This is a genomic window from Levilactobacillus parabrevis (assembly GCF_044051715.1).
GTDB lineage: Bacteria > Bacillota > Bacilli > Lactobacillales > Lactobacillaceae > Levilactobacillus > Levilactobacillus parabrevis.
In genome coordinates this window covers 1,613,152-1,670,822 of sequence record NZ_CP168688.1, presented here as the reverse complement: position 1 = coordinate 1,670,822, position 57,671 = coordinate 1,613,152, and the positions used below count along the sequence as shown (strand labels likewise).

At 48.8% G+C, this 57,671-nt stretch carries 55 protein-coding genes and 1 other annotated feature (1 of these 56 running past the window's edge); of the genes, 47 read left to right on the top strand and 8 right to left on the bottom strand.

From position 1 onward, the window contains the following. The 21 genes from nrdR to ACEPSU_RS07790 form a co-directional block, all read left to right on the top strand. On the top strand, nucleotides 1–372 hold the 3' portion of the coding sequence (nrdR, locus tag ACEPSU_RS07890; protein ID WP_020090109.1) for a transcriptional regulator NrdR. Its footprint begins 129 nt before the window's first position; only the last 372 of its 501 coding nucleotides appear in the window; its start codon lies off the left edge, out of view; the stop codon is at nucleotides 370–372. A gap of 3 nt (nucleotides 373–375) precedes the next feature. Beyond that, on the top strand, nucleotides 376–1,755 hold the full coding sequence (locus tag ACEPSU_RS07885; RefSeq protein WP_395323339.1) for a replication initiation and membrane attachment family protein: 1,380 nt from the start codon (nucleotides 376–378) through the stop codon (nucleotides 1,753–1,755). 3 nt (nucleotides 1,756–1,758) lie between these two features. After that, nucleotides 1,759–2,685, top strand: a complete 927-nt coding sequence (gene dnaI / locus ACEPSU_RS07880; protein WP_020090107.1) for a primosomal protein DnaI — start codon at nucleotides 1,759–1,761, stop codon at nucleotides 2,683–2,685. A 745-nt stretch (nucleotides 2,686–3,430) separates the two neighbouring features. After that, nucleotides 3,431–5,374 (top strand): threonine--tRNA ligase, encoded by a 1,944-nt coding sequence (thrS, locus tag ACEPSU_RS07875; protein ID WP_395320985.1) that lies wholly within the window; start codon nucleotides 3,431–3,433, stop codon nucleotides 5,372–5,374. A 221-nt stretch (nucleotides 5,375–5,595) separates the two neighbouring features. Continuing rightward, nucleotides 5,596–7,074, top strand: coding sequence for an MDR family MFS transporter (locus tag ACEPSU_RS07870; RefSeq protein WP_395323335.1), 1,479 nt, complete (start codon nucleotides 5,596–5,598; stop codon nucleotides 7,072–7,074). A 439-nt stretch (nucleotides 7,075–7,513) separates the two neighbouring features. After that, nucleotides 7,514–7,654: a sequence feature (ribosomal protein L20 leader region), on the top strand. Between the two features lie 35 nt (nucleotides 7,655–7,689). After that, nucleotides 7,690–8,211, top strand: a complete 522-nt coding sequence (gene infC / locus ACEPSU_RS07865; RefSeq protein WP_395323162.1) for a translation initiation factor IF-3 — start codon at nucleotides 7,690–7,692, stop codon at nucleotides 8,209–8,211. Between the two features lie 54 nt (nucleotides 8,212–8,265). Continuing rightward, complete coding sequence (gene rpmI, locus ACEPSU_RS07860; RefSeq protein ID WP_020090102.1) at nucleotides 8,266–8,460, top strand: 50S ribosomal protein L35; 195 nt, start codon at nucleotides 8,266–8,268, stop codon at nucleotides 8,458–8,460. Nucleotides 8,461–8,538: 78 nt separating this feature from the next. Beyond that, entirely contained in the window at nucleotides 8,539–8,898 is a 360-nt protein-coding gene (rplT, locus tag ACEPSU_RS07855; protein ID WP_020090101.1) for a 50S ribosomal protein L20, read from the top strand. 548 nt (nucleotides 8,899–9,446) lie between these two features. Continuing rightward, entirely contained in the window at nucleotides 9,447–9,989 is a 543-nt protein-coding gene (locus ACEPSU_RS07850; protein ID WP_020090100.1) for a YqeG family HAD IIIA-type phosphatase, read from the top strand. Next, nucleotides 9,970–11,112, top strand: coding sequence for a ribosome biogenesis GTPase YqeH (gene yqeH / locus ACEPSU_RS07845; RefSeq protein WP_395320982.1), 1,143 nt, complete (start codon nucleotides 9,970–9,972; stop codon nucleotides 11,110–11,112). The genes ACEPSU_RS07850 and yqeH overlap by 20 nt, the downstream gene beginning before the upstream one ends. Nucleotides 11,113–11,116: 4 nt before the next feature. Beyond that, nucleotides 11,117–11,440 carry a ribosome assembly RNA-binding protein YhbY gene (gene yhbY / locus ACEPSU_RS07840; protein ID WP_033388970.1) on the top strand — a complete coding sequence of 108 codons (324 nt, stop codon included), beginning with the start codon at nucleotides 11,117–11,119 and terminating at the stop codon, nucleotides 11,438–11,440. A 14-nt stretch (nucleotides 11,441–11,454) separates the two neighbouring features. After that, nucleotides 11,455–12,087: a nicotinate-nucleotide adenylyltransferase gene (locus ACEPSU_RS07835; protein WP_020090097.1), complete on the top strand. Its 633-nt coding sequence runs from the start codon at nucleotides 11,455–11,457 to the stop codon at nucleotides 12,085–12,087. Beyond that, entirely contained in the window at nucleotides 12,080–12,682 is a 603-nt protein-coding gene (gene yqeK / locus ACEPSU_RS07830) for a bis(5'-nucleosyl)-tetraphosphatase (symmetrical) YqeK (protein WP_020090096.1), read from the top strand. Before ACEPSU_RS07835 ends, yqeK begins: the two co-directional genes overlap by 8 nt. Nucleotides 12,683–12,710: 28 nt before the next feature. Next, nucleotides 12,711–13,073: a ribosome silencing factor gene (gene rsfS / locus ACEPSU_RS07825; protein ID WP_395320980.1), complete on the top strand. Its 363-nt coding sequence runs from the start codon at nucleotides 12,711–12,713 to the stop codon at nucleotides 13,071–13,073. Beyond that, a complete protein-coding gene (locus ACEPSU_RS07820; RefSeq protein WP_395320978.1) occupies nucleotides 13,070–13,813 on the top strand; it encodes a class I SAM-dependent DNA methyltransferase in 744 nt (247 codons plus the stop codon). Before rsfS ends, ACEPSU_RS07820 begins: the two co-directional genes overlap by 4 nt. A gap of 2 nt (nucleotides 13,814–13,815) precedes the next feature. Next, nucleotides 13,816–14,964, top strand: coding sequence for a nucleotidyltransferase (locus ACEPSU_RS07815; protein WP_395320976.1), 1,149 nt, complete (start codon nucleotides 13,816–13,818; stop codon nucleotides 14,962–14,964). Between the two features lie 73 nt (nucleotides 14,965–15,037). Beyond that, nucleotides 15,038–15,592, top strand: coding sequence for a DUF177 domain-containing protein (locus ACEPSU_RS07810; protein WP_020090092.1), 555 nt, complete (start codon nucleotides 15,038–15,040; stop codon nucleotides 15,590–15,592). A 67-nt stretch (nucleotides 15,593–15,659) separates the two neighbouring features. Next, complete coding sequence (gene rpmF, locus ACEPSU_RS07805) at nucleotides 15,660–15,851, top strand: 50S ribosomal protein L32 (RefSeq protein ID WP_020090091.1); 192 nt, start codon at nucleotides 15,660–15,662, stop codon at nucleotides 15,849–15,851. 137 nt (nucleotides 15,852–15,988) lie between these two features. Beyond that, a complete protein-coding gene (locus tag ACEPSU_RS07800) occupies nucleotides 15,989–16,804 on the top strand; it encodes a Cof-type HAD-IIB family hydrolase (RefSeq protein ID WP_395320975.1) in 816 nt (271 codons plus the stop codon). 30 nt (nucleotides 16,805–16,834) lie between these two features. Then, complete coding sequence (locus ACEPSU_RS07795; protein ID WP_395320974.1) at nucleotides 16,835–17,473, top strand: HAD family hydrolase; 639 nt, start codon at nucleotides 16,835–16,837, stop codon at nucleotides 17,471–17,473. A gap of 317 nt (nucleotides 17,474–17,790) precedes the next feature. After that, nucleotides 17,791–18,438, top strand: a complete 648-nt coding sequence (locus ACEPSU_RS07790) for a matrixin family metalloprotease (RefSeq protein ID WP_395320973.1) — start codon at nucleotides 17,791–17,793, stop codon at nucleotides 18,436–18,438. 59 nt (nucleotides 18,439–18,497) lie between these two features. On the opposite strand, the gene ACEPSU_RS07785 is transcribed toward ACEPSU_RS07790, so the two are convergent. Both ACEPSU_RS07785 and ACEPSU_RS07780 read right to left on the bottom strand, forming a co-directional pair. Beyond that, nucleotides 18,498–20,315 carry a glycoside hydrolase family 2 protein gene (locus ACEPSU_RS07785; protein ID WP_395320972.1) on the bottom strand — a complete coding sequence of 606 codons (1,818 nt, stop codon included), beginning with the start codon at nucleotides 20,313–20,315 and terminating at the stop codon, nucleotides 18,498–18,500. A 20-nt stretch (nucleotides 20,316–20,335) separates the two neighbouring features. Then, nucleotides 20,336–21,592 carry an MFS transporter gene (locus ACEPSU_RS07780; RefSeq protein WP_395320971.1) on the bottom strand — a complete coding sequence of 419 codons (1,257 nt, stop codon included), beginning with the start codon at nucleotides 21,590–21,592 and terminating at the stop codon, nucleotides 20,336–20,338. A gap of 197 nt (nucleotides 21,593–21,789) precedes the next feature. On the opposite strand from ACEPSU_RS07780, the gene ACEPSU_RS07775 reads away from it, so the two are divergent. Then, nucleotides 21,790–22,707 (top strand): ArsR/SmtB family transcription factor, encoded by a 918-nt coding sequence (locus tag ACEPSU_RS07775; protein WP_395320970.1) that lies wholly within the window; start codon nucleotides 21,790–21,792, stop codon nucleotides 22,705–22,707. A gap of 934 nt (nucleotides 22,708–23,641) precedes the next feature. Beyond that, a complete protein-coding gene (locus ACEPSU_RS07770) occupies nucleotides 23,642–26,101 on the top strand; it encodes a phosphoketolase (RefSeq protein WP_020090085.1) in 2,460 nt (819 codons plus the stop codon). Nucleotides 26,102–26,252: 151 nt separating this feature from the next. On the opposite strand, the gene ACEPSU_RS07765 is transcribed toward ACEPSU_RS07770, so the two are convergent. Beyond that, the gene (locus ACEPSU_RS07765) at nucleotides 26,253–26,795 is read right to left on the bottom strand and encodes a TetR/AcrR family transcriptional regulator (protein ID WP_395320969.1); all 543 of its coding nucleotides are present in this window, start codon (nucleotides 26,793–26,795) and stop codon (nucleotides 26,253–26,255) included. A gap of 192 nt (nucleotides 26,796–26,987) precedes the next feature. On the opposite strand from ACEPSU_RS07765, the gene ACEPSU_RS07760 reads away from it, so the two are divergent. Continuing rightward, nucleotides 26,988–27,989, top strand: a complete 1,002-nt coding sequence (locus tag ACEPSU_RS07760) for an NADP-dependent oxidoreductase (RefSeq protein WP_395320968.1) — start codon at nucleotides 26,988–26,990, stop codon at nucleotides 27,987–27,989. A gap of 464 nt (nucleotides 27,990–28,453) precedes the next feature. On the opposite strand, the gene adhP is transcribed toward ACEPSU_RS07760, so the two are convergent. After that, nucleotides 28,454–29,470: an alcohol dehydrogenase AdhP gene (gene adhP, locus ACEPSU_RS07755; RefSeq protein WP_020090054.1), complete on the bottom strand. Its 1,017-nt coding sequence runs from the start codon at nucleotides 29,468–29,470 to the stop codon at nucleotides 28,454–28,456. 417 nt (nucleotides 29,471–29,887) lie between these two features. On the opposite strand from adhP, the gene ACEPSU_RS07750 reads away from it, so the two are divergent. The 3 genes from ACEPSU_RS07750 (at nucleotide 29,888) to ACEPSU_RS07740 (ending at nucleotide 32,793) form a co-directional block, all read left to right on the top strand. Next, nucleotides 29,888–30,574 (top strand): response regulator transcription factor, encoded by a 687-nt coding sequence (locus ACEPSU_RS07750; protein ID WP_020090053.1) that lies wholly within the window; start codon nucleotides 29,888–29,890, stop codon nucleotides 30,572–30,574. Next, a complete protein-coding gene (locus ACEPSU_RS07745; RefSeq protein ID WP_395320967.1) occupies nucleotides 30,571–32,238 on the top strand; it encodes an ATP-binding protein in 1,668 nt (555 codons plus the stop codon). The genes ACEPSU_RS07750 and ACEPSU_RS07745 overlap by 4 nt, the downstream gene beginning before the upstream one ends. 150 nt (nucleotides 32,239–32,388) lie before the next feature. Next, complete coding sequence (locus ACEPSU_RS07740; RefSeq protein ID WP_020090051.1) at nucleotides 32,389–32,793, top strand: YxeA family protein; 405 nt, start codon at nucleotides 32,389–32,391, stop codon at nucleotides 32,791–32,793. A 429-nt stretch (nucleotides 32,794–33,222) separates the two neighbouring features. Here ACEPSU_RS07740 and yidC read toward each other — a convergent pair whose 3' ends face one another. Then, nucleotides 33,223–34,158 (bottom strand): membrane protein insertase YidC, encoded by a 936-nt coding sequence (yidC, locus tag ACEPSU_RS07735; RefSeq protein WP_020090050.1) that lies wholly within the window; start codon nucleotides 34,156–34,158, stop codon nucleotides 33,223–33,225. Between the two features lie 111 nt (nucleotides 34,159–34,269). Continuing rightward, the gene (locus tag ACEPSU_RS07730; RefSeq protein ID WP_020090049.1) at nucleotides 34,270–34,545 is read right to left on the bottom strand and encodes an acylphosphatase; all 276 of its coding nucleotides are present in this window, start codon (nucleotides 34,543–34,545) and stop codon (nucleotides 34,270–34,272) included. Nucleotides 34,546–34,787: 242 nt separating this feature from the next. Between ACEPSU_RS07730 and ACEPSU_RS07725 the strand changes: the two genes are divergently transcribed. The 9 genes from ACEPSU_RS07725 (at nucleotide 34,788) to ACEPSU_RS07685 (ending at nucleotide 44,053) form a co-directional block, all read left to right on the top strand. Then, nucleotides 34,788–35,558 carry an RNA methyltransferase gene (locus ACEPSU_RS07725; RefSeq protein WP_020090048.1) on the top strand — a complete coding sequence of 257 codons (771 nt, stop codon included), beginning with the start codon at nucleotides 34,788–34,790 and terminating at the stop codon, nucleotides 35,556–35,558. Nucleotides 35,559–35,686: 128 nt separating this feature from the next. After that, entirely contained in the window at nucleotides 35,687–36,184 is a 498-nt protein-coding gene (locus ACEPSU_RS07720; RefSeq protein ID WP_260340095.1) for an HD domain-containing protein, read from the top strand. 32 nt (nucleotides 36,185–36,216) lie between these two features. Beyond that, on the top strand, nucleotides 36,217–36,588 hold the full coding sequence (locus tag ACEPSU_RS07715) for a winged helix-turn-helix transcriptional regulator (protein WP_395320965.1): 372 nt from the start codon (nucleotides 36,217–36,219) through the stop codon (nucleotides 36,586–36,588). Between the two features lie 353 nt (nucleotides 36,589–36,941). Then, a complete protein-coding gene (gene pheS, locus ACEPSU_RS07710; protein ID WP_260346810.1) occupies nucleotides 36,942–37,988 on the top strand; it encodes a phenylalanine--tRNA ligase subunit alpha in 1,047 nt (348 codons plus the stop codon). 9 nt (nucleotides 37,989–37,997) lie between these two features. After that, nucleotides 37,998–40,406, top strand: coding sequence for a phenylalanine--tRNA ligase subunit beta (gene pheT, locus ACEPSU_RS07705; protein ID WP_395320964.1), 2,409 nt, complete (start codon nucleotides 37,998–38,000; stop codon nucleotides 40,404–40,406). Nucleotides 40,407–41,144: 738 nt separating this feature from the next. Then, the gene (gene mltG / locus ACEPSU_RS07700; protein ID WP_020090043.1) at nucleotides 41,145–42,278 is read left to right on the top strand and encodes an endolytic transglycosylase MltG; all 1,134 of its coding nucleotides are present in this window, start codon (nucleotides 41,145–41,147) and stop codon (nucleotides 42,276–42,278) included. 3 nt (nucleotides 42,279–42,281) lie between these two features. Continuing rightward, a complete protein-coding gene (gene udk / locus ACEPSU_RS07695; protein ID WP_033388956.1) occupies nucleotides 42,282–42,965 on the top strand; it encodes a uridine kinase in 684 nt (227 codons plus the stop codon). Between the two features lie 107 nt (nucleotides 42,966–43,072). Then, on the top strand, nucleotides 43,073–43,549 hold the full coding sequence (gene greA / locus ACEPSU_RS07690; protein ID WP_020090041.1) for a transcription elongation factor GreA: 477 nt from the start codon (nucleotides 43,073–43,075) through the stop codon (nucleotides 43,547–43,549). 189 nt (nucleotides 43,550–43,738) lie between these two features. Next, the gene (locus ACEPSU_RS07685) at nucleotides 43,739–44,053 is read left to right on the top strand and encodes a HesB/YadR/YfhF family protein (RefSeq protein ID WP_020090040.1); all 315 of its coding nucleotides are present in this window, start codon (nucleotides 43,739–43,741) and stop codon (nucleotides 44,051–44,053) included. A 291-nt stretch (nucleotides 44,054–44,344) separates the two neighbouring features. On the opposite strand, the gene ACEPSU_RS07680 is transcribed toward ACEPSU_RS07685, so the two are convergent. Beyond that, nucleotides 44,345–46,975 carry a YfhO family protein gene (locus ACEPSU_RS07680; protein WP_395320961.1) on the bottom strand — a complete coding sequence of 877 codons (2,631 nt, stop codon included), beginning with the start codon at nucleotides 46,973–46,975 and terminating at the stop codon, nucleotides 44,345–44,347. Nucleotides 46,976–47,140: 165 nt separating this feature from the next. On the opposite strand from ACEPSU_RS07680, the gene ACEPSU_RS07675 reads away from it, so the two are divergent. The 7 genes from ACEPSU_RS07675 (at nucleotide 47,141) to ACEPSU_RS07645 (ending at nucleotide 52,897) form a co-directional block, all read left to right on the top strand. Beyond that, nucleotides 47,141–49,207, top strand: coding sequence for a peptidoglycan D,D-transpeptidase FtsI family protein (locus tag ACEPSU_RS07675; protein WP_020090038.1), 2,067 nt, complete (start codon nucleotides 47,141–47,143; stop codon nucleotides 49,205–49,207). Between the two features lie 538 nt (nucleotides 49,208–49,745). Continuing rightward, complete coding sequence (gene rpmG / locus ACEPSU_RS07670; protein WP_011667723.1) at nucleotides 49,746–49,895, top strand: 50S ribosomal protein L33; 150 nt, start codon at nucleotides 49,746–49,748, stop codon at nucleotides 49,893–49,895. Between the two features lie 59 nt (nucleotides 49,896–49,954). Then, a complete protein-coding gene (locus ACEPSU_RS07665) occupies nucleotides 49,955–50,506 on the top strand; it encodes a 5-formyltetrahydrofolate cyclo-ligase (RefSeq protein WP_020090037.1) in 552 nt (183 codons plus the stop codon). Between the two features lie 24 nt (nucleotides 50,507–50,530). Further along, the gene (locus ACEPSU_RS07660; RefSeq protein WP_395323160.1) at nucleotides 50,531–51,202 is read left to right on the top strand and encodes a rhomboid family intramembrane serine protease; all 672 of its coding nucleotides are present in this window, start codon (nucleotides 50,531–50,533) and stop codon (nucleotides 51,200–51,202) included. Between the two features lie 42 nt (nucleotides 51,203–51,244). Further along, a complete protein-coding gene (locus ACEPSU_RS07655) occupies nucleotides 51,245–51,475 on the top strand; it encodes a YqgQ family protein (protein ID WP_020090035.1) in 231 nt (76 codons plus the stop codon). 3 nt (nucleotides 51,476–51,478) lie between these two features. Then, nucleotides 51,479–52,450, top strand: a complete 972-nt coding sequence (locus ACEPSU_RS07650; RefSeq protein ID WP_020090034.1) for an ROK family glucokinase — start codon at nucleotides 51,479–51,481, stop codon at nucleotides 52,448–52,450. A gap of 33 nt (nucleotides 52,451–52,483) precedes the next feature. Beyond that, a complete protein-coding gene (locus tag ACEPSU_RS07645) occupies nucleotides 52,484–52,897 on the top strand; it encodes a rhodanese-like domain-containing protein (RefSeq protein WP_020090033.1) in 414 nt (137 codons plus the stop codon). 398 nt (nucleotides 52,898–53,295) lie between these two features. Here the strand turns inward: ACEPSU_RS07645 and ACEPSU_RS07640 are convergent, their stop codons facing one another. Then, entirely contained in the window at nucleotides 53,296–53,472 is a 177-nt protein-coding gene (locus tag ACEPSU_RS07640) for a DUF3042 family protein (RefSeq protein WP_020090031.1), read from the bottom strand. Between the two features lie 155 nt (nucleotides 53,473–53,627). On the opposite strand from ACEPSU_RS07640, the gene ACEPSU_RS07635 reads away from it, so the two are divergent. The 4 genes from ACEPSU_RS07635 to glnA all read left to right on the top strand — a co-directional run bounded on the left by ACEPSU_RS07635 (nucleotide 53,628) and on the right by glnA (nucleotide 57,191). Continuing rightward, nucleotides 53,628–54,395, top strand: coding sequence for a glycerophosphodiester phosphodiesterase (locus ACEPSU_RS07635; RefSeq protein WP_395320953.1), 768 nt, complete (start codon nucleotides 53,628–53,630; stop codon nucleotides 54,393–54,395). Beyond that, on the top strand, nucleotides 54,380–55,297 hold the full coding sequence (gene miaA, locus ACEPSU_RS07630; protein WP_395323329.1) for a tRNA (adenosine(37)-N6)-dimethylallyltransferase MiaA: 918 nt from the start codon (nucleotides 54,380–54,382) through the stop codon (nucleotides 55,295–55,297). Before ACEPSU_RS07635 ends, miaA begins: the two co-directional genes overlap by 16 nt. A 125-nt stretch (nucleotides 55,298–55,422) precedes the next feature. Next, on the top strand, nucleotides 55,423–55,806 hold the full coding sequence (locus tag ACEPSU_RS07625; protein WP_020090028.1) for a MerR family transcriptional regulator: 384 nt from the start codon (nucleotides 55,423–55,425) through the stop codon (nucleotides 55,804–55,806). Between the two features lie 44 nt (nucleotides 55,807–55,850). Further along, a complete protein-coding gene (gene glnA / locus ACEPSU_RS07620; protein ID WP_020090027.1) occupies nucleotides 55,851–57,191 on the top strand; it encodes a type I glutamate--ammonia ligase in 1,341 nt (446 codons plus the stop codon). The last annotated feature ends 480 nt before the right edge of the window (nucleotides 57,192–57,671 follow it).

The following is a 57,671-nucleotide window of genomic DNA, read 5'->3' as shown; positions in this document are numbered from 1 at the left end:
GTTGAAGCGACACCGCTGTTGGTAATTAAAAAGAACGGCACGCGTGAGGAGTTCAATCGCGAAAAGATCTTACGGGGCATCATTCGCTCGGCTGAAAAACGGCCGGTGGGGATGGACGTCATGACGAAGATCGTTGATGAAGTTGAAAATAAGATTCGGGCACTCGGTGTCAACGAAATCTCCAGTCAATTGATTGGGGAATACGTGATGAACCGGTTGGTCGACGTTGATGAGATCGCCTATATTCGCTTTGCCAGTGTTTACCGGCAGTTCAAGGATACTGGGGTCTTCTTCAACGAATTAAAAGACATGATGGATAAAGATAAAGCAAAAGCTAAGGACCGGACAGACCGGCAAAGCGAGGCGAAATAAGGCATGGAGGATTCCTGGCACCAATTGCAGCCAAAGACGGGCTTTTTGGTTCGGTTGGCGGATCGGTTGACCGACCAAAGTTGGCAAACCTTAACGCAGCTCTACCAACCGATCATTGGACCGAGTGCCACGGGGCTCTTCTCGGCCCTTTTTTGGCTCCCACAACGCGAGACCTATAAGCGCCACGCTATTTTACTAGCGGAGTTGGGTTTAGACCTAGCTCACCTGTACGCGGCGCGGTTACGGTTAGAGGCAACGGGTCTCCTGACGACGCGGGTAAAAACGGAGGGCGATCTCTCTAGTTTCGTCTACGAGTTACATGCACCGCTTGCGCCGCAGGACTTCTTTAAGGATGACCTGTTGAGTGTTCAGTTGCTGGGCGTCGTGGGTGAGGACCTGTACCAAGCGTTGGTTACGGCGAACACTGTGACGGCAAGGTCCAGTGACGAAGAACAAAATATTACGAAGAACTTTCTGGACGTCTTTCATGTGGATGGTGATGAGTTGCGTGATATCCCCGAAGTGGTGACGAGTAATCGGCAGAATCTAACGACGACTAGTAGCGCGCCGGACTTGTCCGCGGATAAGGTTCAATTTGACTTTAAGCTGTTAGGAGAACTGTTAGAGCGATCCTTCGTGGACACTCGCGCCGTCGGTAAGTACCGTCAGTTATTGCTGACGGAGCACGCGACCTATGGCTTGGATGAACCGACCATGGCTCGCTACATTGGCGAGGCTACGGACTTGGCAACCAACATTTTCAATCCGGAACAGTTCAAGCGCATTGTGGCCCAGGCCTTCGGGTATCAGCATCGCGGCGAGGCAGTGAGCGCACCGGCTAGTTCGGCAGCAAGTATGCCGTCAGCCGCCGCTTCTACAGCCAAGGGTGCTTCCAGCGCCGAGCAGGCCTTGATCAAGGTCGCCAGTGCATCAGCTCCGGTGAAGTTTCTGCAGGGGATCAAGCAGAGTACCGGTGGTTTCGTAACGGATGGCGAACAGCGAATTGTTCGGGACTTGGTAAGTCGACAACTGTTCCCCGAGTCTGTCCTGAATCTGATGATCTATCACGTTTTAGTGGACGAGAACAAGCCAACGTTGAATAAAAATTTATTAGATACGATTGCTAACGATTGGAGCAAGTCTAAGGTTAGTACGCCGGAACTGGCGATTCAAAAAATCAGGGAGCGGCAGCAAGCGCTGAGCAAGCCTCGTCGTTCTCGACGTCAGCAGTCGACGGTCAAGGAGACGTTGCCAGACTGGGCGAAGAAGCCGAGTGGCGCAGCTCAGGCACCAACGACCGCAAAGCTTACTGACGAGCAGCAGAAACAATTACAGCAACGCATTGCGCGACTAGAAGCGCGTAGCAAGGGGAAGGAGGATTAGCAGATGGAAGATTTAAGCAAGACCATGCAAAAGCTCATGAGTCAGCAACATTTGAATGACAATTACCGTCAGTTGATGGCTAAAGTTTACGACGATCCCGAGGTCAATCAGTTTTACCAGGAAAATAAAGCCGAACTGGCCGAGGACGTCATGACCCGTTCGGCGGCGAAACTCTATGAATTCGTTTCGGAACGGGAAAAGTTAGCCAAGGGTGGCGAGACCTTTGCCACCGGGTATGCGCCTCAGCTGATTGTGTCCAATCACCTGATTGACGTGGCCTACGTCCCGACGGCGGATACGCTGGAAAAGCAGGCACAACAGCAGCTTCGCCAGCGGGTGAAGTCAATCGCCATGCCGAAGAGCATTCGTGAGGCAACGCTGGCAAACTTTGACCAGGATACCGACCGGGCCGAAGCCTTGATGGCCGCTTTGGACTTCGTGGATGCTTACGAGGCCAATCCGAAACGGCGGCACCAAGCCCTCTATTTGGCTGGTAGTTTTGGTGTTGGGAAGACCTATTTACTCGCGGCAGTGGCCAACCAACTGGCAACGGATGGGTTCTCCACCACGCTGGTTCATTTCCCAAGCTTCGCGGTTGAAATGAAGAATGCAATTGCCCAGAACGGTGTGGCTGAAAAACTCGATGCCTTGAAGAAGTCACCGGTCCTGATGATCGATGACATCGGGGCAGACGCCATGTCGGCCTGGGTCAGAGACGATGTATTGGGGGTTATCCTGGAATATCGGATGCAAGAGGAACTCCCAACGTTCTTCAGCTCCAATTTCTCCATGGCCCAATTGGAAAAGGAACACCTGCGCATCTCAACACGAGGGGATGACGAACCGCTAAAGGCCCAACGGCTGATGCAACGGATTCGCTTCCTCGCCAGAGAAATCACGATGGTCGGCGTCAACCGGCGGCCGCAGTAGGGCGTTGGAATGGGTTTGACCCCCAGAAAGACTGGGAAATTTGAAGATAAAACGAACCGTCTACGTGGGACTAACTTTTGTGGACGGTTTTATTATTGCTGATTTATTTGAGGCTTTATTGACTGAATATGGCGATTATTTTATCGGTCACGCTAGCTTGGTAAAAAATGGCGGCTCAAACTATGTTAGCTGTGAGGGTGGTGCAAATCGGCCCAGCCGTGGGAATTCACTTGCCGGCGAAGGCTTATGCCGGTTAGTGAATTGGTGTCCCTGAGACTCGTTCCTTAGAGGCTTAGGGATAAGGCTAAAGACCGCGCTATGGCTTTAGCCGTCCGCCCACAGCGTCACGGTTCATTTTCACCATCCCGGAGGCGCGGTCAACCTCAGACAGATCGTTGACCGATATTTTTTTGCCAACACCGCTTGACAATATTTAGTCGCAAGTGTTTAATAGTCAATGAAACCACACGAGCTATGACGAAAGACATGGTGCTCGCGGCGACGTTCACAGGAAGAGTTGGCCTAGCTTGGAAGCCGACTTAGCGCCCGCTAGCATTACCGCTTTCCTAAGCTGTCGGAAGGAAATTTCTGGCCGGTCCGTTCCGTTATCGACGATTAGAGTTCACGGGATCAGTCTCGTGAAAAATATCGGGTGGAACCACGTTAATGACGTCCCCAGTGCCTTCTTTGGCACTGGGGATTTTTTCGTAGTTTGACCCAAAATCAATAAGGGAGATTGAAAATTATGGCAAGTATTTCACTTAAATTTCCAGATGGCAACGTTAAAGAATTCGCTGCTGGTACCACGCCAGAAGACGTTGCTAAGTCAATTTCAATTAGTTTAGGCAAAAAGGCTGTCGCTGCTAAGTTGGACGGCGAGTTGATCGACAACTTGACCCCAATCGCACATGACGGTAGCATCGAAATCGTCACGAAGAGCGATGAAGATGGTCTGACTGTTCTCCGGAACACTACGGCTGCCTTGGTACGGATCGCCTTGAAGAAGGAATTCCCAGCTATTCGTTTGGGCGAAGTTAGTGCCGACGAAGATGGCTTCTACGTGGATACCGACAAGGATGACCAACAAGTCAGTGTTGATGAATTAGACGCCATTGCCGTAATCGTTGAAAAGCTGATTGCCGACAAGGCTGCTATCGAACGCATCGCCGTTAGCAAGGATGACGCTTTGGCTAAGGCCAAGGACGATCCTTACACGACTGACTTGATCAAAGCCGTTGATGGCGACCAAGTTAACTTCTTGAAGATTGGCGACCACGAGATCTTAAGTGACGGTGCCCAATTAGCTAACACGGGTGACGTGAAGAAGTTCAAGTTACTCTCCGTTGCTGGTGCTTACTGGCAAGGCAAGTCCTCAAATCCAATGCTCCAACGGATCTACGGGACGGCCTTCTACAAGCAAGCTGACTTAGACGCTGACTTAGCTAAGCGCCAAGAAGCTCGTGAACGTGACCACCGGGTTATCGGGAACCAACTGGACTTGTTCTTCGTTGATCCTAAGGTTGGTGCCGGCTTACCATACTGGATGCCAAATGGTGCTACCATCCGTCGTACGATCGAACGTTACATCATCGACAAGGAAGTTGCCAACGGTTACCAACACGTTTACACGCCAGTCTTAGCTAACCTGGATCTGTACAAGCAATCCGGTCACTGGGCACACTACCGTGAAGACATGTTCCCACCAATGGACATGGGTGATGGCGAACAACTTGAATTACGGCCAATGAACTGCCCTAGCCATATTCAAATCTACAACCACCACATCCGTTCTTACCGTGAATTGCCATTACGGATCGCCGAATTAGGGATGATGCACCGTTACGAAAAGTCCGGTGCCCTGAGTGGTTTGCAACGGGTTCGTGAAATGACCTTGAACGATGGTCACACGTTCGTTGCCCCAGAACAAATCCAAGACGAATTCAAGAGCATCCTGGACTTGATGGTTAAAGTTTACAAAGACTTTGATATCAAGGACTACACGTTCCGGTTAAGCTACCGTGATCCTAAGAACACTGAAAAGTACTTTGATGACGATGAAATGTGGAACAACGCACAGAAGATGTTGAAGGGTGCCATGGATGACCTTGGCTTGCCTTACGTTGAAGCCGAAGGGGAAGCAGCCTTCTACGGTCCTAAGTTGGACGTCCAAACCAAGACGGCCCTTGGGAACGAAGAAACGCTCTCAACTATCCAATTGGACTTCATGTTGCCAGAACGCTTCGACTTACACTACGTCGGTGCCGATGGTGAAGAACACCGCCCAGTTATGATTCACCGTGGCTTGGTTTCAACGATGGAACGGTTCACCGCTTACCTGACTGAAATCTACAAGGGTGCTTTCCCAACTTGGTTGGCACCTAAGCAAGTTACCATCATTCCTGTTTCCGAAGAAAAGCATGGTGCTTACGCTGACAAGTTAGTTGCTGAATTAAAGGCTGCTGATGTTCGGGTTAACGTCGACAAGCGTGGTGAAAAGATGGGCTACCTGATTCGGGACGCCCAAACGCACAAGATTCCATACACGTTGGTCGTTGGTGAAGACGAAATGGCTAATGGGACTGTCTCTGTCCGGAAGTACGGGGAAGACGACAGTAACTCCATGAGCAGTGACGCCTTCGTCAAGGAAATTCTGAGTGACATTGCTTCATACAGTCGTGAAGAAAACTAACAGGTACTTTTAAAATAAGTTTCTGGCGCATAACCAGAGAATAGAAGGAACGGGGTCACCAGAAATGGTGGCCCCGTTTTTTAGTCTAGCGATACAGGGTGAAAAGTGGTAGCGTGTTAAGTAGGCTGGCCCGATACGTGGGGCTTTAGGCCACATAAATAACTAGTTAATATAGAAGAAGTTGAATTGCTCTTCGGATTCGAGAGGGGGATGTTTGGGATATGTCACAACCCAAAACCAATGTGCTTGCCGTGACGATTGCCATTTACGTGGCAACGTTTGTGAGCGCGATTGAGGGAACTATCGTGTCGACGGCGCTACCTACAATTGTGGGGAACCTGCATGGCGTGGCGTTAATGAACTGGGTGTTTTCAATCTATCTGCTGGCAACAGCGATGGTGACACCGATTTACGGCAAGTTAGCCGATGTGATTGGGCGTAAGCCAGTCATGCAATTTGGCTTGGCTGTTTTTATCGTCGGGTCCGCCATGAGTGGCCTGGCGAATAGCATGCCGGTGCTGATCTTCTGGCGGGCGATTCAGGGGATTGGTGCGGGTGCGCTGCTACCAGTCTCGATGACGATCATTGCCGATATTTATTCACTGGAAAAACGGGCGAAGATTCTTGGTATCACCAACTCCGCCTGGGGGATTGCCGCCGTATTGGCACCTCTGTTGGGTGGCATCATTATCGATAAGCTAAGCTGGCATTGGATCTTCTTCATCAACGTTCCGGTTGGGTTAATTACCATGGTATTATTCCAATTATATTTACACGAGCCCAAGCGATTGCGGACGGAGAGCATCGACTACCTCGGAAGCTTTTGGCTGATGCTGTGTCTACTTAGTCTGATGTTGAGTTTTCAGGTGCTTAGTAGTCAACCCATCAGATGGTGGGGATTCGTCGTCGGGCTGGTCATCAGTGGCCTGAGCCTGTGGCTATTTATCCGGCGTGAACAGCGAGCGGTAGATCCGATCATCTCACTGGAACTCTTCAAGAACCGGCCGTTCATTGTTCAAAATGCAATTGCGACACTGATCAATGGCTATTTGATGGCGTTGACCGTCTACGTGCCAACCTGGGGACAAGGAATTCATGGCGTTTCGGCCTCAGTGGCTGGACTAGCGCTGACACCAAACTCCTTACTGTGGGTGGTGGGGGCATTTGCCACCGGTTACTTCCTAGCAAGATGGACGCCGCGGCGAATCCTCTACTTCAGTCTCTCATTCATTCTAGTGGCGGGGCTTGCTTTGGCCCTGTTGCCAATGAAGGCACCGTTTGGCTGGTTCTTCGTGATCACAGCAATTAATGGGTTTGGTTTTGGGATCGCACTGACGGCCACCACCCTGACCTCACAACGGTTAGTCTCGGCGGAAAATGTCGGGGTTGCAACGTCATTTAACACGCTCGGTCGGACAATTGGGCAGGCACTAATGGTTTCCATCTTCGGTATTATCCTCAACACGGGGATGCAACAGAGCCTACAACATCATCCGGGAACCAGCATGGCGATGATGAATCGATTGATTAATCCCCAAACGGCCAGTGGTCTACCAACACGGCTATTGCCGGCACTACGTCAGGTGTTGTACAATGGTTTGCATTGGGTCTATCTGATTGGCTTCCTGATTGTGGTTCTAACGTTTGTTATCAATCGTTTGGATCATAGTGATGAGATATTGGGTAACGGAGCAGATTAGCTGTCCTGCGTTTCTGAGGCCAATCAAAGTTGGAAAAGCTCACATCCATGTTTAATGACATCACTCTTATTTGTGGTTGGAGTGGACGGCTAGTATCGTGCCAATGGGAAGCGTGGTATGAACTCGTTTCGGTTGGGAAAACTAGTCGTAATTCGTCACGTATTTGTAGCCGCAGGAAGCCAGGGATGGAGCCAGCCGTGATAGTGGCGTTGGTAGGTGTATTTTGCCTACCTACACCACGGGACGAGCTTGGAGATGCGCTGAACTTTGCGTAACTTCAAGTCGAGCCGGAAGCCCGCTCTTTGGCTGTAGGCGGTCCCCACAGCAGGCGGAATTCCTGGAAGCCGGAGGCGGCAGAACGGTTATGCTGATTGAGAGCAAGTTTTCACCAAACAACCGTTGACATGAAACCGGGTAGCTGGTATGATGGTTAAGTTGAGAAATTAAGCAGAGGCTTCCGCTTCTCGCCCTGTGGCTTACGCTGCTGGGCTGGATATGCACGTTAATCCGATTATTTTAGTTGGATTTCTTGCGGGAGCCGTTTGATTATCATCAAAGGTTCCCGCATTTTTTGTGAGTGAGATTCTGCAGTTCTCGAGATTATTTTGGAGGTGGATTACCATAGCAAACGACACGATTGTCAACGAGGGAATTCGAGCACGTGAAGTACGGCTTATCGCTGGAGACGGCGAACAATTGGGTATCAAGACCAAGAGTGAAGCTTTACAGATCGCCGAAGACGCAAACCTCGATTTAGTTCTGGTTGCACCGAAAGCTAAGCCACCAGTAGCCCGGATCATGGACTATGGGAAGTACCGTTTTGAGTTGCAAAAGAAGCAACGCGAAGCACGTAAGAACCAAAAAGTGGTCAGTGTCAAGGAAGTTCGCTTGAGTCCTACCATTGATACCAACGACTTCAACACCAAGCTGAAGAATGCTAAAAAGTTCTTGGCTAAGGGTGAAAAAGTTCGGGTTTCAATCCGGTTTAAGGGTCGGGCAATTACCCATAAAGACATTGGTCGCGAAGTGCTTAATCGCATGGTAGCTGAAACGGCAGACGTCGCAACAGTTGTACAACGGCCAAAGATGGACGGTCGGAGCATGTTCTTAATGCTTTCGCCCATCGCAGAGAAATAGTGTGAATTGATTGGGTAGCATCAAGCTGCCGATTTAAGGAGGAAATTTCGTATTATGCCAAAGATGAAGACTAACCGCGCCGCAGCTAAGCGTTTCAAAGTAACTGCTAAGGGCGGTATCAAGAGTGCCAATGCTTACACGTCTCACCGTTTCCACGGTAAGACCAAGAAGCAACGCCGGAACCTTCGTGGTACCCGGATGATGAACGAAACGACGATCAACACTTACCGTCAATTACTGCAAAAGTAATCCAGTAAGCTGGTCACATATTTTTCGGGTCGACGAAATGTCGACATAATGTTTGAATTGATTTAGGAGGAAAAGATTATGCCACGAGTTAAAGGCGGTACTGTTACACGCGCACGTCGCAAGAAGGTTTTAAAGTTAGCTAAGGGTTACCGTGGTTCAAAGCACCGTTTATTTAAGGTTGCTAAGGACCAAGTCATGAAGGGTCGTCAATACGCCTTCCGTGACCGGAAAGCTACTAAGCGTAACTTCCGTAAGATCTGGATCGCCCGGATCAACGCCGCAGCACGGATGAACGGTCTGAGCTACAGCAAGTTGATGCACGGTTTGAAGTTAGCCAACATCGATGTTAACCGTAAAATGTTAGCTGATTTGGCAGTTAACGATGCTGCTGCATTCACTGCCTTAGCTGAACAAGCTAAGACTGCATTGGCTGCTTAATTCAGTTAATGAGAGAGAGGGACTTCGCATTTTGCGGGGTTCTTTTTTGTTAGAGAGTGGAGCAAGCCGCTTAGATTCTGAGCATTAACGTCATTAAGTGCCCGCTCGGTGGAACCGAGCCGGTGCTTAATGGGGTTAAGCGCAGGAATCTGGCTTGCGGAACTCGTTTCAGAAGCTGCAAGTTTCCGGAAATAATGGCGAGAGAAAGTCTAACTCTCTACATGAGACTAGCCACCGAAGGGCAGCCGCTCTCTCCCGGGACACTTACTAATCAAAAACACCAAAAACCACCAACGACCATAACTGATTACGCCGGCGACAACCCCGCACCACGGAACGTCGTCAGCAACAATCAGTACGAGCAACAATCAATCAGTCGTTGTGTGATTCTTAAAGCGCCACACGGGCGTTCTTAAAATCAGCAAAATTTCCGTTAAAAACGTTTCGCATTCTCAGTCGTTACGAGTAGCAAATTTTGCGAAAATTGCGTATAATGAAATGCTAGACAGCCGATATCGGCAAACGGACGAAGGGGGGCAGTCACCCGCATGGTTTCCGCATTCAAGCCAACGTGGATGGTTACAAATATATACGATTTGACACCGGATCAGTTAAGAGCTCACGGGATTAAAGCCGTGATGACCGATCTGGATAACACCTTAATTGCTTGGAACAACCCTGATGGGACACCTGAATTACGGCATTGGCTAACGATGTTAGAAATGGCCGGCATTCAGGTCATTGTGGTGTCCAACAATAGCCGCGCGCGGGTGGACCGAGCCGTTGCACCTTTTAACTTACCTTATGTACACCGGGCGTTGAAACCTCTGACTTGGGGAATTCGCCGGGCACTTCACCGCTGGAATTTGCGGCGAGAGGAAGCCATTATGGTGGGTGATCAGCTCTTAACGGATGTTTGGTCTGCACATCGTAGTGGGGTCCGAAGTGTCCTGGTGAAGCCGATTTTGACATCGGACGCCTGGGTCACGAAGGGGAACCGCTTATTGGAAAAGGTCGTCATGTGGCGTTTGCGGCATGACTATCCAGAATTAACTTGGCAGGAGGATCTTAATGAACGAAAAACACACTGAACCCGTTTTAGTTGACGGTGAAGCTTTGCACTGTATTGGGTGCGGAGCGGAGATTCAAACAACGGACAAGACGGCACCGGGCTACACGCCCCAGTCGGCTTTAGAAAAGGGTATGGAAAAAGAGGAAGTCTATTGTCAACGGTGCTTCCGCTTGCGGCACTACAATGAAATTGTGCCCGTCGGTTTGACCGATGACGACTTTCTGAATTTATTGACCCAAATTCAAGACGCCAACGCGCTGATTGTCTACGTTGTGGACATCTTTGATTTCAACGGTAGTGTGATTCCTGGATTGCACCGGTTTGTGGGTGAGAACCCAATCTTACTGGTCGGCAACAAGGAAGATCTTTTGCCTAGCTCTTTGAAGCGCAGCAAGCTCAAAGACTGGATTCGGCAACGGGCCAACGAACAAGGCTTGCGGCCAATTGACGTGACCTTGTTGAGTGCCAAGACGAACCAGTCCGTGGACCAATTGTTGGAATTGATCAACAAGTACCGCGGCGATCGGGACGTTTACGTGGTTGGGGTGACCAACGTTGGGAAGTCCACGTTGATCAACCAAATTATTCGGCAAAATACCGGGGTCAAGGACCTGATTACCACGTCCCGTTTTCCTGGCACGACGTTGGATAAGATTGAATTACCTTTGGATGATAACCACGTCTTGGTCGACACCCCTGGGATCATTCAGAACCAACAGATGGCACACTTCTTGGATGGCAAGGACCTCAAGCTTGTGGCGCCACAAAAGCAGATCAAACCCAAGACTTACCAATTGAACGATCAACAGACGTTGTTCTTTGGTGGGATTGCGCGGTTTGACTACACCAACGGGCCGAAGAGTGGCTTCATTGCTTACTTTGAAAACAACTTATATATTCATCGGACTAAGCTGGAAAATGCGGATGACTTCTACACGCGCCAATTGGGGCAACTGTTGACGCCACCACAACCTGAAAACAAGGATGATTTTCCGCCACTGGTTCCACATGAATTTAAAACAACTGTGAAGAGCGACCTGGTCTTTGAAGGCCTAGGTTGGATCACCGTTCCAGCCGGCGTCAATGTTACCGGTTGGGCACCTGCAGGCGTCGGCGTATTGGTCCGGCGCGCAATGATTTAGATAGATGGAGGAAAACAACGTGTTACGAGGGAAACAAAAGAGATATTTACGTGCTCACGCACACGCCATGCACCCCTTATTTTCTGTGGGTAAGAATGGCTTAACGTCGGCTTGGTTGGAACAATTGACCGGTGCCTTAGAAAATCGCGAATTAATCAAGATCAATCTCCAACAGAGTGCGGAAGCCACGGTTGAAGAAACCAAGAACTTTATCGAACAGGGAACGGACATTCAAGTCGTTCAAACGATCGGTCGGGTACTGGTTCTTTACCGTCCCGCAACGAATGAAGAAAACCAAAGAATTTCATCAGTCGTTGAAAATATGTAGGAGGTCTGGCAGTCGTGGTAAAAATCTCAGAACAAACGAGTACGCAGGTGGCTACCCAGATGGCGGCAACCGCTAAGAAACGCCGAATTGGTATTCTTGGGGGGACGTTTAATCCGCCACATTTGGGTCACCTGGTAATTGCCGATCAAGTCGCCACGCAATTGGGACTTGATAAGGTTTTATTTATGCCCGATGCTGAACCGCCTCACGTTGATAAGAAGCTGGCGATTCCGGCTGCCGACCGCGTGGCAATGGTCAAGGCGGCAATCAAGGATAATCCCCGGTTCGATCTGGAGCTCACCGAGGTCCAACGCGGTGGGAAGAGTTATTCTTACGATACGATGTTACAGCTGACGCAGCAACATCCGGAAAATCAGTATTATTTTATCATTGGTGGTGACATGGTGGCTTATTTGCCGAAGTGGTACCGCATCAATGACCTGATTAAAATGGTGCAGTTCGTGGGTGTCTGCCGCCAAGGCTTCACTCGTGAATCACCGTATCCCGTACTGTGGGTGGACGTGCCAAGCATTGGCATCAGTTCAACCATGATTCGTGATCAAATCCGCCGGGGACAGTCGGTCCGTTACTTGGTACCGACCATGGTGGACCTCTATATAAAGGAGCATCTGTTATACCGTGACTGAGCTAACTTATAAAGAAAACATTTTTCCCGGCACGCGGCAGGAGCTGATTGACCGGATTTCAGACCAATTACGGCCAAAGCGATTCCAACACGTCTTGCGGGTTGAACAAACAGCTCTAGAACTGGCTGCTAAGAACGACGTTGACGCGGAGAAGGCCAGCATTGCTGGTTTGATTCACGATTACGCAAAGCAGCGGCCCGATGCCGACTTCATTGCCGCAATCAAGGCTTATCAATTGGATGCCGATTTGCTCAACTATGGCAATGCCATTTGGCACGGCCTCGTGGGTGCGGAGTTGATCAAGCGTGAGCTACACATTTACGATGAAGATATCTTAAATGCCGTGCGACACCACACGACCGGGGACGTCTATATGACGCCACTGGAACAAGTGGTCTACATGGCCGACTACCTGGAACCTGCACGGGACTTTCCAGGCGTCGATGAAGCTAGAAAGATTACGGCTAAAGATCTCGGGGCTGGTGTGGCCTATCAGGCGCAACACACCCTGCAGTATTTGGTCGAAAACGGCTTGCCCGTGTACCCCAAATCATTAGAAACTTACAATGCTTGGGTACCACGGTATCAGAAATAAAGCACCAAAATTCGAGAGGAGCAATTGCATGGATAGCAAACAAGTCTTAGAAATTGCAGTCAAGGCTGCAGAAAGCAAGCGGGCAGAAGACATGACCGCTTTAGATATGCGGAAGGTCAGCCTGATGGCCGACTACTTCCTGATTGTGGACGCCAACTCAAGTCGGCAGGTCCAAGCCATCGTTGACGAGGTTGAAGACCAAGTTAGTGCCAATGGCGTTACCATCAAGGACGTTGAGGGTAAGAGCAGTGCCAACTGGATCTTGATCGACTTAGGCGACGTGATCGTCCACGTCTTCCAGAAGGAACAACGGAGTCACTACAACTTGGAAAAGCTGTGGTCCGATGCCCCTGAAGTTGATTTGACCGAGTGGGTAGAGGCTGAAGCATGATCTATCAGTCCTTTGCTGAGCTTTACGACGAATTGTTCGATCCAGCCATGTACGACCAGTGGCTGGATTTTGTCGCCCAACGTGTCAGTCCCGCGGACGGCGAGTTACTCGACCTGGCCTGTGGGAGTGGTCGCTTAGGGGTCTTATTGGCCCAGCGTGGCTACCAAGTTAGTGGGTTGGATCTCTCTGAGGAAATGTTGGCGCTGGCCGCTAAGCACGCTCAGGAGGCCGACGTGACTATGCCACTCATGGCGGGTGACATGCTCGACCTGACGATGATCGGTGAATACCAGACGGTGACTTGTTTTGCGGATTCCTTCTGTTATTTACCGGATCTGAACGCTGTTACGGCGGCTTTCCGGCAGGTCCACGACCACTTAACGGTGGGCGGTAAGTTCTTGTTTGATGTGATTACGCCACACCAAACGGATGACGTTTATCCGGGCTACATGTATAATTACGTCGATGACACGCGGGCCTTTATCTGGACCAGCTATGGCATCGAAGACGAAGAACACGCGGCTGAGCATGATCTGACCTTCTTCACGCAAAATGAAGAGACCGGTGACTACCATAAGGTTACGGAACTGCACCATGAGCGGACGTATGCGTTACCTGACTATCAGGCAGCGTTGAAGGCCGCTGGGTTAACGGTGCAACGGGTCAGTGCTGACTTTGGCAATGCCGAAGTTGCGGCAGATACCACGCGTTGGTTCTTCGAGGTAACACGGGAGGCGTAGGCATGGCGTTACAAGCTGTGGGCATCATTGCGGAATATAATCCATTTCATAACGGCCACGCCTACCAGGTGGCACAAGCCAGAAAAATGACTGGGGCCGACGTTGTGGTTGCGGCGATGAGCGGCAACTGGGTTCAGCGCGGAGAGCCCGCACTCATGGACAAGTGGCAACGCGCACAGGCCGCCATTGCGGGTGGCGTGGATCTCGTGGTTGAACTTCCCACGGCAAGTGCCGTCCAACCGGCACATCTGTTTGCGAGCGGTGGGGTTAGCCTGTTGGCAGCCATGGACTGTCGCTGGCTGGTCTTTGGCAGTGAGCATCCCGAGATGGACTATGACCAATTGATGGCGCATTTGCCCAGTGACCCGGCCACGTTTAAACGTTTTGATCAGACCTATGCGTCCTTGTTTCAAGGCTATCTACGCGAGCAAACGGGGATTACCCTGAATGCCGCTAATGATATTCTAGGGTTCTTCTATGCGCTGGCAAATCGTCGGCAAGGGAATCCGTTGGAATTGTTAGCGTTGGCGCGCAAGGGGAGTCAGCATAATGATCAAACGATTGCGGCGACCAGTGCTTTTGCCAGTGCTACGTCGATTCGTTCGGCGGCGCTCACGGGTGACTGGGACGCGGTTGCGGCCGTGGTGCCGGCAACGACCCTCGCAATACTGAAAGATGCGCAGTTGACCAGTTGGGAAGACTTCTGGCCCAATCTACGATATCAGTTGGTGAGTGGGGACGTGGCCGATTTGCGGCAAGTGTACCAGATCACCGAGGGTGTTGAGTATCGACTGAAACGCGCCGCGCTACCGAGTGCCACGTTTGCGGAATTCATGCACGCGGTGAAGACCAAGCGTTACACTTACACGCGGTTACAACGGCAGTCGGCTTACTTGTTGGGGCAGATGAAGCCCGCCGAGATGGACCCACAGCCGCAGTATCTGCGGGTGCTGGGTTATTCGGCAGCTGGGCAACGGTACCTGCATCAGATCAAGAAGCGGGTGAACCTGCCACTGATTAGTCGGGCTGATCGTGATTGGCAGCGCGGTCCCGGTGAACTGGATGATCGGCTGGGTGCGCTACGGACGTTAATCACGGGGATTCCCCAAGATTATGGCCGAATTCCGGTAAAAATAACGCTTTCAGAGTGACTATCAAGGAAATTACCTTGACATCACATTTTTTGACAGGTATAATTTATCACGTTGCATTGGAGGAATTGCGATGAAATGGTCGTTGACCGAACTGCGAAAGAATCACCGAAACGATCCGTTGATGTTCGATGAAACCTTGGATTTAAAGGCGGACTTAATCGAACGTTACGGTAACGATGTGTTAGATGTCGGTCCCGTCCACGCTAAGGGCTTAGCGTCCGTTGTGGAAGGTGGCGACGTTGTGATTGTCGCACAGGTAACGGCGGACTTAACAGTGCCGTCAAGCCGGTCATTAGCACCGGTCGATTTACCTGTTAGTTTCAAAATGACGGAATTTTATGTTTCTGACCCGACCGCAACGCAACGGTTTGAGAAGACCGATGTTGTGATGGTGGTCACCGATGACCAGATTGATTTAGACAAGGCCGTCGGGGATAACATTATTTTACAGATTCCGATGCACATTCTTTCTGACGCTGAGCAACAAGGCGAAGCGATGCCCACTGGTAAAGATTGGGAAGTCGTTTCCGAAGAGAACCTTGAAGCAGTTGAGAAGGAAAATCAATCAGTTGATCCACGTCTTGCAAAGTTAAAGGATTTCTTCCCTGATCAGGATGATCAATAATCCTCTTTGTAAGCCTTAAAAATTTTTTCACTAGTGGATATAATTTTATTTGAAGGAGGTGTTTTCTTTGGCTGTACCAGCACGGAAAACGTCTAAGACGAAAAAAGCTATGCGTCGTGGTCACATCAAGTTAACCACGCCTAATTTAACTGCTTGCCCTAACTGTGGTGAATTACGTAAGTCACACATGGTTTGCCCAAGTTGCGGTTTCTACGATGGCCGTCAGGTCGTTGCAACGAAGACTGCAAGTAACAACTAATTTAATTTAGGAAGAAACTCCCATGAAGTCCGCGGCTTCTGGGAGTTTTTTTGCGCATTCAACGGTGGTTTGCTTTGCGCAGAGTCAGTGAAAAAAGGTATAATAACGACACTAACGTAAATTTGAGGAGTGAAATTTTGGCAATTAAATTAATCGCGACCGACTTAAACGGGACGCTACTGCACAATGACCAGACTTTCAACCAGTCCCTGTTCCGGGAGACCCTGCAGGCTTTGGGTCAACGAGGAATTCGGCTGGTGCTATCCTCTGGCAACCAGTTTACTCATTTGGAAAAGTTGTTTCACGACGTCATGGCTGATAATCTGGCCATTGTAGCCGAGAACGGGGCCTCCATCTACTTACAAGGAAAGCAGGTCTTCGACGGCAGTCTGAGTGCTGAAGACTTACACCACTTTGTGACCGTTGATCGCCATCAGGACTTTCTGAAGTCCGCCTATGTTATTCTGGTGGGGCAACAGGGCTCTTACACAGAAACGGGGGCACCGCAGGTATTGATCGATGCCGCCGAGAAATTTTACGACAATCTCCACCAGGTCGCTGATTTGGGTACCGTCGAAGATCGGATCAAAAAGATAAGTATTTCCACGGCACCTGGGGAAGCAACCAAGCTGGTGGCTGACCTGAACGCTTACTTCGATGGCAAGCTACAGGCCCATGACAGTGGTTACGGTGTGGTTGACGTGGTTGCTGCCAATGTTGGCAAGTTGCCAGCTGTGCAGTGGTTAGCTGACCGCTGGCATGTGACCGCTGACGAGATCATGGCTTTTGGCGATGGTGCTAATGATGTGCCACTGCTGCAATTTGCCAAGCAAAGTTGGGCCATGTGTAATGCCCCAGTTAGCGTTCAGGATACGGCTACCCGCGTGACTAGTGTGGATAATGAGCACGATGGTGTATTAACGACGATTCAATCAGCATTGATGGTGATGTAGTTAGGGTCATAGAACTAGCGGAGGGTAGTAATGGACAACTTTTTCTTTGATTTTGACAACACGTTAGCCGATTCTAGCAATGTCGCCGTGCTGGCGACGCAGCGGGCATACACGGCAAAGGGATTGGCGATGCCCACACGTGAGGCCATTGTCGGCTACATGGGGGTGCCGATTGAGGTGTCTTTTGCGAAGATGGCGACGGTCAGTCTGGACGATGCCGCGCTGGAAGACTTGTTTACCGAATTTCGCAAGCAGTATCAACGTGCGGAGACGACCGGAATTACCTTGTTTGATGGGATGGCGGCCACAATTGCTGAACTCAATCAGCGGGGGAAACGTCTGTACGTGGTCTCCAGTAAAAACTCGGTACCTCTGCAGAGAAACCTCAATCAGGTTGGCCTGGGCCAATCGTTTGCGGCCATCAGTGGGTCCGATATGGTGGCACACTACAAGCCGGCACCGGATGGCGTGATCAACCTGCTGCGGCGATTTGACTTGGATACTGCCCACAGCGTGATGATCGGGGATGCCAAGTATGACATTCGAATGGGTCACAATGCGGGTGTCGCGACGGCCGGGGCAATGTGGGGCGCTGCTGACCCGATGGCTGTTAAAGCTGAAAAACCGACGTATCTCTTGGATACGCCGGCAGAATTACTTAATTTGTAAGAGGGTGGCGTTTAAGCTGTAATGGCTTGAACGCTTTTTTTATTACCATGCTTTTGGTGGGGTGCGCAGGAGTCAATGATCTTGATCGATGTAACTTGGAGTCTTGTAATTGAATTCTAATAGGCAAGATATTAGCTAATCAAACCGCAGCCCAATAACATCAAAGATTAAAATATAATGATGCTTATAATTGCGGCTGTCAATTTTAACCGGCTAGCCGGTTATTTCTGACCGAGCTTACAAGTTTCTCTAGGATTTTACGTATAAGGCGGCTAAACTGGTACTAATTGAATCGCAAACAAAGGAGAAATTAAGGCATGGGGAAACGACGGTTGCTACTGGTGGTCATGTTGGTCGGACTGATTGGACTCGTGCGGTGGGGGATGCCGCAGAATTTTGGTTTTTCAATGATGCGCGTGAATCGTGTGGTCCATCAGTTGGAGACGCGGCTACCAGATGGGCAGGACCAGGCGGGAACTCCGGTCGAGAAGATTGCTGCGGAGCACCCGCTACACAGGACATATTACTATCACTTCGCCGGTAGCGTGCCGGTCAACGTGCGCCCCATATTTGAGGAGGCCGTGACGGTCTATAACAAGACGGGCCTGGTTGAGCTGATTGCTGGTAAACCACAGCAAAAGCAAAATGGGATTACATTCTTCACGTACCATAAGGAAACTTCGACGCAGCCTAATTTTCTAGAGTTGGGTGAGGGTGGCCCCGAGATTCGACGTTACGTGGGCTTGGGGAGCTATACGATTAATCGGGCACGAGCTGGCCTAAATTTGGCGCATCCTGAAGCCGGCATTCGCCCTTCAGTGGCAATCCATGAGCTGGGTCACGCAATCGGCTTGGAACACAGTAAAAGTCGGCAATCCATCATGTATCCGTTGGATCAGGGGCACGAACGACTGTCGGCCGCCGATCGAAAGACGTTGCGGGTGCTGTATGCGCAGAATGGGTAAAAGTCATTTATTGGACGAAAAGAGCAAGTCCGATATGGGCTTGCTCTTAACTTAGGGAATTAATCAATGAGATTTTCATCAACTGGTAAAACTTTTGCTGGAATGAAGAAATCATTAATTTCTCGAATCTTATTGGGATCAACCTTAAAGTGACGATCATAGGTCAGCAGGCCATTAACTTCTTGTTCAACGTCACATAGTTGAGTGTAGCAGAAACCAACTATGCTTCGGGAGTTGGCGATGCCTTTGATTACACGTGTATATGCTTTCAAGTAATCTTCATCTGAGGAGGCTGTTGTATAGCCCCACCCTTGGTCGTCAGAGGCCTTCTTGTAGGCAATTCCGCCACATTCAGACAAGACTATCGGTTGGCCGGTGTAATGATATCCTTTGGCGAAAATGCTCCAGGCCCCGGGTGGCTGCGCGATAAGTTTCTGCCAACTAGAGAGTGTGTCTACAAAGTATTTATATTTTTCGGGTTCATCAGCATTTCCTTGGGCGTAGTTATGAATGCCACAAATATCGGTAACGGTTTGCTCCCAGCCATCATTTGATGAGACTAATCGCGTATTATCTAGGGTATGGATAAGATGGTATAAAGTTTGAGCGTAGTGCTGTTGTTTTAGGTCTTGATGAATCTGAGGGACCCCCCAGCTTTCATTAATAGGGACCCAAGTGATAATAGATGGATGATTAAAGTCACGCTCAATAATTTCTTCCCATTCAATGATAGTTCGCGAAATTGCGGTATTTGTGAAGGCAGGTGCAGCTGCGCACTCTCCCCAAACAAGATAGCCCAGTCTGTCAGCCCAATACAAGAAACGTGGGTCTTCAACCTTCTGATGCATACGACAGCCATTGAATCCCATCTTTTTGGACATTTCAATATCGCGTTTGAAGTCATTATCATCTGGCGCCGTTAGCAATCCTTTAGGCCAATAACCTTGATCCAGAACTAGCTTTTGATAGATAGGACGATTGTTGAGGTAGATTGATCCCTCCTCGGAGTGGATCTTGCGCATACCAAAATAACTTTTGACTTCATCTTTGGAAAGTCCATTTTCGGTTAGATCCACTTCACAGTCAAACAATGTGGGATGGGTAGGAGTCCAAGTCCATCCGTCATTATGAAACATCGTTCTAAAAATATGGTGGTCGAAAAGGTTAACTGTTGTTTCAAAATCGTTTAATTCTGGTTCAATACTTATTTTGGTAAGCTTAGTATTGTCTTTTGAAATTGTTATATTGACTGTTCTGTCAGAACTTGAATCTGATAGTTGACCAGTAATGTTGATAGTTCCTTGATCGATGTCAGGATGGAATTTGAGTGAAGTAATCCGGTGTTTACTAACGGGTTCGAGCCAAACTGTTTGCCAAATTCCTGTAGTGCCAGTATAGAAGATGGAGAAACTGTGACCAACCCAATTCTGCTTTCCCCGAGGTTGCTCTTCATCTTTTACAGAATCTTTAACGCGAACTACTAGGGAGTGATTCTGAAGTTCAGTGAGATAGGGTGCAATGTTAAAAGTGAAGCTAGTTTCACCACCTGTATGACTGCCAACTAATTGGCCATCCACCCAAATAGTAGCTAAATAGTCAACTGCCCCAAAATGCAGAAGTAAGTCTTCGTTGTTTTGAAACTGATATTTAAACTGCCGTTGGTACCAGACAACTTCATGTGGTGTGAGACTGTGAATGCCGCTTAACTGACTTTGATAGGCAAATGGGACTTGGATTGTCTGTGAAAAATCATGTTTCTTCCACCATTCTTCTTTTAGCCCAGTATTTGTATCATCGTAATCGAATGTCCATTGTCCGTTTAGGTTTATCCATTCTTTTCGTTTGAACTGTGGTCTTGGATACTCTGTTCTTAGCATAATTAACCTCCGTCTAATACCTATTTGACACTTTTGATCAACATGATAATGCCACCACCGACGAAACAAATCAGCGTTTCAACTGGAAAGATTGCGTGGTAACCCAACAATGAGATAATGATGGCCGCGACGATTGGCCCAAGTACCATGCCAGCAGTATTCGCTAAATTAATAATACCTAAGTCCTTAGCGGCGTTTTGTTTGCTTGGCAGTACTTGAATGTTTAAGACTTGGTCAACGGAACTATAACAGCCCATCCCAATACCTGCGATAATCCCGTAGGCAATCATGGTCCAAGGCTTAGGATCAATAAATGGTAAGAAAGCACCTACACCTAAAAGACCAGTGGTGATGGCAACCGGTAGTTTAACGCGATGAATCTTATCGGTAATGGGGCCGATAATAGCCGGACAAAATATCCCAGTGATCATTAGGCAGGTTGACATAAGAGTCAACGTTCTTGCAGATGCAGAGGCATTTAGGTTCATGTAATCTTTTAGAATGTAGAGTTGATAGCCAACAATAATGTACTGTCCAGTAACCATAAGTAATTTACCGATTAGCGCCATATAGTAATCTTTAGCGTTATGTACAGGGACTTTGAAGTTCGATAGGATTTCTTTAGCACTTACTTTGGTTTGTTCGGCTTCACGGTTCGAAGGCTCGTGTGCAAGCCATGCAGAAACTAAGCCTAAAATTAATGCCCATCCAGCAAAGAAGATGATCCCTTTTTCAACGCTATTTAAGAATTGGGCGGCGATTACACCGGATCCATAATTTCCGACAGCCATTCCGACTGCGTAGAATGATGAAATAGATCCTTGCCATTTTTTCGGTACCCGGTCTGATATTTGTGCAACCATTGGGGCAACGACACCATTTGAGGCAATCTCAAACAAGGCCCACATAACTAGCATCATTGTGATATTTTTGGAGAGTGCCAGTAAGACTAAAAAGATGGCTGAAACGAGTGAGTTTCCAATGATCCAAGGCGTTCGCCGTCCATATTTACTACGAGTCATATCGGAGAGAGCCCCAAAAACGATATTTGCAATAGTTGAAACAGTCATTGCAACGGTTGAGAAAAGAGCAACCAATGCGACTTTATGTGCGGGATCGATAACGCCAATTTGGCTGGGAAGCAGTGTTGCTGCTAATCCGACGTATGCACCAAGCCAACCGGCGGGGCCAACCAATAACGCCATTCCTAGTTTTGAAGGGAACTTCGAATTACCGTTACTGACTTCACGATTAGGTAAATCTTTATGAGCTTCCATAATTATCCTCCATATTCTTCACTAGATAGTTAACTATCTTAAATCTAATTTGTAGGCCTGAATTAAAAATAGCATGTATAGAAAGCGATTTCAATGCTATAATAGCAAGGATTAGAGATATTCTAAAAGAATCAAATAACGTGAATTGAATGTTCTGAATTTCGAACATACTTAACTAAAATGGAAAGGAAATGAGTATGGAGCTAGATATTAGCAAGGCATCGTTGCCGGTATTTCAGGCCTTATCATCGGATATTAGGTTAGAAATTATTCGGCGCGTTGGCGAGGGGACGCATACAGCATCACAACTTTCTCATGAGATGTCGTTGAGTGAATCTGCAATTTCTAAGAATTTGAACATTTTGATAAAGGCCGGACTGTTAGCTAAAAAGACATCAGTGGATAGTCGGAAGAAAGATTTGAAACTTGCCGTCCAAAATATTAACGTTCATTTACCGTCTATTTTATTTCCAAAGTATAAAAAATTAATGTACGATATTCCAATTGGAAGCTACTTTGAAATTGAAAATATCACATCTAGTTGCGGACTAGCTAGTAGTGAGCAGGTTATTGGAAAGTTTGATGATTCAAATGCTTTTTTATCACCGGAACGGTTTAAAGCGGATTTGATATGGTTTACGAATGGTATGGTTAAATACCAGTTGCCTAACCAGATTCCACGGGGAGCCAGTCCTAAACTAATCGAAATTTCGTTTGAGATTTCGTCTGAGTTCCCTGTTTCGAATAATAATTGGCCTTCTAATATTGGTTGCTGGGTGAATGATAAATTTGTTGGAAGCTTTATCGTCCCCGGTAATTTTTCGGACGTTAGAGGACGGTTAACACCTGAATGGTGGGCTAATGATTTAAGCCAATATGGTCAGTTGAAACATTTAAGAATCAACGATGAGAGCACCGGGGTAGATGGGCAGCAAATCTCTGATGTGACGCTTGAACAGCTGGGACTAGATGAATCAACGAGTATCAGTTTGACTTTGGGGGTGCTTGAGACAAATGGTGAGAACCACGGCTTGACGTTGTTTGGTCAGAAGTTTGGGAACTATAGTCAGGGAATTAATGTAGCCGTCTATTTTGCAACGGAGGAGCATTCTTGAGAGAAGTTACAGTACTTCTGTTCACGAGTCTCCAGTTCTTGGGAGTGCTACAAGTTTCGAGACTATCGAGTAAGCGGAGCACTGCTCGTTTGATCGTATCTGCTTAGCTTGAGTTTCTTGGCGACTGTCGTTTTAGGCGTAAACGTGGCTGCTGAATATAGCCAGCATCATGCCGATGTTGTCTTTGGTTATGGGCACACGACTTTTCAGCGAGCTATCACGAGCAATTTTTCTTCGTTGCTGCCATTGCAGGTCTCAGTCTAATTGCAGTCCTCGTTTCACTGGTTAAGTCGATAGCGGATGTGGTAGGCGAGTAGCCAGCATTGATTAAGTTATGCTGGCGGTGAAGGAAGTTCTTTTTGCTAAGTTGAAAATAGGTTGAGTTGCCGGATAGCTAGGAGTAATGTTCAAGTAATTTGAATGGATAGGTGAGAGTTCAGATGATGAATCCTCACCTATTTTTTATGAATCAAGTCCGTTATATGGATCAATTACTGATAAGATGTGAGAAATTGGGTTAGGGGATGTCCATAAGAAGATGGGCGCTCCAGTTATGAAAAAAATAATATTTGTCAGCGAATTTCCGCATTTTTATCAGGTTTAATTCTCGTGAGCAAACTCAACCGAACAATCCTCAAAGTCTGGTATACTTGGTTCCGGTAATTAACGCGGCTATGAACACTTGTGGCCCGCAAGTAGTTGCCAAATGACGCAAAATCCGACCGGCGAAGAACCGACAGACCTTGGTCGATTGAATGGTGGGTCAGTCAAATTTCGAAGAAGAATCGGCTTTTTCATAAATTGGACCGTATCAATTTACAAAAAGGTTGACTTTTCGACAAAATTTAGTATGATGAAGAAGTACAAAATTAACCTCTAATGATTTCTGTTAATTGTTTAGAAGGATGTTATTCAACGAAGGAGTGTAAAATTCATGGCAGTAGATTACGATTCCAAGTCATACTTGGAAAAGGTTGACGCCTGGTGGCGTGCTACAACGTATCTTTCCGGTGGTATGATTTTCCTGAAGGACAACCCATTGTTCTCAGTTACCAACACACCAATCAAAAAAGACGACGTTAAGGTTAAGCCTATCGGACACTGGGGTACTATCTCAGGACAAACTTTCCTGTATGCCCACGCCAACCGTCTGATCAACAAGTACGGCTTGAACATGTTCTATATCGGTGGTCCCGGTCATGGTGGCCAAGTTATGGTAACCAACGCGTACTTAGACGGTACCTACACTGAAGATTACCCTGAAATTACTCAGGACCTCGAAGGTATGGCACGTCTGTACAAGCGGTTCTCATTCCCAGGTGGGATTGGTTCTCACATGACTGCACAAACGCCTGGTTCTCTTCACGAAGGTGGAGAACTTGGTTACTCTCTGTCCCATGCTACTGGTGCCGTATTAGACAACCCAGACCAAATTGCATTTACTGTAGTTGGTGATGGTGAAGTTGAAACCGGCCCTGCCATGACTGCATGGAACTCCATCAAGTTCTTGAACCCTAAGAACGATGGTGCCGTATTACCTATCCTTGACGTAAACGGCTTCAAGATTTCCAACCCTACTATCTTCTCACGGATGAGCGACGACAAGATCGCCAAGTTCTTCGAAGGTTTAGGTTGGTCTCCTCGCTTCCTCGAAAACGACGATATCCATGATTACATGACTTACCACGAAAAAGCTGCTAAGTTATTTGACCAAGCTATCGCTGACATCAAGCAAATCCAAAAAGACGCCCGTGAAAACGGCAAGTACGAAGACGGTGAAGTTGCCGCTTGGCCTGTTGTTATTGCACGCTTACCAAAGGGTTGGGGTGGTCCACAAAAGAACCCAGCCGGCGAACCAATTGAAAACTCATTCCGTGCTCACCAAGTTCCGCTTGGCTTGAGCCAAAACAACTTCGATGAATTACCAGAATTTGAAGACTGGATGAACTCATACAAGCCAGCCGAATTATTCAATACTGATGGTTCATTGAAGGCAGAAGTTGCCGACTTCGCACCTAAGGGTGACAAGCGGATGGCTTCTAACCCAGTTGCTAACGGTGGCCGTGCGCGTGGCGAAAAGCCTGAAACGCTTGACTTACCTAACTGGAAAGACTTCGCTAACGACATCAACGAAGATAACCGTGGGACGAACTTGCCAGATGGCAACCGGAACATGGATATGAACGTTCTGTCAACCTTCTTTGCTGGCGTTGCCACTAAGAACCCAACGTCATTCCGGATCTTCGGACCTGACGAAACGATGTCTAACCGTCTCTGGGAAATGTTCAAGATTACGAACCGTCAATGGATGAGTAAGGTCAAGGAACCAAATGACCAATACGAAGCTCCAGAAGGCCGTATCTTGGATGCCCAATTATCAGAACACCAAGCTGAAGGTTGGCTTGAAGGTTACACCTTAACTGGTCGTACCGGTGTGTTCACGTCTTACGAATCATTCTTGCGGGTTGTCGACTCAATGACGACGCAACACTTCAAGTGGATCCGTCAAGCTGCTGCTGAACCATGGCGTAATGATTACCCATCATTGAACCTGGTTTCAACTTCAACTGTATTCCAACAAGACCATAACGGTTACACCCACCAAGATCCAGGTATGTTGACTCACTTGTCCGAAAAGAAGTCTGACTTCATTCGCCAATACTTGCCAGCAGATGCTAACTCACTCTTGGCTGTATTTGACCGGGCCTTCACTGACCGTCAAAAGTTGAACCATATCGTTGCTTCTAAGCAACCACGTCAACAATGGTTCTCTGTTGCCGAAGCTGAAGAATTAGCTACTAAGGGTCTTAAGACTATCGACTGGGCTTCCACTGTTGCTGAAGGCGAAGATGCTGATATCGTCTTTGCTTCTGCCGGTGTTGAACCAACCATCGAAACTCTTGCTGCTCTTAGCTTGGTTAACAATGCATTCCCATCTGTTAAGATGCGTTACGTCAACGTTGTTGAATTGGAACGTCTTCAAAAGAAGAACGGCCCTCTGAACGACGAACGTGCATTGAGCGATGCTGAATTCACGTCATTCTTCGGCGAATCTGGTACGCCAGTTCTGTTTGGCTTCCACGGTTACGAAGACTTGATCGAATCATTCTTCTACGAACGTCAACACTTAGGCTTACACGTTCATGGTTACCGTGAAGATGGTGATATCACGACTGCTTACGACATGCGTGTATACTCCGAATTAGACCGGTTCCACCAAGCTAAGGATGCTGTTAACACGTTAGTTGCTAACGGTGTTGTTGACAAGGCTGCTGCTGCAGACTTCGACAAGAAGATGGATGACATCTTAGCTAAGCACATGAAGATCACTCGTGACGAAGGTCATGATATCGAAGAATTCACTAAGTGGCAATGGGCCCCATTGAAGAAGTAATTTCTTCAATCTGAATTTTTCAAAAGAGGATTACTCCCAATCGGGGGTGATCCTCTTTTTTTCGCGGTAACAATAGTGATCCTTTCACGATACATCAAAACGACCAAGTCTGTTCAAAAGGCTTGGTCGTCTTGGTTTAGTTAAACGGGCGCTATACTCCAGCCTTGATCAAATTCCAAATACGTTCAAAGCGTTGCGCATAGTCTGGGTCGTTCCAAGTCTCCTTAAAATTTGGCAGGGTGAAGATAGCGAAGGTGGCTAGGATAGACTCGGCCTGCACGTTGTGGGGGTCATCGTAGCCCATGATTTGGGAGACAATCGTGTATGCCGGAATCAGGACCTCGCGTAACGCCTGAGGATTGCTGTCGATGTAGCGGGTATTGAGTGCAAACATCTGGGGATTGGTGTTGTACGCGTGCTTCTTAGCCGTCACGAAGGCCCACAGCCAGTCGTGTAGCTGTGATTGCGGCGTAGCAATCGGATCGCATTGAATCTGGTCGATGATTTCTCGTTGGAACCAGGCCGCCGAGACTGCCTCCCAGAGGGCTTGCTTATTTTGGAAATGTTTATAGAGGGCGGCATGCGTCATGCCAAGTGCTGTGGCAATTTGAGCCAGCGTTACCTCAGCGTTACCGGTCTCTTGGATTAGGCGTTCAGCCGTGCTGAGAATCTTTTCACGAGTCGTTAGTGTCATTTATATTGCCAAATCTCCCAGAATAGGAGATTCTGGCGACCCGCCTCCTTTTAGCATTATTTTTGTATATTATAACACAGAATGGCGGAAAGTAACTTTATTTGCATTTTGTAACCTGATTTGGTAAACTCATGGGGAAGTTTTAAAACAGGTGAAAAATAATGAATGACTTTTAGAGGAGGACCAGCCACTATGCAAGCTGCCCAATTAAACAAATACGATAAAAATTTCAAACTCGAGGTCAAGGATATTCCAGTGCCCACACCAACGGCTAACGAGGTCTTGGTCCAAGTGAAATTTGCCGCCGTCAATCCGTTGGAGATGCTGATCGGTACCGGTAGCGTTAAGTTGATTCAAGACTACGCGATGCCAACCACGATGGGCAGTGAGCTTTCTGGCGTTGTGACGGCAGTCGGCGCTAACGTGACCAATTTTAAAGCGGGGGACGCCGTGTATTCGCGGTTACCTTTGGGCAAAATCGGGGCCTTTGCGGAATTTGCTGCGATTGATCAGGATGCAGTTGCCTTGAAGCCGGAGAATCTGGACTTTGCGCACAGTGCCGCCGTTCCTTTGACTGGGCTGACGGCCTACCAGGGCTTACACGAGGAACTCCACGCCCAATCCGGCGAACGCGTCATGATTCCCGGTGGGTCCGGCTCGTTTGGTCAAATGGCAATTCCTATCGCCCGTGAAATGGGGTTGAATGTCAGTGTAAGCGGTAACGCCAGAGGTAAAGCGGCGGCGTTAGCTAACGGTGTGGATCAATACTTTGATTACCGTCAGGAAAATTACTGGGAAGAGCTCGCTCCGGTAGATTACGTGATTGATACGATTGGCCCTAAGGAACTGGACCACGAACTTAAAGTACTGAAGTCTGGGGGCAAATTACTCTCGCTTAGAATGGGGCCAAACCGTCACTTCGCGCAGAGCCATCAGCTTTCCTGGCTGAAGACGACGCTGTTCTCGCTGGCAGGTGCGCGGCTCGATCGGCAGACCAAGGCCGTTGGTGCACAGTACCGGTTCATCTTTGTCCGTAGTGACGGCGCCCAACTCCGCAAGATTACTGAACTGGTGGAACGTGAAAACATTGTCCCAGCCATTGATCCGACAGAATTCAAGTTGGCCGATATTAATCAGGCACTGGAATTGGTTGCCACGGGTCATCCTAAGGGGAAGGTATTGATTCGTTTCTAAGCGGTGAGTGTACTGGTTATATATTAGAAAATGGATTGCTTAATTAGTGAATAGCAAAATAAAACCGTTGGCCTAGTAGCTAACGGTTTTTTGCTATTTAAAATGTTCAAAACAATTCGTATGCTAGGTTCTAAACTCATTCGGTATTGGTAATCACAGTTAGAAACCAATTGCATGTCATTGGTTTAATAGTTAAAAACCAGCTTAGCCGGAGGAGGTCAGGGGTGTAGCCGGCCGTGACGATGACGTTAGCTGACGTTTTTTGTCAGGTTAGGTCATGGGACGAGCTTGGAGACGTCCGAACTTTGACGGCTTCAAGTCGAGGCCCAAGACCGCTTCTTAGGCTTGGACCGGTCCCCACAGCAGGCGGAACCCCTGACAGCCGCAGGCGAGAGTTTTTAGTCAAATAAAACCCCACTCTTCACGACAGAGTGGGGTTTCGGAAGTATTGAAGTTTTTAGAAATTACTTAGTGAAGTCGACAACCATCCGGCCAACAATCTTGTTAGCTTTCATTTCGTCGATGATATCGTTAACTTCGTCAAGACGACGAGTTTGAACGATAGGGTGAACCTTGCCTTCAGCACCGAATTGGAAGGTTTCAGCTAAGTCTTGACGGGTACCAACTAAGGAACCACGAACTGAGATACCATCCAGAACAGTCTTGGCAATGTTCAATTCCATGTCACCTTGAGGTAAAGCAACGGCAACTAACTTGCCATCTGGCTTCAAAGCGTTAACGGATTGCGTGAAGGCGTCCTTGGTAACGGCAGTAACTTGGGCGTTATCAACACCGCCGACCTTTTCTTGGATTTGTTCAGCAACATCACCATCATGACGGTTGATTAAAATTTCAGCGCCGTCCTTCTTAGCAGCAGCCAACTTGTCAGGGTTACCATCAACGGCAACAACGTGGGCACCGAAGACATTGTGGGCGTATTGAATAGCTAAGTTACCTAAACCACCGGCACCAACAACTTCAACCCATTGGCCTGGCTTAGTTTCACCAGTCTTAAGTGCTTTGTACATGGTAACACCGGCACAGGTAAGGGAAGTTGCTTCAACTGGGTCCAAGCCTTCTGGAACCTTAACAGCGTAGTTAGCATCAACGATACATTCTTCAGCCATGGCACCGTCAACAGTGAAACCAGAGTTCTTGACGTTCCGGCAAAGTGTTTCGCGACCGCTCAGGCAGTATTCACAATGGCCACAGCCCTTGAAGAACCAAGCGATAGAAACCCGGTCACCGATCTTTAAGTTGTCAACGTCGTCAGCAACTTGGATAACTTTACCGACACCTTCATGCCCAATGATCCGGCCAGGTTGCTTACCGAAGTCACCAGCAGCAACGTGTAAGTCGGTGTGACAGAGACCACAGTATTCCATCTTAACTAAAGCTTCACCATGGGTGATGGGACGTAAAGTAACATCTTTAATATCAACGTAACCGTCGACTGAATCGCGAATAACAGCAGCTTTCATTTCAAAAAACCCCTTTTCTTTTTTTCTACAATGCCTAGTATACTAAAAAATAAGATGATTTCAAGTGAAAATGTGAACAAAAACAAAATAATTGAAATGTGATTAGTTGTGCAAGCCTACTAACGCTCGCTTTCTTAGATTGTTGAGCAAATGTCCGAATGTGAAAGAAAAAGTTTAAAGGGTTTTCACAACCAATTCGGACGATTGTATGCAACCGGTTGTCGTGGTTTGAGCGACTGAAAATCGGGCTAATAATAAGTAAAAAATTAGATAAATGTGAAGCGACCGGTGGTTTTCGCATACAATTATGAGAAACTATGATAAAATTAAATGTTGAAATGAATAACGGACGTCCGCTCCCGGTATGGATTTGTTTGAGAGTGGACGCATTTAAATAGCCAGAGGAGTTAAAGCGCAATGAGTCGAATTTTAATTATTGAAGATGAAAAAAATCTCGCCCGCTTTGTCGAGCTTGAATTGAAGCACGAAGGTTATGAGACTAACGTGCAGTTCAACGGTCGTACGGGGCTGGAAGCAGCGCTGTCCCAAGACTTCGACGTTATTTTACTGGATCTTATGTTGCCAGAACTTAACGGAATCGAAGTGGCCCGTCGTGTTCGTGAAGTCAAGAGTACGCCGATCATCATGATGACGGCTCGGGACTCCGTGATTGACCGGGTCTCAGGGTTAGACCATGGTGCTGACGACTATATCGTTAAGCCATTTGCCATTGAAGAACTCCTTGCCCGGGTGCGGGCCCTGTTACGGCGGATTCATTTGGAGGGTGAACAGAAGAACACCAAGCAAACGACCGTTAAATTCAAGGATCTCACCATTGAAAAGGAAAACCGGATCGTGCGGCGGGGGGATGAAGTCATCAACCTGACCAAGCGTGAATATGAATTGCTCCTGGCTTTGATGGAAAACATCAACGTGGTCTTGGCCCGCGATGTTCTCTTAACTAAGGTTTGGGGTTACGAATCCGAAGTCGAAACCAATGTGGTGGATGTATACGTGCGGTACCTTCGGAACAAAATTGATGTGGCCGGCCAGAAGAGTTACATTCAGACGGTGCGGGGCACGGGGTACGTGATGCGTTCGTGAAATCAATAAATATTGAAGAACGGGATGCCGCAGAAGAGGAAGAACCTAAGCAAAAGAAGGGGTTTCGTTTTTCCCTAAAATGGGAATGGACGTTATCCACGGCTTTTGGTGTTCTGATTATTTTTGCGGCTATCGTTTTCTTAATTTTTAGTAGTTTTATGACGGTGCTGATGCGCCAGGAAAAGACCCACGTCGCGGATTCATTGAACGTGGTGGTCGAACGTCTGAGTAATCAGGGTGTGGCGCTCACCGATAAGCAGGTCGATCAGCTGTTGCGGCCACGTAATGTCTTGGCCGATGAGACCAGTGGTAGTCAGCAGGGGGCCCCGTATAACAATGCGGTCGTCACCACGTTGGCACGCGATAGTCAGACGGTTACGGTCTACGATACTGAGGGGAAGGCACTCTTCTCCACGGGGGATACGACTGCAAAATTTAGAGCCGTCGACAAGCAACACATTGCGGTGACCACGCTGAATCATCGGAAACATCTGGTGGGACGGATGCCGATCCACAGTAAGGAAAACGACAGCTTACTGGGCTACGTGCAAGTTACGGATAATCTCAAGGATTACCGGGCAACGCAGGTGAAGCTGTTCCAGGTTGCCATTGTCTTGGGGCTGATTGCTGGCTTGGCTGTGGCCATTCTCAGCTATATTCTGGCGTCATTTCTGTTGCGGCCCGTCGAAGCCATTCGCGAGACGATTCATGCCGTCAGAGACGATCCCCAGACTGACAAGCGGGTGCCGGAGATTCGGCATACCGATGAACTGAGTGACTTGGGAAATCTCTTTAACGGGATGCTGGATACCACTCAGGGGTACATGGATCAACAGCAGCAGTTCGTGGAAGATGTTTCCCATGAATTGCGGACGCCAGTGGCGATTATTCAGGGTCACATGGAGATGCTGGATCGTTGGGGGAAGGATGATCCCGAAGTACTCGACGAGTCCATTAAGGCCTCCTTGCAGGAGACTAAACGGATGAAGAGCCTGGTTCAAGAAATGTTGGACCTGCAACGGGCTGAGCAGATCGAAGTCAACTACACCAATGAAGTCACCGACGTGAGTGAAGTGGTGCAACAGGTCTACGACAACTTCAAGATGATCCATCCTGACTTCGTCTTTATCTTGGATGATGATGTTCAACGGCCGGTTCAGGCACAAGTCTACCGGAACCATTTGGAACAGATCCTAATCATTCTTCTGGATAACGCCGTGAAGTATACCCAGACGCGGAAAGAAATCCACCTGACCTTCGAGAGTGACTCTAGGAACGTCGAGGTGGCCGTTCAAGACTTTGGTGAGGGAATCTCCCAAGAGAACCGTGACCGGGTCTTTAACCGCTTCTACCGTGTTGACAAGGCCCGTTCGCGGACTAAGGGGGGCAATGGGTTGGGATTAGCCATTGCCAAACGTTTAATTGAGGCGTACCACGGAAAGATTACCATCGAAAGTGCCGTGGGTTACGGCTCCGTCTTCCGAATCTCGTTACCGATTCTTTCGGACGAGGATGCACGCATTCTCAACGAGAAAAAGGAGCGGGCTCAAGCTGAAGCCAACGATACGGGAATTCCAGGTATCAAGTCGGCATTATTGGAAGATTCACCGCATGATGATGTGGCGGATAACACTAATGACGGCGATTCTAAGGATTCTAAATAAGATTTAAAGGGAACGACTCAGGACGAGCATGTCTTGGGTCGTTTTTTTTCATGCAGTGATTTTGGAGTTGACAAGTTCAGGGGGATCAGGTATTCTATGATAACCAGTTAGTTACTCTAGTAGCTAACCAATGTGGGGAGGATACGAAAAATGAAGTTTTTAATGAAATTTGGCATGTTCTGTGTGGGGTTAATCGTTTTAATCGGTGTTGCTGCCGTTATTACCCCAAATTTAACCAAGAACCACGGAACGGAGTTGGCCATGGCCATTGACAACGTGAATCCAGCGGTCAAGGCAGAAGACGTCTACGCAAGTACCTCGGTAAAACCGATTCGCCATTACATTGGCGGTGGGGGCGAGAAGGAATACGTCTATGAATTGGCTACCTACAATAACCATGGCCAGATGCGCAAGCTCACGTTTGATTCACAGTGGGTTCTGAAGCCTAACCGTTACCTTAAAATTAATACTAAGGGGCAAAACGTGGAGACCTGGGAAGCTGTCGACCGAGCTGAAGTACCGAGCGGGATACGACAGAATTTGATGATGTCATAATTTGTGGAAATTAAAAAGGACGCCATTGTGGGATGTAGATTGATTCCATAATGGGGTCCTTTGATGTTGAAAAATAGCTTTTTGTATAGAGAAATTCGAAGACTTGCTATATACAACTATTGCGACTTTCACCGTTAAATGCGTGATTTTGGTGGCCAGCATCCTTAAGTTGTTAAGGATGGACGCCACCTATGTCAGCAGGCGCCGTGTTCGGAAGGTCATGTGGGTGGCATGGTGATGGCTTTGATTATGTTAGAACGGGAGCCCGTCTTTCTCAGCTTTTTTAGTGTGAGGCCTCAAGCTGCCCCGTTTTTTAGTCGAAGAGGGTCCTCTGAGGTGAGGAAGAATCCTTGGCAAGCCATGGCCGAAGACAACAAAAAAGTGCCCCTCACCCAATAGCGGTGAGGGGCACTTGACGTTCAGTTGTGATTAATGATGCCGTTGCTGCTTTCCGGCATTGCGGTTACGGTTTTTCTTTTCTTGCGTCTTGGCGGCAGCTGGTTGACTGGTGGCTGCTGACGAAGCAGGAGTCGCTGGTTTAGCAACGACTGGTTCAACAACTGGCTTTGGCTTAGGACGACTTTCCATCTGTTCCTTGATCTCCCGCCGAATCTTAGGCCGGTAGAAGTTGATGATCAGTGTTTGGAAACAGGCGAACAGTCCACCAACGAAGAAGTACAGGCCTAATCCGGCTGGTGAGCTCATCGTGAAGAACAGAATCATCACGGGTGAGAGCAACAGGGTGATCCGCATCTGCTTCTTCTGGTCTTCCGGCATCCCCAGCATGGACAGGTAACCCTGCAACAGGTAGGAGAGGAAGGCGAGAATGGCCAGAATCCAGCTAGACTTCCCAAGTGGAATCGTGAGGAAGACGGCCCCAGATAATTCTGGTGAGTACCGAATAGCGGCGTACAAGGCGGCGAAGATCGGCATCTGAATCAATAGTGGTAAACAACCGATACCACCGGTCATGCTGATCCCGTTTTCTTTGTACAGGGCCATCATGGCTTGGCTGGCAGCGGTCTGTTCTTCAGGTGTCTTGGCTTCTTTTTGCCGTTTTTGCATGGCAGCCATTTGTGGCCGAACCATCGAAATCTTTTCCTGCTGGACGGTGGCACTACGCATCTGCTTGATCATGATTGGTAGTAGGACCATTCGTACGATGACGGTTAGTCCGATGATTGCCCAACCATAACTATTGCCAAAGAGCTGTGCGAGCCAGTCCATCACGTGTTGTCCAGGGACGGCCAGGTAGTCATAGACGAAGCCATATGGTTTCCCGTTCTTGGTTTGCACACAGCCACTCAGGACGAGGGCCATGGCCGCCAGTGCACCGGTAACCGTGACTTTCTTGGAGATTTTCATTTTTATTTTGAACCCCTTTGTATTTAAAACGTAGAGCGCGGACGCCCCCAAACGACGAAAACGCCGCTAACATCAAACATATTACTTGATTTGTAGGTGATTTTCAAATGATTATCTAGTGATTATCCGGAATTCTGCAAATCGTTGCGTCCGGGCCGCAGTCACCTTGAGGTCGTGGACGATTGCCCAGGGCGTTACCCCGGCCTTTATCTGGCGGGCAAAGTCTGCCAACTGTGCTGTATCACCGCTAGCAACAATGGCGACTTGACCCGTTGGTAAATTTTGAACAGTGCCGGTGATCCCTAACTGCTGGGCTAAACGAGCTGCGGACCAACGAAAGCCCACGCCCTGAACCTGACCAGTGACTAAAAAATGTTGCGTGACCACAAAAGTTCCCCCTTATGCTGGAAAATTTAGATTAATCATACCGCGAAGTGCCGCGTCTGCCTAGCGATATGGTAGAATTAACCATGCGGTTTTGCCTAACACTAGTGGCGAAAGGCATTGAAGCTGCGGTCAGGCAGAACCGACTTGTACGAAAATGAACAAACTTTTGGCGTAAATCTACTATATATAAAGAACATTTAGCAAATAAATAAATGAATCATTAAAAGTGAGGATAAATTGATATGAAAGAAAAAATCACGTCTGGTCAAAATAAACGGGTCAAGCAGTGGCGGGCCTTAACTTCGAAGAAGGGACGGAAGGCAACTCAGTCTTACCTTCTAGAAGGCTGGCATTTGGTGCAGGAGGCTTTGAAAGCCCAATTGCCACTCACGGCCATCATGGGGACTGCAGAGCAGTTAGACGCGCACACAGCGAGCTTCCCAGCTAACGTGGACGTCTTCGAACTGACCGACAGCATTGCCAAGACGCTGGGCGACACCAGTACGCCGCAGGGAATCTTCGCAACCGCACCTATGCCGGATGATACGGCAGTTGATCCTGCCACGGCGACTGGGACGTGGCTGTTCTTAGATCAAGTCCAAGATCCTGGCAATATTGGGACCATGGTGCGGACGGCCGATGCCGCTGGGCTGACCGGGGTTGTTTTGGGGCAGGGAAGTGCGAGTCGCTTTTTACCTAAAGTTCTACGGTCCATGCAGGGAAGCCAGTTTCATATTCAGCTGGTCGAGGGCGATCTACACGAATGGATCACGGCCTTTACGCAGCGGCAATTGCCGGTCTACGGAACCAACCTAGATCCCCAAGCCAAGGATTATCGGGATATCGATGCCCTGCAAGCCGGAGCAATCGTCATGGGTAACGAAGGCAATGGCATGGCACCTGACCTGCAACAGTTAACGACACGAAACCTTTACATTCCGATTAAAGGCCAAGCTGAGTCACTCAACGTGGCCGTCGCAGCAGGCATCGTGATGTTCCGATTGGTTGGCTGAACGTTAAGAAACGGTAAATCACAATCACTTTCAGAACATTTTCATTGCTTTTTATCCAAAAGGAAGTATGATATAGGGTAATTAAGCATGACTGAAAATCATAATTCTAAATGAAAAGGAAGCATTCTATGACCAAACTTACTTGGCGTGATGACTCTGAGTACCTCGATTTAGTTTCTGACTTGTTGGAACAGGAGCCGGTTCAACGCCTGGCGAATTACACCCAGCACCACCATTCAACGCGTTTGGAACACTCAATTTCAGTGTCCTATAACAGTTATTTAGTTGCAAAGAAACTTGGTTTGAATACCCGAGCCACCGCACGGGGTGGGTTGTTACATGATTTGTTCTATTATGATTGGCGCACGACGAAGTTCAACTTAGGCTCGCACGCTTTTATCCACCCACGAGTTGCTCTGCGGAACGCTGAAAAGCTGACCGACTTGAGTGATATGGAAAAGGATATTATTTTGAAGCACATGTGGGGCGCAACCCTGGCAACACCTAAATACCGGGAAAGTGCCATTGTTTCCTTGGTCGATGATTACGAAGCGGTTCATGAATTCTTTGGCCCAACCCGCAAGCACGTCCAAGCCTTTGTTGAAAAGCTTACGCCTAACGCCTAGTTTCGGTTGAGAAATGGGGGGTCAGTAACACTATGCAAATGATGTCATCACAGACAAAACCTGAAGAGGGCGGCGTAGATTTCGCGCTGTGTCCGCGGTTTGAACAGACCTTCTCATTTCTAGGGAAGAAATGGAACGGGCTGATTATTGATGTGCTCCTCCAAGAGGGGCCACAACGGTTTAAAGATTTAGCACACAAGATTCCCCGTTGTAGCGACCGTGTCCTGGTCGAACGACTCAAGGAATTGGAATACAACGGTGTGATTGTTCGTCAGACTTTTCCCGACAATTCGTTGATTGAATACGAATTGACGCAGAAGGGTGAAGAGTTCAAGGACATCATGGCGGCGGTTCACGCTTGGTCGGACAAGTGGTATTGCCCAACTGAGGCAGACCAGAAGTAGTTGACAGTATCGAAAAAGTCGGCTAGTCTATAATATGTAATAATTTAAAAACGATGATAGAAAAGCAGTAGCCGGTGCAATTTGTCAGGAAGAGTTTGCCAAGACTGGAAGCAAACTTCAAATTACTGGGTGAATTCAGTTCTTGAGTTGTAATCGGGAGTCGTGGCAACACGATGAATGATTTTCCGGTGAGTGACCGTTATCACTTCTGAGTGTGGTTAGTTTTCGTGAGGAGACTAGCTGAATCAGGGTGGTACCGCGAAGCTTCGTCCCTAGTTATGGGGACGGAGCCTTTTTTTGTGGAAAATTTAGCCAACCGGAAGTAGAAAAGTAGAGAAAATGGAGGATGACGTATGTCGTTAAAGGATAAGCTCAGCGAACTGCGGCAACGCGGTTTAGCAGATATTAAAGAATCATCAGATTTAAAAGACGTTAATCAAGTGCGTGTCCAATTATTAGGGAAGAAAGGCCCCATCACCGAAGTCTTACGCGGAATGCGGGACCTCGATGCCGAAGAGCGGCCAAAGGTTGGGGCATTTGCCAACGAAATTCGTGACGACTTAGCCAACGCCCTTGCTAAACGGAAAGAAGAATTAGAAAAGGCCGTCTTAAACGCCCAATTAGCCAAGGAAACGATCGACGTGACCCTGCCAGGAACGCCAGTTGCCAAGGGTGAACCCCACGTTATTCAACAAATCGTGGATCAAATCGAAGATCTCTTCTTGGGTATGGGTTACCAAGTGCTCAGCGGTCCTGAAGTTGAAGAAGACAAGTACAACTTTGAAATGATGAACTTGCCTAAGAATCACCCAGCCCGTGACATGCAGGATACCTTCTACATCACGAAGGAAATCTTGATGCGGACGCAGACCTCACCAATGCAAGCCCGGACGTTGGAAAAGCATGATTTCAGCAAGGGTCCATTGAAGATGATCTCCCCAGGTGTAGTTTACCGTCGCGATACCGATGACCCAACCCACTCTCACCAATTCCATCAGGTAGAAGGTTTGGTTATCGACAAGCACATCACCATGGCCGACCTCAAGGGGACGCTGCAAGTCTTGGCCCACGAATTATTCGGGGACAAGTTCGACGTGCGGTTACGCCCAAGTTACTTCCCATTTACCGAACCTTCAGTCGAAGCCGATATTACCTGCTTTAACTGTGGCGGTAAGGGTTGCAAGGTTTGCAAGAACACTGGCTGGATCGAAGTTCTGGGTGCCGGGATGGTTCACCCGAACGTCTTAAAGATGGCTGGCGTGGATCCAGACGTTTACGGCGGATTTGCCTTTGGGGTCGGTCCCGACCGGTTCGCTATGTTGAAGTACGGTGTCGATGATATCCGGAACTTCTACCTGAACGACGTCCGCTTCCTGACACAATTCACAAAGAAAGGATAATCGCCAACCATGAAGATTTCATACAATTGGATTAAAGAATATTTAGATTTAAATGTTAAGCCCGCTGATCTGGCGGAAAAAATCGAACGGACTTCCGTGGAAGTCGATGGTGTCACCACACCTAGCGACGGCCTGAAGAAGATCGTGGTTGGGCACGTCCTTTCCCTGGAAGCTCACCCAGATTCCGATCACTTGCACGTGTGCCAAGTCGATGTTGGTGAAGACGAACCCTTACAAATCGTTTGTGGGGCGCCTAACGTGGCTGCCGGTCAAAACGTCATCGTGGCTTTGCCAGGGTCACGGATCGCCGACAACGTCAAGATCAAGAAGTCTAAGATGCGTGGTATCCCATCTGCTGGGATGATCTGTGCCTTACAAGAAATTGGCTTCCCTGAAGACGTTGTTCCTAAGGACTACGTGGATGGCATCTACGTCTTACCAGAAGATGCAACGCCTGGGGATGCTGTATACGATTACTTAGGGATGAACGATAGCTTAATCGATCTCGATGTGACGCCTAACCGGGGGGACATGTTGAGCCTCTACGGGACGCTGCATGACTTGGCTGCTATTTACGATAAGCCGGTCAAATTGGATCATCCAGAAGTTAAGGAAGATGGCACTGCGATTGCTGACCAACTGGCTGTTCACGTGGATGACGCATTATCACCACAGTACCGGATGCGTCTGGTGAAGAACGTGAAGTTGGCACCAAGTCCAATGTGGCTACAGATTCGTCTGTGGAATGCTGGGATGCGGCCAATCAACAATGTGGTGGATATCACGAACTACATCATGCTGAAATACGGTCAACCTTTACACGCTTTCGACTACGATAAGTTCAATGGTGAAGATGTTTACGTTCGGACTGCCAAGGCCGGTGAAAAGTTAACCACCTTGGATGAAAATGACCACGACCTCGATGAAAATGACATCGTGATTGCCGATCAAAAGGGCCCAATCGCCTTAGCCGGTGTCATGGGTGGTCTGGACGCTTCCATTCAGGATGGCACGACCACGGTGGCAATTGAATCTGCCGTCTTCGAACACGACCATATCCGGAAGGCTGCGCAACGGCATAACTTACACACGGATGCTTCGCAGCGTTTCGAACGGGGCGTTAACCAAGCGGGTGTACAGGAAGCTTTGGACGCTGCCGCTCAGATGATGAACGAACTCGCTGATGGGGAAGTCCAAAAGGGCTCCGTTGTCGGAAGCAGTAACATTCCTGATCCTGCCGTTATCGATATTACGCTGACCCACGTCAACGCCATTCTCGGAACGGAATTGACTATGGACCAAGTTTCCCACATTCTGGAAAGCTTAGGCTTCGAAGTGGCCGTTAACGGCGATACGTTGACGGTAACAGTCGCTGTTCGCCGGAACGACATTCATATTCCAGCTGATTTGCTGGAAGAAATCGCCCGGATCTACGGTTACGACCAATTACCAGCCACGTTGCCAACTGGTCGGATGACCATGGGGACGTTGACGATGAAGCAACGCTTGATGCGTGCAACGCGTCACTCTCTCGAAGGCTTAGGCCTGAACCAAGCCATTTCTTACGCCTTAACGACGGAAGAAAAGGCGAAGATGTTCATGATGCAAGCCAGTGAAACGACCAACTTGGCTTGGCCAATGAGCGTGGACCACGCCGTCTTGCGGATGAACGTGGTTTCTGGTTTGCTAGACGACATCGCCTACAACTCCGCACGGAAGGTTAAGGACGTGGCCCTTTACGAACAAGGCCGGGTCTTCTACCGTGAGGATGGAAATGACCGTCCTAGCGAAGAGGAGCATATTGCCGGTGCCATTACCGGTACCTTGATGCCTGAATCTTGGAACCAACCAGCCCAACCGGTTGATTTCTTCCAAATGAAGGGAATTGTGGCGGCTTACTTGAAGGACATGGCGGTCAATGGTGACGTGACCTACGAGCCAAACGCTGACATGCCTGAAATGCATCCCGGTCGGACCGCGGATGTCTTAGTTCACGGCCACCGGATTGGTTTCTTAGGCCAGATTCACCCGTTGATTGCCAAGCAATTCAAGATTGGTGCCACGTACGTCTTTGAATTGAACTTACAAGCCATCATCGATATGCCTAAGCAAGAAAACCAATACGATGTGATCTCTCGCTACCCTGCAATTACGCGAGACATTGCCATGCTCGTGGACGATGATGTGACGAATGACCAAGTCGTTGCATTGATCGAACGCCGTGGTGGGGCCTTCCTGCAATCCGTCAAGTTGTTTGACGTGTACGATGGCGTTAAGGTACCGAAGGGCAAGAAGTCCTTGGCCTACACGCTGACTTACCAAGACAAGCACGAAACCTTGGTAGATGACGCTGTGACCCAAGCCTTTGATAAGGTTTCTAAGCGTTTGGAAGACGACTTAGGTGCTCAGATTCGTTAATTAATAGTTGTTAGTAAATTGTGATAAAGACGCGCTTGATTCCTGGGTAGGAAGTCAAACGCGTCTTTGGCGAATGGGAAAATTTTAGTGAGGGTGTTGGTAGGGTGTTAGGTTGTCCTGGGAGATTTTGAGCTAGTGTTTTGAGAATTTGATACTGGTGTGGTTAGTCTTCTTCTGGGGGTGCTTAGGGCAAAGTGCCTTTCGAGAGGTGGGACTTTGTTGGCTTCATTAGGTCTCATATCACCTAGACTTTGAGTTTATGTTGGTTTGGGGCTCGCTCTAACTTTCTATGGCTGAAACGTGCTCCAGAAGGCAGGTTCTTACACTTATCCTCAGGTAAGAGAGAAGCTAGATCTCAATCTTATATTGGTTTGAAGATTGCCTTAATTCTCTATAGCTGAAACGTGCTCCACAAGGCAGGTCCCTGCGCTTAACCCCAATAATGAAAAAGCCAGACCCGGGCTTTTGTCCTTATTGACGTTAATGCTCAGGACCTAACCGCCTTGTTCCGCACTCTTTTCCGAAACGTGCTCCACAAGGCAGACCCCTGCGCTTAACCCCATTAAGCCAAAAAGCCAGGCCCGGGCTTTTGACCTTAATGACGTTAATGCTCAGAGTCTAACCGCCTTGTTCCGCACTCTTTTCCTAAATTTTTCTCAAAGTAGCGTTTTCAAGCCCCCACAGCCTCAGATTTTCTGTATAATGAAGAAGACTATGGCATAGAACGGAGGAAATAAGTTGGATAATGGCAATACGCCCACACCGTCAAGACAGGATTCGGGCAAGAAACGGTCTTTTGGCCGGCGAATTATGGTTGGCGTGGCGAGTTTGTTAGTCCTGCTGGCAGTGATTATCGGGATCTTCGGGTATCATTACTTCCAGACGGCACTCAAGCCCATGAATACGAAGAATAACAACGTGGTACAAGTTCACGTTCCCCTCGGGGCGACTTCTAACAAGATTGGACAGATCTTGCAGGATAAGAAGGTCGTTAAGAGTGGGATGGTCTTCAACTACTACGTGAAATCGAATAAGTTCACGAATTTTCAGGCGGGGTATTACCAGTTAAAACCGTCCATGACGCTCAATCAGATTGCCAAGCAGTTGCAGAAGGGTGGTTCAGCTGAACCTATCCAGAGTACGGCTGGTAAGCTATTAGTTCGCGAAGGCGAAAACGTCGATCAATTGGCCGCAGAGATTCCCATTCAGACCGACTTCACCAAGGTGGAATTTCTGAAATTGATGAAGGACGAAGCGTTCTTTGATCAGTTGGCGAAGAAATATCCACAATTGTTGGACTCTGCAAAGTCCGCGAAGCACGTTCGTTATCGGTTAGAAGGATATTTGGCCCCTGCCACGTATCAAGCTGGTAAGAAGATGACGTTGAAGGACATCGTTACTCAGATGGTGGCCAAGTCCAATCAGAACTTGCAAGGCAGCTATGCGACGATCAAGAAGCAAAAGCGGAGTGTCCAAGAGGTCATGACGTTAGCGTCTCTGATTGAACGTGAAGGGGTCTCACAGGCTGACCGGAATAAGATTTCCGGCGTATTCCTGAATCGAATCGACGCGGGAATGGCCTTACAGTCTGATATTTCCGTGCAATATGCCTTGAAGACCAACAAGAAGACGTTGACCTACAAGGATTTGAAGGTCAAGTCACCGTATAACCTGTACGTGCACACGGGTTACGGCCCAGGGCCATTTGACAATCCAAGTGTTTCCTCAATCAATGCGGTACTGCACCCGAAGGACCAGAAGAAGGGGTACTACTACTTCATTGCAAATACCAAGACCGGGAAAGTTTACTTCTCCCAGACTTACGCAGAGCATCAAGCAAAGACCAGTTCATTAGCAAGTGATAATAAGTAAAGGATGGCGACAGTGTTGGCAGACAAAAAGCGACCGATTATTATTGGGGTTACCGGGGGTTCCGGTAGTGGTAAGACAACGGTTAGTCGGGCAATTTTTAATCAATTGATTGGGCATTCAATCATGATTTTACAGCAGGATTCGTACTACAACGATCAGTCTGAAATGACGATGGAGGAACGGGCAGCGGTCAACTACGATCACCCATTAGCCTTCGATACGGACCTGTTGATCTCACAACTCAAACAGCTGTTGGACCGTAAGCCGATTGAAAAACCAGTTTATGATTACACAATTTCAACGCGAAGTAGCAAGACAATTCACCAGGAACCTCGTGACGTGATCATTCTGGAAGGTATCTTAATTCTGGATGACGAACGGCTACGGGACCTGATGGACATCAAGGTCTTCGTTGATACGGACGATGATATCCGTATCATTCGGCGGATCGAACGGGACATGAATGAACGGGGCCGGTCCTTGGAATCCATCATTCAACAATATCTCGCAACAGTTAAGCCAACGTACCATCAATTCGTGGAACCAACCAAGCGTTACGCGGACTTGATCGTGCCAGAAGGTGGCGAGAACCAAGTCGCTATCGACCTGTTAGTCACCAAGATTCGGGCGATCCTCGAAGCTAGTGGCAATGAAGAAGTTTTTGACAATCCAGATACAACCATATAGAATAGGACGGGTTAGCTGGTAAATCGGCTAACCTTTTCTACAAACAAAAAATTCAGGTTGGCGTGTGCGTCAATATTTAAAAATATATCAATTAAGGGGTGGCCAGTGTGGCACAAGATAAAATGTATCCAATGACTGAAGAAGGTAAGGAAAAGCTCGAGACAGAACTCGAAGACTTAAAGATGGTTCAACGGCCTAAGGTTATTGACCGGATCAAGATTGCCCGTTCTTACGGTGACTTATCTGAAAATTCAGAATACGAATCAGCTAAGGACGAACAAAGTATGTTGGAAACGCGGATCAGCACCGTTGAACGGATGCTGCAATACGCTCAGATCATCGACAACGGTGGGACCGACAAGGATGAAATCACGGTTGGTAAGAAGGTTACCTTCAAGGAATTGCCTGATGAAGAACCTGAAGAATACACTATCGTGGGGGCTGCTGAAGCCGACCCAATGTCCGGTAAAATTTCGAACGATTCTCCAATTGCCAAGGGCCTGTTAGGTCACCGCAAGGGCGAAGAAATCACGTTTGAGACGCCAGGTGGTGACATGTCCGTTAAGGTTTTGGACGTGGAATAAATTGTATTTTGAAGAACTAATCCGACGGGGTTGGTTCTTTTTTTAGTTAATTCAGAAGGTTATTGATATCACGGGATTTGTAAAATATGGACCTTTGTGTAAGAAACTTGCCAAGAGTCGCCTTCCCGTGTTATAAAGAAGGGGAGAATGAAAACGGATTCACAGTCTGCCTAAGAGGAGTCTTGGATAATGAAAATTACGGTTACTGATGCAGCAAGCAAATGGTTTCGAGAGGAAATGGGAATGACCGGACGCGGTATCCGTTTCTTCGGGAAAGTTTATGGCAAGACCCCGGTGCATGAAGGATTTTCACTGGGGATGACCCCGGATGATCACCCCCGCGATCCAATCGTGGCAGAGACCAAAGACAACGTGACCTACTACATAACCGAGGGAGATCAGTGGTTCTTCGTCGGCTATGACTTAACGGTCGACTACGATTCCAAGACGGATGGGCCGACATATATTTATACGGATAATGGCGAGCTGGATAAGGAAGACTAGACGTTGGTCTAGCATTGCAAAATTCAAGGTAACTTTGGCTCTGGGACCCGTCTCAGGGCCTTTTGTATAAGTAAAATTATATCGGATTTCTGTCAGGAAACTGGTTTTGCTTGTGTTTCTCCGGGGACTCCGGTAGTATTTGAGCCACAGCAAGTAACCTTCGAAATCAAGATCAATGCAAAGAGATGCGCGGTCCCACCAATTTAACTGGCAGGAGCGCGCATCTCTTTATTCAAAATAGTTTTTTTAGTAGCAAATTGACTTTGGTCGTTTGGAGTCAAATCTTAGTGTTTAGTGTCGTCGGTGACTCAACCACCAGCCGCCGGTTAGGACGACTAGCGTCAGTCCACTGATCAGTAGCCCCAGGTTCAACAGCGGCGGCCAGTAGGACAGGGTGACAGTGCTTTTACCTTTAGGCAACTTTACCGCGGTGAACATGTCAATCGTCTTGTAGGTCTTAGCAGCCTTACCATTGACGGTAGCGTGCCAGCCCTGTGAATACGGAATGGACGTGTTCAAGACTTCCCCCGCCTTAGTGGTCGTCATTTGACCGCTGAAGTAGCGGCTGGCGTGTTTAGTCAGACGCCAAGGCTGGGACTTCAACTGCGCGACCGCCGACTTGAAGACGTTGGTGTTCAGGCTGTAAAGCGTGAAGTTTTCCAACCACAGCGAGCCCTTCTTCAGGGTAATCGTCAACTTGATGGTCTTGCCCTTGGCGTGATCTGCTACGCTCACTAAAATCGTGTTGCGGTAAGTCTTGTACTGGTTCAGTGTCTTACCATTCAGGATGAAGGTCGCGTTGTCCGGATTAACGGTGGAGCCGAATGTTAGGTAGTAGGGATCGTTGGTCGTCGGCTTCATGGTCAACGTGATGCTGCCGGGCTTTAACAGATTTTTCTTCTGAAGAACCGCACCGGTGATCTTCGTTTGTTGGTTAATATTGGCAAACGTTACCTGATCGAAATTCTGGGCGGCATACAGCTTACTGTCCGCGGAATTGCCAGTTAACGCTGCCAGCCAATTAGCCTGGTACTGTGCGGGATCGGCTGTCTTATTCTTGAGTGACAGAATTTGCGGACTTGCCGCGTAGCCTAATGGGAGCGCGTAGGGGTTCTTGTAAGTCGTTGCCCAGTGGTCGGCACCAATCTTGGTGTAATCGGCCAGGTCGGCCTTGTTAGACATCGCAGGCAGCATGCTAGAGCCGCTGAGTGCGCCAGACAGTTCTTTTTGCTGGAAGTAGTATTTCATGTTCAGCAGGGAATCGGTAACCAGGGTGCCGTTGGTGTAAGCAACAAAGCCGTCACCGTCCGGACTCCCCGTGTTGCCATAGAAGGTTGGAACCGCCTTAGGCAGAACCGAGGAGAAGACGCCACCGCCGTTGAAACCGGTCTGGAAGGCATCCCCCTTGGTCCGCATGAAGGTTTTGCCAATCCGGTAAGCACTAGTGTCCTTCTTCTGAACCTTATTGACTAATCGCTGAAGCTCATTGGTATAGTTGCCGTATTCACTTTGTGAGACGTAACTAATGTTGTTGAGCGAGGTAAAGGCGTTGGCCGAAATTTCGGTGACGCCGATGACGAAGAAAAGGAAGGGATAGATCCAGTGATGCTTGATGGGTAGTGTCGTCAGTATGAGCGCCATGACCACGAAGAACATACCCAATAGGACCTGATTCATTTGTAGGAATTTAAATGACTTCAAATTGAGCGCCACGTAGGCCGCACCGGCGACCACGATGAGTGTAACTAGGGCGATAGCCAGCCAGCCGGGTTCAAAGTCATTGGTCAGTGTCTGCGCCGCTAACCAAATCAGCCAGAAGCTGACGATAAAGGAGAAGCGGTACGGATACCAGACGGGAAATTGGCCGGCGTGCCAGAGCAAATCTAGGGGTTGGAGGCACAGCGATAGTGCCAGAAAGGCCGTGATGATGCCAGCCGTAATGCGGGTGCGCAGGGCAATCTTACGGTCACCAAAGTAGAAGAGTGCGCCGAGCAGTGCAATTGCGCCAATGAACAAGTTTGCCGTGCCATCAGGCATCTGATCAAAATTGAAGGCCCCCAGGAAGAACTTCGCAAGCATCTTGGGTGGGAAGAATTCAAATTTCCACTTAAAGGTCGTGACCGTGTACTGCGCCTTGCTCTGGGTAAGGGACCACCAGGTCGGTAGCAAGACGACTGCCGAGAGTAGTCCGGCGGTGATCGAAGTCCAGGCGAAGCGACCAGCCTGTGCTAGGAAGCCACGGAAGTTTGTGTAGCGGTCGACGGCCAGGTAAATGAACGTCAGAATCATAAAGAGACAGATCATGTAGGCCATATAGTAGTTCACAATTAAGCTAATCGCCAGCCAAATGACGTAGGTCCGCCACTTGCCTGTGTGCATCAGCACGTACAGCCCGTAGAAGACTAGCGGTAGCAGGTAAGCTGCGTCCAGCCACATGATATTCAGTTGATTGGCAACGGACCAGCCCATCAGTGCGTAAGCCGTAGCAAAGGTAATCGCCTTTAAGCCAGATTGTTGCGTCGTCTTGAGCAGAACCCAGGCGAAGGCCAATCCTGCCAGACCGTATTTGATCACGGTTAGGAAGAAGACCCCGGTGGTCAGAGAAGCTCCTGGACACAGGAGGAGAATCCAGTTCAGAGGGCTCAGCAGGTAGTAGGCCCAAGTCCCCAGCATTTCACCACCCAGGCCGTTGGCGAAGGAGTAGAAGATGCTGCTGGGATCGTGGAGTAACGCGCGTCGCATGTAAGCAAAGAAGTCGATATATTGTTGCCCCAAATCGACCGTTAACAGGCTACTCGACCCGAATGGAGCCATTTGACGGTAGATAAAATAGGCCGTCATGAGAATAAAGGGAGCTAAAAAAGCCCCGAGTAGGGTAAATTGGCGTGGTGAGAGGCGCCAGCGCCGGTTTCGAACTTGCAAGTAAGCCACCTCAATCTTTAGAAATTGTAAAAGTTACCTTGGAGCCTGTACATTTTGCTTTTCGCTCTCTAGAATAGCATAGAAACATTAAATTTCGGTAGCGGGATAGTTGTCTCCAGCGAAGTTTGGTAAAATAGTAGCTGTACAATAAGGAGCAGAGCTGTTGTGAAGAATTTTTATAATCGAGTTAGCAACCGAAATCAGCGGTCTGACGGTCCTCAGCGGTCACAGATCCCGTTTCGGTTAAACTTCCTATTCATTATCGTTGCCCTGTTATTTGCAGCGCTGATCGGTCAATTGGCGTATTTGCAAGTGATGTACGGGTCGAAATTTAAGGCGGAGGTCAATTCGACCGATACCACCATCGAGACGACGAACGTGCAACGGGGGATGGTTTACGATTCCACCGGTAAAGTCTTGGTGGGAAACAAGGCCCATCAAGCGATTTCCTACACCAAGGGGGTCAACGTGCTGTCGACGAGCATGTATGACATCGCCAATAAGTTGGGAAATTATCTGACCGTTTCAACCAGTTCTTTGACGCCCCGGCAGTCGATCGACTACTATTTGACCGATCAAAAGCGGTTAAAAGCAGTCGAGAGCAAGCTTTCCGGGACCAAGGGGTTGTCGGCAACGGCACTCTACAACAAGGCCTTAAATTATTTAGAGAACGATTCATCCTTTAAATTAACCGAGACCCAAAAGAATGCTGCCGCCATCTTTGCGAAGATGAGTGGGGCCTATGCCTTGTCAACGACCTACATCAAGGATTCCGGCGTCTCTAGTCGAGAAATTGCCGAAATTGGTGAACACTTGTCCGATATGCCTGGTGTTCAGGTCGGGACGAGTTGGTCACGGAACTACCCCAACGGGAAGTCGATGAATTCGATCATCGGGACCGTCTCGTCAGAAAAGACCGGGCTACCAAGTGACAGAGTCAATGAGCTGCTGGCTCAGGGTTACTCTCGAAATGACAGTGTGGGTCAATCCTACCTGGAGCAGGAGTACGAATCCGTTCTGCGGGGGACTAAGGCTGAGAAACAGGTCGAAGTGGCTGGGAACAACACGGTGACGAAGGAAGTTAAGAAGTATGGTGGGCAGAAGGGGGACAACCTCCAATTGACCATCAACTCCAAGTTCCAGAGTCAACTCCAATCCTTAGTCAAGTCGGCTGAAGCCGGTGCCGGGGGCAACTCGACCGGGACCTATGCCGTTGTGATGAACCCGAATACTGGTGGGGTTATCGGAATGGCCGGTGTTGACCGGGATCCCTCAACGGGTAAGACCACCGACAATGCGTTGGGAACGATTAACAGTGATATTGTCATGGGGTCCGTTGTTAAGGGCGCCATGGTCTCTGGTGCCCTGATGAAGGGCGTCATCACGCCAACCAACAGTACCCTGACCGATATGCCGATCACCGTTGGTGGGGTCAAGAAGTCTTCCTGGTTTAACCACGGGGGCGGTTCTAATATCGCCGTTAACGCCGCTGGGGCGCTGGAAGTCTCCTCTAACTCCTACATGATGCAATTGGCTATGAAGGAAGCCGGATTTAACTACTCTTCCGGTGCTGCCTTGACCATGAGTACCAAGGCGTTCGATATCGAACGGGGATACTTTAAGCAGTTTGGTCTAGGAGTTAAGACCGGGATTGATCTGCCTGGTGAAAGCTCTGGATTGGAAGGGTCGAGTTCGTTTGCCCACATTGGGAACGCGTTGGACTTGTCCTTCGGGAACTACGATGCCTACACGGTCATGCAAGTGGCCCAATACATGTCGACGATTGCCAATGGTGGCACACGAATCGCACCACACGTGGTTCAGTCCATTCGTGGCACGACCTCAACTGGGAAATTAGGGGCGGTTAAATCGACCGTTGAACCTAAGATCTTAAACACCATTGATATGACCGCTGCACAGAAGCGGTTGGTCAAGGAAGGGCTCTACGACGTGGTTCACGGGAGCAACACCTACAAGACCGGTGGGGCAATGTCTTCCATCACGCCGAAGATCTCGGCTAAGACGGGGACGGCGCAAACGTACTACAAGGGGAACGAAACGGTTACCCTGAGTCTGGCGTCTTTCGCACCGTCAACGCATCCTCAAGTGGTAGTGGCCTTGGCCATGCCTAACTTGGGTGTCAACGCCGAAAGTAACAACATGACGTTGGCTAAGAAGATTTATGCAGCCTACTGGAAGACGGTTCAATCAACTTCCACAATTAATGAGTAAGTTAGTTTAAAGCGGTGTGAACGATCCGATTCGTCGGGGGTTCACACCGCTTTTGCGTCATTTAGAAGCGTGTTGTTAAGCAGTCGCCTGCGGTTGCCAGAATTTTACCTGCTGTGGGAACCGGTTATATATTTTGGCCTCCTCCGGCCTAGGTTAGTTGTTAACTCACAGGACATAGCGAAGTCGTGTGAACCAGGCGACTAATCTCGCTGGCTTACGTACCTGTACTTTCCTAATTATTATTGAGGCGAAATACCTAATTCAGGATGTGATCAGTCTGATTATTTTTGACGAATTGGCAAGAGTCTTTAGGCCAGTGAAAGTAATGGTGTATAATGTTCTTGTATCAGGGACAAGCTCGACACAGTGGGGCAATCATCGGTCACCGAATCGATTGCAACTCTAGGTAATTTAGCTGTTAAGTATTTTTCCTTAACATATTTGGAATTATGGCTGGTAATTGTCCCGAAATAATGGTAATATATTACGAGTTAAGGCTCATGCCTGTAATTATGAACAAGTTGGGAGGTTACCCATAATGCGTGTACACATCACTTTAGAATGTACTGAATGCCACGAACGCAACTACTTATCCAGCAAGAACCGGCGTAATAACCCGGATCGTGTTGAATTTAAGAAGTACTGCCCACGTGACCGGAAAGTAACTTTGCATCGCGAAACTAAGTAAGGGTACGGGCGAGAGTCCGACCCTTTTTTTATACATCGAATGAATCAAGGGGGTAAATGATGCCAAGTAAAGCAGAGATTCGGCAACAAACGATTAAGGCCCTGTCAGCAATGGCCGTGGTCGATCGACGACGGGCGTCTGATGACCTCTATCAGCAGTTGTGGGCGTTACCAGCCTATCAGCAGGCAACAACGATTGCCACAACGATTAGCGGGGGCTTTGAGCTCGCCACGCGGCCGATTATTGAACGCGCTCAGGCTGATGGCAAGACGGTGGCAGTCCCGCAGACCCTACCCAAGCGCCAAATGGCTTTTCACGTGATGGATGAGACCACCACGTTGGCCCGGACCAAATTTGGCCTGATGGAGCCGCAAGATAATCGCATTATTGATCCGGCCGATTTCGACCTGATCATTGTGCCCGGCTTGGTCTTTGCGGCCAGTGGTGAGCGCGTTGGCTTTGGTGGCGGCTACTATGACCGTTATCTGCCTAAGACAACGGGGACTAAAGTCGCCTTGGCCTTACCCGCTCAGCAGATTGCTGCACCGACTTGGCAGGTTGATTCCTTTGACATATTATTGGACGCGGTACTAGCCGCTAATTTAAAATAGAAGGGAAGCGGCATCGTGGCGCAAATGAAGTATCGGCTTAATCGGCTCAATCAATACCCGTTCATGACGGTCGGCCTTATCGCCATCATGGTTCTGGTTTACGGTGCCATGACGTTGGACGGCGGCAGCACCAGTGCTAACGTCTTGATTACTTTCGGGGCGAAGCTGAACCCGTTGATCCAACAGGGAGAATGGTGGCGGCTCTTTACGCCAATGTTCCTGCACATCGGGTTTACGCATATTCTGATGAACATGATCACACTGTACTTCGTGGGGATTCAGATTGAAGCAGCATTCGGTCACACGCGGTTCCTGGCCCTGTTTTTGGTGTCTGGGGTCGGCGGTAACGTCGCTAGCTTCTGTTTCTCGAATAGTTTATCAGCTGGGGCCAGTACGGCCATCTTCGGCTTGTTTGGGGCCTTCATGATGCTTGGGGAATCTTTCTGGCAGAATCCCGTGATTCGTCAGCTCGCACAGACCTTCTTGGCCTTCGTGGTGATGAACATTATCTTTGATTTATTCGCGCCAGGAATTGATTTAGCAGGGCATATTGGTGGACTGGCTGCCGGCTTTTTGGCAGCGTATTCATTAGGTGTTCCTAGGATTGGTAAGGTTAGCGTAGTTAAACGCGTTGTAGCAACTATCGTCTTGATTGGTGGATTGGTCTGGCTGTATATGCACGGCATGGCGCAGTAGAAGCGAAAATGTCCCGTGCAATTTCACGGAGGTTGTGGCACAATGAAAACGTTATATGATGTTCAGCAGCTACTTAAAAAATTTGGTATTTATGTCTACGTGGGCAAACGTCTTTGGGACATCGAAGTCATGGCATTGGAATTGGATCACCTCCGTAAAGCACGGGTGGTCGACGACAAGACCTTTGTGGCGGCTAAGGTGGTTCTCACACATGAACACCGCATTGAAGTACAACATGCAAGAGATCAACACCAATCCATTGGAGGGATTTAGAGTATGGCACGGAATTTAATTGGAATCGATTTAGGCGGGACTACGACAAAGATGGCATTCCTCTCCACCGCTGGAGAAATTCTGGCAAAGTGGAGCATTCCCACGGATATCTCAGACGAAGGTAGCCACATCGTTCCCAATATTATCGATTCGATCAATCAACATATCACCAACTCAGTATTTAGCAAAAATGACTTTATCGGTATCGGGATGGGGACGCCCGGTTCAGTCGACATTGAAAACGGCACGGTTATCGGGGCCTTCAACTTAAACTGGAAGAAGCGTCAACAAGTTCGTGACCAGATTCAAGCAGGAATCGGCCTGCAATTCATCCTCGACAACGATGCCAACGTGGCATCCCTGGGTGAATACTGGAAGGGTGCCGGTGAAAAGGACGCAGATGTCGTCTTCGTCACTTTAGGAACTGGTGTCGGCGGTGGGGTCATCGCCGGTGGTCACCTGTTGCACGGTATCAATGGTGGGGCCGGTGAACTCGGTCACGTCACGGTGCAACCCAACGGTTACCTGTGTACCTGTGGCAAGCGCGGTTGCTTGGAACAATACGCTTCAGCAACCGGGGTCGTTCACGTGGCCTCTGACATGGCTAAGGACTTCATGGGCACGTCACGTTTGAAGGAAATGGAAGACAATCAGGAAAGCGTGACGTCCAAGATGGTCTTCTATTTGGCTGACAACGGGGATATTCTGGCCAACCAAGTCGTTGACCGGGTCACATTCTACTTAGGCTTAGCTTTGGCTAACGTTGCCAACATCTTGAACCCAGCCAACATCATCATCGGTGGTGGGGTCTCCAACGCTGGTAACACGTTGTTACAACCGACGACCCGTTACTTCCAAGAAAATGCCTTCCCAGCAGTTCGGGATTCAACCAAGCTGCGGTTAGCACAACTCGGAAATGACGCCGGGGTCATCGGGGCCGCTTCATTAGCATTACGGTTCCAAAAAACAAACTAAAAGATTTAGAGGATTAGGAAGGAAGATTTCGTTTTGGTTATTGGTGCAATCTCAGGATGGACAGTTTATACGATTGTCCTCATCATTCTTATTGCCGTGTGGGGCGGCTGGCAGTTGACAACGATCATCCGGCGTAACCGGGTCGCAAAGTTGATCGACGCCGAAACATTTGAAGCTGGTATTCGGACGGCTCAAGTCGTTGACTTACGCGAAAAGAAGGACTTTGACGCGGGACACATTTTGGGGGCGCGCAATTTCCCTTACTCAACGTTCAAGGCTTATCACAGCCAACTCCGTAAGGATCTCCCGGTCTACTTATACGACCAAGGGAAGACCATTAGCACGCGGGCCGCAATCATGTTAGGTAAAGATGGTTTTGACCAGATCTTTATCTTGAAGACTGGTTACGTGCGTTGGGAAGGTAAGACTAAGAAGACGAAGTACTAAACAAGTAAGGACCTACGGCATTTTTGCCGCGGGTCCTTTTTTGAAATGTCTGAAAATGGTCGCCTGCGGATGCCAGCAACTCCGCCTGCTGTGGGGGGCGGTCCAAGCCAAAAAGCGGTCTTGAACCTCGACTTGAAGCCGTAAAAACCGTACGTCTCCAAGCTCGCCCCATGACCTAACCTGACAGAGAACGTCAGCCAAGGTCATCGACACGGCCGGCTACGTTACTGGCCTCCTCCGGCTAGGATAATTCTCAGCCGTAATCAATTGTCTTGACCGTAAATTAAGCTATTAGCAGTAAGCCTGCAGAGGTTTCATTGTCTTCACGTGGGTCCGCACTTGATTCAGAGAGCAAATAAAAAGGAACCTAGAATGAAACATCCCAGGTTCCTTGCAAACTAACCGTGGTGAGCTGAATGACTCTTCCGGTTGGCTCGCTTGCGGTTTTCTTCAAACCGTGATTCCTGATCTTCGATTGGTTGAACGACCTTTTTTTTGAAAGAGAAGACAGCGCCGGCAACGGCACTGGCCGTAGCGACTACGCCAAAGAGAAAGCCCTTAGTGAAATGCTTCATAGTATCGACTCCTATCATTTTTAATAAATTAGTTATCCGCTTCCATTATGCTGGTTTTGTCCTGAAATAGCCAGCAATTAGCTGAATCCAGTCGAAAAAGTCGCGGGTTTTGTGATACGCTAGCTTTAGGAAAAACAATGAAAGGAGTGGCGGTATTGTTCAAACGGCAAGGAACCCAAATTCTGGCCCACCGGGGAAGCAAGGGGACACGGCCGGAAAACACCTTGATTGCGTTTCAGGCCGCGTTAGACGCTGGCGCTGACGGTATTGAGACCGATGTCCAACTGTCTAAGGACGGTCAGATGGTGATTATGCACGACGAACAGGTTGACCGGACAACCGACGGAACGGGAAATATCAGAGATTTGACACTGGCACAGCTCAAGCAATTGGATGCTGGGAGTCACTTCGCAACGGAATTTGCTGGGACGCGGATTCCAACACTGGACGAGGTGATTCAGCTGCTCGACTTGAATCAATTTACCGGGATATTTAATCTGGAATTGAAAACCAACAAGTTTCCTTATCCGGGGATTGAACGGCAACTGGCGACATACTTTAAGCAATGGGATGTTCCGTTTCGATTAGTATTTTCGAGCTTCCGGGCACAGTCGTTACTGACCCTAAAGACCTTGTATCCGCAAGCCGAATACGCCAAGCTCTTTCAGACGGCCGGGCGCCAGGCCAAACAAATGCAGCGGCGGCATCAGGTGGCGGACCTCCATCCGGATATCCGGTGGGTCAAAGCCCATCGTTTCTGGCTACCACACGTGCAATTGCGACCGTGGACGGTCAATTCAGCGGCTGACATGACCTACTGCTTCAAGCACCATTTTGCGGGCATCATTACCGACTATCCGGCACAGGCCGTTCGCTTGCGCCAGCAAATACAAGGAGAATTCGATTCATGGAAAAAGTCTTAGCAATCGTGGGGCCGACTGCCGTGGGTAAAACCGCGCTGGCCATTGACCTTGCGCAAAAATTTAACGGGGAGATCATCTCCGGAGATTCCATGCAGGTTTACCGCCACCTCGACATCGGGACGGCCAAGGCCACGCCGGCGGAACAAGCACAGGCGACGCACCATCTGATCGATGTCAAAGACGTTGATCAACAATTCACGGTGGCGCAATTCGTAGCGGCTGCCCAGGCGTTGATTCCAGCTATCACGGCGCGGGGCCACTTGCCGATCATTGCGGGCGGAACCGGTTTTTATTTGCAAGCCCTATTCGATGGGTTGAAGCTTGGAGCCGAGGCACCGGGAGACCCGGCCGTACGTGATCACTTCCGGGCAATTGCTCAGGAGAAGGGGGCCGAGTACCTGTGGCAAGAGTTGGCTGCCAAGGATTCCCAGGCCGCTGCCAAAATTCCGGTGACCAACATTCGCCGGACGGTGCGGGCACTGGAGGTCATCACAGTCACTGGGCAGCTCTTCTCCCATCAGGAGAACGGGGGACCCCAGTACGATGAGCTTTACCTGGCGTTGAACACGGACCGCAACCTGCTGTACGACCGGATCAATCAGCGAGTCGATCTGATGGCCCAGGGGGGGCTCGTGGATGAGGTCCGATGGTTGGCCAGTCAGGGAGGGACTGATCTCCCAGCGGCTACCGGGATCGGCTACCGAGAGCTATTGCCGGTTCTCGACCAGCCGGAACGGATTCCAGCGGCTATCGATCAGGTCAAACAGGACTCTCGGCACTACGCAAAACGGCAATTGACCTGGTTCCGTAACCAAACGACCGCCACTTGGTATGATTTGGTCCAGCACCCCGAACAGCGGCCAACCATTGAAGCGCAGGTCTCGGACTGGTTAAAAGCTTAATTTGGTCTAGAAATTAACTAAAGAATTTTTAAAAATCAGTTTTCATGTCATAAAACATGACATAAGTTCTTGACTCCCCGTCACAGGGTGGTATGATAGCCTCATAGTTAAAGGGGGCCAATCGCATGAAGGAGAAAGAGTTACGACGGTCAATGGCCGTGTTGCCAATGGGAACCGTGATGAAGCTGACGAGCTTAACTGCCCGGCAGATTCGCTATTATGAGTCTCAAGGGTTGATTTCTCCCGAACGGAGCGATGGTAATCGGCGGTTGTACTCGTTAAATGATATTGACCGTTTACTTGAGATTCGTGATTACCTCGCGGATGGTGTTAACGTGGCGGGAATCAAAGCCATTTACGACCAGCAACAGGCCGCGGCCCAGGCCAAACGGGACGCGCAACAGCAACCGTTGACCGATGAGGACGTGCGCCGCATCTTGCAGGATGAATTCATTCGGCAAGGTGGTCTGGGCCATCCGGAACCAGGGCTGCAACAACGGCCTCTTTAACCACGATATTTTGGAGAAACAAAAACTGACAGGGAGCGATTTAAATGGCAAAACGGGACTATTCCAAAGATGATATTCGCCAGATGGCAAAGGACGAAAACGTTAAATTTTTACGGTTAATGTTTACCGACTTATTCGGGACAATCAAAAACGTTGAGGTGCCCATCAGTCAATTAGGCAAGTTGCTCGATAACAAGCTGATGTTTGATGGTTCATCGATCGATGGCTTTGTGCGGATCGAAGAAAGTGATATGTACCTGTACCCTGACCTTTCAACTTGGATGATCTTCCCTTGGAGCACGGAACGTGGCAAGATTGCACGCGTTATTTGTGAAGTTTATACCACGGATGGCAAGCCTTTTGAAGGCGACCCACGGAACAACCTGATCCGGGTCTTAAATGACATGCGTAAGGCTGGCTTCACCGACTTTAATATCGGACCGGAACCTGAATTCTTCCTGTTCAAGATGGATGAAAACGGCAAGCCAACGACGGAACTCAACGACAAGGGGAGTTACTTCGATATGGCCCCAATGGACTTGGGTGAAAATTGTCGGCGTGAAATCGTCTTGACTCTGGAAGAAATGGGCTTCGATGTTGAAGCCGCCCACCATGAAGTGGCTCCCGGCCAACATGAAATTGACTTCAAGTATGCCGATGCCTTGACCGCCGCTGACAACATCCAAACGTTCAAGCTGGTTGTGAAGACCATTGCCCGTAAGTACGGGCTGTACGCCACGTTCATGCCAAAGCCTTTGGCCGGTATCAACGGTTCCGGGATGCATTTGAACATGTCTCTCTTCCATGACAAGGGCAACGCCTTCTTCGATGAAAAGGGCAACATGCAACTGTCAGAAGATGCCTTCCACTTCTTAGGCGGGCTGTTGAAGCATGCGCGGAGCTTTACCGCCATCTGCAACCCAATCGTCAACAGTTACAAGCGGTTGGTTCCTGGCTACGAAGCCCCTGTCTACGTGGCTTGGTCCGGTTCTAACCGGTCACCACTGATCCGAGTACCAAACTCTCGTGGCTTGTCCACCCGTTTGGAACTTCGGAGTGTGGACCCAGCAGCTAACCCATATCTGGCCATCGCTGCCGTTCTGGAAGCTGGCTTGGATGGTTTGCGGAACCAATTGGCACCACGTGAGGCCATTGACCGGAACATTTACCGGATGGATGCTGAAGAGCGTCAGGAAAACCACATCACCAACTTGCCAGATACGCTGCACAATGCGTTGAAGGACTTAGCAGCTGATGAAGTGATGCGTAACGCCATGGGCCACCACTTGTTCCAGAGCTTCATGGAAGCTAAGAACTTGGAATACAACTCTTACCGGACGCAAGTTTCCCAATGGGAACGCGATCAGTACCTGGAACTGTACTAAACTGAAGCTTAACTGAGGGATGAAAGCTGTCGCCTTTGGCTGCCAAAGGTTAAGATAACTGTTCATCCGCGCAATTTGCGTGGTAGAATCTCGCATACGCAATGCAAATAATCCATTTTAAATTGCTTGATAAAGCTGTTGCCCTGGACCTATGTCTGGGACAACGGCTTTTTTGCTTGATAAACTTTTGTATCAAATGTTTGTTAGATGCATTAATGAGTTACGTTATTGGCTTGTCATTTAATCGATTGGTAAGTTATTGGATTCGTCAGTCAGTAGCTGGTGTTTTAAACTAAAATTAGTCGTGAGTATAGCAATCGACATGATGCGAAGTACTTGTTTTGAATTTGAGAGAAGCTGAAAGGATTTGTTGCATTAATGCTGAATCAAAGCCGGAGGAAGTCAGGGATGGCGCCAGCCGTGGCAACGGTATTAGGCCGGGTGATTGATTCTTCCCGGTCTTACAGCGTGGAATGCGTT

What these genes read in the sequence shown, in the direction of transcription:
- ACEPSU_RS07885 (WP_395323339.1), top strand. Translation starts at nt 376, where the DNA reads ATGGAGGATTCCTGGCACCAATTGCAGCCAAAGACGGGCTTTTTGGTT.
- dnaI (WP_020090107.1), top strand. Translation starts at nt 1,759, where the DNA reads ATGGAAGATTTAAGCAAGACCATGCAAAAGCTCATGAGTCAGCAACAT.
- thrS (WP_395320985.1), top strand. Translation starts at nt 3,431, where the DNA reads ATGGCAAGTATTTCACTTAAATTTCCAGATGGCAACGTTAAAGAATTC.
- ACEPSU_RS07870 (WP_395323335.1), top strand. Translation starts at nt 5,596, where the DNA reads ATGTCACAACCCAAAACCAATGTGCTTGCCGTGACGATTGCCATTTAC.
- rpmI (WP_020090102.1), top strand. Translation starts at nt 8,266, where the DNA reads ATGCCAAAGATGAAGACTAACCGCGCCGCAGCTAAGCGTTTCAAAGTA.
- rplT (WP_020090101.1), top strand. Translation starts at nt 8,539, where the DNA reads ATGCCACGAGTTAAAGGCGGTACTGTTACACGCGCACGTCGCAAGAAG.
- ACEPSU_RS07850 (WP_020090100.1), top strand. Translation starts at nt 9,447, where the DNA reads ATGGTTTCCGCATTCAAGCCAACGTGGATGGTTACAAATATATACGAT.
- yqeH (WP_395320982.1), top strand. Translation starts at nt 9,970, where the DNA reads ATGAACGAAAAACACACTGAACCCGTTTTAGTTGACGGTGAAGCTTTG.
- yhbY (WP_033388970.1), top strand. Translation starts at nt 11,117, where the DNA reads ATGGAGGAAAACAACGTGTTACGAGGGAAACAAAAGAGATATTTACGT.
- rsfS (WP_395320980.1), top strand. Translation starts at nt 12,711, where the DNA reads ATGGATAGCAAACAAGTCTTAGAAATTGCAGTCAAGGCTGCAGAAAGC.
- ACEPSU_RS07820 (WP_395320978.1), top strand. Translation starts at nt 13,070, where the DNA reads ATGATCTATCAGTCCTTTGCTGAGCTTTACGACGAATTGTTCGATCCA.
- ACEPSU_RS07815 (WP_395320976.1), top strand. Translation starts at nt 13,816, where the DNA reads ATGGCGTTACAAGCTGTGGGCATCATTGCGGAATATAATCCATTTCAT.
- ACEPSU_RS07810 (WP_020090092.1), top strand. Translation starts at nt 15,038, where the DNA reads ATGAAATGGTCGTTGACCGAACTGCGAAAGAATCACCGAAACGATCCG.
- ACEPSU_RS07795 (WP_395320974.1), top strand. Translation starts at nt 16,835, where the DNA reads ATGGACAACTTTTTCTTTGATTTTGACAACACGTTAGCCGATTCTAGC.
- ACEPSU_RS07790 (WP_395320973.1), top strand. Translation starts at nt 17,791, where the DNA reads ATGGGGAAACGACGGTTGCTACTGGTGGTCATGTTGGTCGGACTGATT.
- ACEPSU_RS07785 (WP_395320972.1), bottom strand. Translation starts at nt 20,315, where the DNA reads ATGCTAAGAACAGAGTATCCAAGACCACAGTTCAAACGAAAAGAATGG.
- ACEPSU_RS07780 (WP_395320971.1), bottom strand. Translation starts at nt 21,592, where the DNA reads ATGGAAGCTCATAAAGATTTACCTAATCGTGAAGTCAGTAACGGTAAT.
- ACEPSU_RS07775 (WP_395320970.1), top strand. Translation starts at nt 21,790, where the DNA reads ATGGAGCTAGATATTAGCAAGGCATCGTTGCCGGTATTTCAGGCCTTA.
- ACEPSU_RS07770 (WP_020090085.1), top strand. Translation starts at nt 23,642, where the DNA reads ATGGCAGTAGATTACGATTCCAAGTCATACTTGGAAAAGGTTGACGCC.
- ACEPSU_RS07765 (WP_395320969.1), bottom strand. Translation starts at nt 26,795, where the DNA reads ATGACACTAACGACTCGTGAAAAGATTCTCAGCACGGCTGAACGCCTA.
- ACEPSU_RS07760 (WP_395320968.1), top strand. Translation starts at nt 26,988, where the DNA reads ATGCAAGCTGCCCAATTAAACAAATACGATAAAAATTTCAAACTCGAG.
- adhP (WP_020090054.1), bottom strand. Translation starts at nt 29,470, where the DNA reads ATGAAAGCTGCTGTTATTCGCGATTCAGTCGACGGTTACGTTGATATT.
- ACEPSU_RS07750 (WP_020090053.1), top strand. Translation starts at nt 29,888, where the DNA reads ATGAGTCGAATTTTAATTATTGAAGATGAAAAAAATCTCGCCCGCTTT.
- ACEPSU_RS07740 (WP_020090051.1), top strand. Translation starts at nt 32,389, where the DNA reads ATGAAGTTTTTAATGAAATTTGGCATGTTCTGTGTGGGGTTAATCGTT.
- yidC (WP_020090050.1), bottom strand. Translation starts at nt 34,158, where the DNA reads ATGAAAATCTCCAAGAAAGTCACGGTTACCGGTGCACTGGCGGCCATG.
- ACEPSU_RS07725 (WP_020090048.1), top strand. Translation starts at nt 34,788, where the DNA reads ATGAAAGAAAAAATCACGTCTGGTCAAAATAAACGGGTCAAGCAGTGG.
- ACEPSU_RS07720 (WP_260340095.1), top strand. Translation starts at nt 35,687, where the DNA reads ATGACCAAACTTACTTGGCGTGATGACTCTGAGTACCTCGATTTAGTT.
- ACEPSU_RS07715 (WP_395320965.1), top strand. Translation starts at nt 36,217, where the DNA reads ATGCAAATGATGTCATCACAGACAAAACCTGAAGAGGGCGGCGTAGAT.
- pheS (WP_260346810.1), top strand. Translation starts at nt 36,942, where the DNA reads ATGTCGTTAAAGGATAAGCTCAGCGAACTGCGGCAACGCGGTTTAGCA.
- pheT (WP_395320964.1), top strand. Translation starts at nt 37,998, where the DNA reads ATGAAGATTTCATACAATTGGATTAAAGAATATTTAGATTTAAATGTT.
- udk (WP_033388956.1), top strand. Translation starts at nt 42,282, where the DNA reads ATGGCGACAGTGTTGGCAGACAAAAAGCGACCGATTATTATTGGGGTT.
- ACEPSU_RS07685 (WP_020090040.1), top strand. Translation starts at nt 43,739, where the DNA reads ATGAAAATTACGGTTACTGATGCAGCAAGCAAATGGTTTCGAGAGGAA.
- rpmG (WP_011667723.1), top strand. Translation starts at nt 49,746, where the DNA reads ATGCGTGTACACATCACTTTAGAATGTACTGAATGCCACGAACGCAAC.
- ACEPSU_RS07665 (WP_020090037.1), top strand. Translation starts at nt 49,955, where the DNA reads ATGCCAAGTAAAGCAGAGATTCGGCAACAAACGATTAAGGCCCTGTCA.
- ACEPSU_RS07660 (WP_395323160.1), top strand. Translation starts at nt 50,531, where the DNA reads ATGAAGTATCGGCTTAATCGGCTCAATCAATACCCGTTCATGACGGTC.
- ACEPSU_RS07655 (WP_020090035.1), top strand. Translation starts at nt 51,245, where the DNA reads ATGAAAACGTTATATGATGTTCAGCAGCTACTTAAAAAATTTGGTATT.
- ACEPSU_RS07650 (WP_020090034.1), top strand. Translation starts at nt 51,479, where the DNA reads ATGGCACGGAATTTAATTGGAATCGATTTAGGCGGGACTACGACAAAG.
- ACEPSU_RS07640 (WP_020090031.1), bottom strand. Translation starts at nt 53,472, where the DNA reads ATGAAGCATTTCACTAAGGGCTTTCTCTTTGGCGTAGTCGCTACGGCC.
- miaA (WP_395323329.1), top strand. Translation starts at nt 54,380, where the DNA reads ATGGAAAAAGTCTTAGCAATCGTGGGGCCGACTGCCGTGGGTAAAACC.
- ACEPSU_RS07625 (WP_020090028.1), top strand. Translation starts at nt 55,423, where the DNA reads ATGAAGGAGAAAGAGTTACGACGGTCAATGGCCGTGTTGCCAATGGGA.
- glnA (WP_020090027.1), top strand. Translation starts at nt 55,851, where the DNA reads ATGGCAAAACGGGACTATTCCAAAGATGATATTCGCCAGATGGCAAAG.